This window comes from Curtobacterium sp. MCBA15_008, from assembly GCF_001865065.1.
Classification (GTDB): Bacteria; Actinomycetota; Actinomycetes; order Actinomycetales; family Microbacteriaceae; genus Curtobacterium.
The window spans coordinates 1-51,814 of record NZ_MJGN01000025.1; the positions used below are offsets into that span (position 1 = coordinate 1).

At 70.1% G+C, this 51,814-nt stretch carries 41 protein-coding genes; 32 read left to right on the plus strand and 9 right to left on the minus strand.

Going from position 1 to position 51,814, the window contains the following annotated elements:
* Positions 1-490 precede the first annotated feature (490 nt).
* The 22 genes from mraZ to BIU96_RS11890 all read left to right on the plus strand — a co-directional run bounded on the left by mraZ (position 491) and on the right by BIU96_RS11890 (position 25,986).
* Positions 491-922 carry a division/cell wall cluster transcriptional repressor MraZ gene (mraZ, locus tag BIU96_RS11780; RefSeq protein ID WP_058729729.1) on the plus strand — a complete coding sequence of 144 codons (432 nt, stop codon included), beginning with the start codon at positions 491-493 and terminating at the stop codon, positions 920-922.
* Positions 923-1,028: 106 nt separating this feature from the next.
* Positions 1,029-2,000 carry a 16S rRNA (cytosine(1402)-N(4))-methyltransferase RsmH gene (gene rsmH / locus BIU96_RS11785; protein ID WP_071292812.1) on the plus strand — a complete coding sequence of 324 codons (972 nt, stop codon included), beginning with the start codon at positions 1,029-1,031 and terminating at the stop codon, positions 1,998-2,000.
* 1 nt (position 2,001) lies between these two features.
* Positions 2,002-2,733: a hypothetical protein gene (locus BIU96_RS11790; protein ID WP_071292813.1), complete on the plus strand. Its 732-nt coding sequence runs from the start codon at positions 2,002-2,004 to the stop codon at positions 2,731-2,733.
* A gap of 72 nt (positions 2,734-2,805) precedes the next feature.
* Complete coding sequence (locus BIU96_RS11795; protein WP_083402853.1) at positions 2,806-4,575, plus strand: penicillin-binding protein 2; 1,770 nt, start codon at positions 2,806-2,808, stop codon at positions 4,573-4,575.
* Positions 4,576-4,589: 14 nt separating this feature from the next.
* Positions 4,590-6,236 carry a Mur ligase family protein gene (locus BIU96_RS11800; RefSeq protein WP_071292868.1) on the plus strand — a complete coding sequence of 549 codons (1,647 nt, stop codon included), beginning with the start codon at positions 4,590-4,592 and terminating at the stop codon, positions 6,234-6,236.
* Positions 6,233-7,741 (plus strand): UDP-N-acetylmuramoyl-tripeptide--D-alanyl-D-alanine ligase, encoded by a 1,509-nt coding sequence (gene murF / locus BIU96_RS11805; RefSeq protein ID WP_071292814.1) that lies wholly within the window; start codon positions 6,233-6,235, stop codon positions 7,739-7,741. Before BIU96_RS11800 ends, murF begins: the two co-directional genes overlap by 4 nt.
* On the plus strand, positions 7,738-8,841 hold the full coding sequence (gene mraY, locus BIU96_RS11810; protein ID WP_071292815.1) for a phospho-N-acetylmuramoyl-pentapeptide-transferase: 1,104 nt from the start codon (positions 7,738-7,740) through the stop codon (positions 8,839-8,841). The genes murF and mraY overlap by 4 nt, the downstream gene beginning before the upstream one ends.
* The gene (gene murD / locus BIU96_RS11815) at positions 8,834-10,357 is read left to right on the plus strand and encodes a UDP-N-acetylmuramoyl-L-alanine--D-glutamate ligase (protein WP_254786116.1); all 1,524 of its coding nucleotides are present in this window, start codon (positions 8,834-8,836) and stop codon (positions 10,355-10,357) included. The genes mraY and murD overlap by 8 nt, the downstream gene beginning before the upstream one ends.
* Positions 10,326-11,603, plus strand: a complete 1,278-nt coding sequence (gene ftsW / locus BIU96_RS11820; RefSeq protein WP_071292817.1) for a putative lipid II flippase FtsW — start codon at positions 10,326-10,328, stop codon at positions 11,601-11,603. Before murD ends, ftsW begins: the two co-directional genes overlap by 32 nt.
* Positions 11,600-12,724 carry an undecaprenyldiphospho-muramoylpentapeptide beta-N-acetylglucosaminyltransferase gene (murG, locus tag BIU96_RS11825; protein WP_071292818.1) on the plus strand — a complete coding sequence of 375 codons (1,125 nt, stop codon included), beginning with the start codon at positions 11,600-11,602 and terminating at the stop codon, positions 12,722-12,724. The genes ftsW and murG overlap by 4 nt, the downstream gene beginning before the upstream one ends.
* Positions 12,721-14,142 carry a UDP-N-acetylmuramate--L-alanine ligase gene (murC, locus tag BIU96_RS11830; RefSeq protein WP_071292819.1) on the plus strand — a complete coding sequence of 474 codons (1,422 nt, stop codon included), beginning with the start codon at positions 12,721-12,723 and terminating at the stop codon, positions 14,140-14,142. The genes murG and murC overlap by 4 nt, the downstream gene beginning before the upstream one ends.
* The gene (locus tag BIU96_RS19045; RefSeq protein WP_083402854.1) at positions 14,139-15,389 is read left to right on the plus strand and encodes an FtsQ-type POTRA domain-containing protein; all 1,251 of its coding nucleotides are present in this window, start codon (positions 14,139-14,141) and stop codon (positions 15,387-15,389) included. The genes murC and BIU96_RS19045 overlap by 4 nt, the downstream gene beginning before the upstream one ends.
* Positions 15,390-15,526: 137 nt before the next feature.
* Entirely contained in the window at positions 15,527-16,696 is a 1,170-nt protein-coding gene (gene ftsZ, locus BIU96_RS11840; protein ID WP_071292820.1) for a cell division protein FtsZ, read from the plus strand.
* An 8-nt stretch (positions 16,697-16,704) separates the two neighbouring features.
* On the plus strand, positions 16,705-17,430 hold the full coding sequence (locus BIU96_RS11845) for a YggS family pyridoxal phosphate-dependent enzyme (RefSeq protein ID WP_071292821.1): 726 nt from the start codon (positions 16,705-16,707) through the stop codon (positions 17,428-17,430).
* A 43-nt stretch (positions 17,431-17,473) separates the two neighbouring features.
* Positions 17,474-18,052, plus strand: a complete 579-nt coding sequence (locus BIU96_RS11850; RefSeq protein ID WP_071292822.1) for a cell division protein SepF — start codon at positions 17,474-17,476, stop codon at positions 18,050-18,052.
* A gap of 101 nt (positions 18,053-18,153) precedes the next feature.
* Positions 18,154-18,441, plus strand: coding sequence for a YggT family protein (locus BIU96_RS11855; RefSeq protein ID WP_368072975.1), 288 nt, complete (start codon positions 18,154-18,156; stop codon positions 18,439-18,441).
* 184 nt (positions 18,442-18,625) lie between these two features.
* The gene (locus BIU96_RS11860; protein WP_071292824.1) at positions 18,626-19,309 is read left to right on the plus strand and encodes a DivIVA domain-containing protein; all 684 of its coding nucleotides are present in this window, start codon (positions 18,626-18,628) and stop codon (positions 19,307-19,309) included.
* A gap of 2 nt (positions 19,310-19,311) precedes the next feature.
* Positions 19,312-19,977 (plus strand): signal peptidase II, encoded by a 666-nt coding sequence (lspA, locus tag BIU96_RS11865; RefSeq protein ID WP_254786120.1) that lies wholly within the window; start codon positions 19,312-19,314, stop codon positions 19,975-19,977.
* Positions 19,974-20,897: an RluA family pseudouridine synthase gene (locus BIU96_RS11870; protein ID WP_071292826.1), complete on the plus strand. Its 924-nt coding sequence runs from the start codon at positions 19,974-19,976 to the stop codon at positions 20,895-20,897. The genes lspA and BIU96_RS11870 overlap by 4 nt, the downstream gene beginning before the upstream one ends.
* A 406-nt stretch (positions 20,898-21,303) precedes the next feature.
* Positions 21,304-24,837 (plus strand): DNA polymerase III subunit alpha, encoded by a 3,534-nt coding sequence (dnaE, locus tag BIU96_RS11880; RefSeq protein ID WP_083402855.1) that lies wholly within the window; start codon positions 21,304-21,306, stop codon positions 24,835-24,837.
* A 10-nt stretch (positions 24,838-24,847) separates the two neighbouring features.
* On the plus strand, positions 24,848-25,198 hold the full coding sequence (locus BIU96_RS11885; RefSeq protein WP_071292828.1) for a DUF2200 domain-containing protein: 351 nt from the start codon (positions 24,848-24,850) through the stop codon (positions 25,196-25,198).
* Positions 25,195-25,986, plus strand: coding sequence for a hypothetical protein (locus tag BIU96_RS11890; RefSeq protein ID WP_071292829.1), 792 nt, complete (start codon positions 25,195-25,197; stop codon positions 25,984-25,986). Before BIU96_RS11885 ends, BIU96_RS11890 begins: the two co-directional genes overlap by 4 nt.
* A 71-nt stretch (positions 25,987-26,057) precedes the next feature.
* Here the strand turns inward: BIU96_RS11890 and BIU96_RS11895 are convergent, their stop codons facing one another.
* Together BIU96_RS11895 and BIU96_RS11900 are read right to left on the minus strand one after the other, a co-directional pair.
* A complete protein-coding gene (locus BIU96_RS11895) occupies positions 26,058-27,512 on the minus strand; it encodes a glycosyltransferase family 2 protein (RefSeq protein ID WP_071292830.1) in 1,455 nt (484 codons plus the stop codon).
* Positions 27,509-28,879: a glycosyltransferase family 4 protein gene (locus tag BIU96_RS11900; protein ID WP_071292831.1), complete on the minus strand. Its 1,371-nt coding sequence runs from the start codon at positions 28,877-28,879 to the stop codon at positions 27,509-27,511. The genes BIU96_RS11895 and BIU96_RS11900 overlap by 4 nt, the downstream gene beginning before the upstream one ends.
* Before the next feature lie 168 nt (positions 28,880-29,047).
* Between BIU96_RS11900 and BIU96_RS11905 the strand changes: the two genes are divergently transcribed.
* The 3 genes from BIU96_RS11905 to BIU96_RS11915 are packed head-to-tail and all read left to right on the plus strand — an operon-like array spanning position 29,048 to position 33,318.
* On the plus strand, positions 29,048-29,869 hold the full coding sequence (locus tag BIU96_RS11905; RefSeq protein WP_071292832.1) for an ABC transporter permease: 822 nt from the start codon (positions 29,048-29,050) through the stop codon (positions 29,867-29,869).
* Between the two features lie 44 nt (positions 29,870-29,913).
* Positions 29,914-30,594: an ABC transporter ATP-binding protein gene (locus BIU96_RS11910; RefSeq protein WP_083402865.1), complete on the plus strand. Its 681-nt coding sequence runs from the start codon at positions 29,914-29,916 to the stop codon at positions 30,592-30,594.
* A gap of 30 nt (positions 30,595-30,624) precedes the next feature.
* Entirely contained in the window at positions 30,625-33,318 is a 2,694-nt protein-coding gene (locus BIU96_RS11915; protein WP_083402857.1) for a CDP-glycerol glycerophosphotransferase family protein, read from the plus strand.
* A gap of 5 nt (positions 33,319-33,323) precedes the next feature.
* Here BIU96_RS11915 and BIU96_RS11920 read toward each other — a convergent pair whose 3' ends face one another.
* Positions 33,324-34,667: an endonuclease/exonuclease/phosphatase family protein gene (locus tag BIU96_RS11920; RefSeq protein ID WP_083402858.1), complete on the minus strand. Its 1,344-nt coding sequence runs from the start codon at positions 34,665-34,667 to the stop codon at positions 33,324-33,326.
* Between the two features lie 360 nt (positions 34,668-35,027).
* Here BIU96_RS11920 and BIU96_RS11925 point away from each other — a divergent pair, with 360 nt between their 5' ends.
* A complete protein-coding gene (locus tag BIU96_RS11925) occupies positions 35,028-37,121 on the plus strand; it encodes an acyltransferase family protein (protein ID WP_175477534.1) in 2,094 nt (697 codons plus the stop codon).
* Positions 37,122-37,157: 36 nt separating this feature from the next.
* Positions 37,158-38,792, plus strand: coding sequence for a glycosyltransferase family 2 protein (locus BIU96_RS11930; protein WP_302847728.1), 1,635 nt, complete (start codon positions 37,158-37,160; stop codon positions 38,790-38,792).
* A 33-nt stretch (positions 38,793-38,825) separates the two neighbouring features.
* Here BIU96_RS11930 and BIU96_RS11935 read toward each other — a convergent pair whose 3' ends face one another.
* From BIU96_RS11935 to BIU96_RS11950, 5 genes are all read right to left on the minus strand, one after another.
* Positions 38,826-39,878: a glycosyltransferase gene (locus BIU96_RS11935; protein WP_071292838.1), complete on the minus strand. Its 1,053-nt coding sequence runs from the start codon at positions 39,876-39,878 to the stop codon at positions 38,826-38,828.
* A 22-nt stretch (positions 39,879-39,900) separates the two neighbouring features.
* A complete protein-coding gene (locus tag BIU96_RS19870; RefSeq protein ID WP_175477535.1) occupies positions 39,901-40,056 on the minus strand; it encodes a hypothetical protein in 156 nt (51 codons plus the stop codon).
* Between the two features lie 147 nt (positions 40,057-40,203).
* Positions 40,204-42,825, minus strand: coding sequence for a glycosyltransferase (locus BIU96_RS11940; RefSeq protein WP_071292839.1), 2,622 nt, complete (start codon positions 42,823-42,825; stop codon positions 40,204-40,206).
* Entirely contained in the window at positions 42,825-44,270 is a 1,446-nt protein-coding gene (locus BIU96_RS11945; protein WP_071292840.1) for a glycosyltransferase family 2 protein, read from the minus strand. The genes BIU96_RS11940 and BIU96_RS11945 overlap by 1 nt, the downstream gene beginning before the upstream one ends.
* On the minus strand, positions 44,267-45,691 hold the full coding sequence (locus BIU96_RS11950) for a hypothetical protein (RefSeq protein WP_139199977.1): 1,425 nt from the start codon (positions 45,689-45,691) through the stop codon (positions 44,267-44,269). The genes BIU96_RS11945 and BIU96_RS11950 overlap by 4 nt, the downstream gene beginning before the upstream one ends.
* Before the next feature lie 65 nt (positions 45,692-45,756).
* Here BIU96_RS11950 and hisD point away from each other — a divergent pair, with 65 nt between their 5' ends.
* From hisD to BIU96_RS11965, 3 genes are read left to right on the plus strand one after another with little or no spacing between them, the layout of a single operon-like run.
* Entirely contained in the window at positions 45,757-47,064 is a 1,308-nt protein-coding gene (gene hisD, locus BIU96_RS11955; protein WP_071292842.1) for a histidinol dehydrogenase, read from the plus strand.
* 12 nt (positions 47,065-47,076) lie between these two features.
* Complete coding sequence (gene nrdR, locus BIU96_RS11960; protein ID WP_071292843.1) at positions 47,077-47,589, plus strand: transcriptional regulator NrdR; 513 nt, start codon at positions 47,077-47,079, stop codon at positions 47,587-47,589.
* Complete coding sequence (locus tag BIU96_RS11965; protein WP_071292844.1) at positions 47,586-48,662, plus strand: quinone-dependent dihydroorotate dehydrogenase; 1,077 nt, start codon at positions 47,586-47,588, stop codon at positions 48,660-48,662. Before nrdR ends, BIU96_RS11965 begins: the two co-directional genes overlap by 4 nt.
* Before the next feature lie 609 nt (positions 48,663-49,271).
* Here the strand turns inward: BIU96_RS11965 and BIU96_RS11970 are convergent.
* The gene (locus BIU96_RS11970; RefSeq protein WP_071292845.1) at positions 49,272-49,847 is read right to left on the minus strand and encodes a DUF3043 domain-containing protein; all 576 of its coding nucleotides are present in this window, start codon (positions 49,845-49,847) and stop codon (positions 49,272-49,274) included.
* Between the two features lie 53 nt (positions 49,848-49,900).
* Between BIU96_RS11970 and BIU96_RS11975 the strand changes: the two genes are divergently transcribed.
* Together BIU96_RS11975 and BIU96_RS11980 are read left to right on the plus strand one after the other, a co-directional pair.
* Positions 49,901-51,346 carry a dipeptidase gene (locus BIU96_RS11975; protein WP_071292846.1) on the plus strand — a complete coding sequence of 482 codons (1,446 nt, stop codon included), beginning with the start codon at positions 49,901-49,903 and terminating at the stop codon, positions 51,344-51,346.
* Positions 51,347-51,404: 58 nt separating this feature from the next.
* Positions 51,405-51,779 (plus strand): iron-sulfur cluster assembly accessory protein, encoded by a 375-nt coding sequence (locus BIU96_RS11980; RefSeq protein WP_139199979.1) that lies wholly within the window; start codon positions 51,405-51,407, stop codon positions 51,777-51,779.
* Positions 51,780-51,814 lie beyond the last annotated feature (35 nt).

Below are 51,814 nucleotides of genomic sequence, written 5' to 3' on the forward strand. Positions count from 1 at the left end.
GATCTCGGCGAGGACCGGGGCGGCGCCGGGCGCACGGGCGTCGGCGCCGAGCCGCCCCGTCCGGCCGCCCGCAGCACGTCGTACTCGCTCGGCGATGCGCCGCCGGCCCGCCAGCCCGCCGGCCCGCCCGCCGAGATCGCACTCGGGACGCCTTCGGGCCCGACGCCGGGCGCCGAAGTGCGATCTCGGCGAGGACCGGGGGCGCCGGGCGCACGGCGGGCGCACGGCAGGCGCACGCCCGGCACGTCCGCCGCGCCGTCGTGCGGCTCCCGGAGCTGCGAAAGTCCTCCACTTCCCTCCACGCCCTCCACTCCGCTCCACCGGCCCGTTGTTCCGCCTGACTGCGGGAATCTCGTGCGCGCCGGCGACACCCGAACCGCCCCAGAACGGGGCACGCGGGCGATTCAGGGAGCGATTTCCTGGCTGAGGGGAGGGGAGTGGAGTAAAGTGGTGGACACAACGGTCCGGTGGAGCGGAGGGGAGGCCCGGCGTGCTGCTCGGTACCCATGCCCCGAAGCTCGACGAGAAGGGTCGCGTGATCCTCCCCGCCAAGTTCCGGGACGAACTGTCCGGGGGGCTCGTGATGACCCGCGGCCAGGAGCGCTGCGTCGTCGTCTTCAGCGCGGACACGTTCGAGCAACTGCACGAGCGCATCCGCACCGCTCCGATGACGTCGAAGCGCACCCGGGACTACATGCGTCTCTTCCTCTCGGGAGCGAGCGCCGAGACGCCCGACAAGCAGAACCGCGTCACCATCCCGCAGAACCTCCGCGAGTACGCGGGGCTCGAGCGGGACCTGACGGTCATCGGCAGCGGTGACCGTGCCGAGATCTGGTCGACCCCCGCGTGGGAGGCCTACTACGCCGAGGTCGAAGAGGGCTTCGCCGACAACGACGAGGAGGTGATCCCGGGGATCTTCTGATCCGTGGATCGGGACTCCCAGCCGTCCGCCCTGACACACCTTCCCCGGTGTCAGGTCGCATGGATGGGGATCCGGACCCGCGGCCCAGGAGACAGAGGGGCTGCACATGGCAGAACACGACCAGACCGACGGGACACCGCGGTTCCCGCACACGCCGGTGATGCTCGAGCGCATCGTCGACCTCTTCACGCCGACCCTCGACGGGCCGGGCAAGGTCGTCGTCGACGCGACGCTCGGCATGGGCGGCCACTCCGAGGGACTGCTCGAGCGCTTCCCGGAGCTGACGCTGATCGGCCTCGACCGCGACACCGACGCGCTCGGCATCGCGGGGGAGCGCCTCGCCCGGTTCGGTGACCGCGTCCGCCTGGTGCACACCGTGTACGACGGCATCGTCGACGCGATCGAGGGCGAGGGCTTCACGGAGGTCGACGGAGTCCTGTTCGACCTCGGCGTCTCCTCGCTCCAGCTCGACCGGGCCGAACGCGGCTTCGCGTACAGCCAGGACGCCCCGCTCGACATGCGGATGGACCGGACCGAGGGGCAGACCGCCGCCGACGTCCTGGCCACCTACGACGAGGGCGAACTCCGCCGGATCTTCCAGCGCTACGGCGAGGAGAAGCTCGCCGGCCGGTACGCCCGAGCGATCGTGGAGCGCCGTGCGACGAAGCCGTTCGAGATGTCCGGCGACCTGGTGCAGGTCCTCCACGACGCGACACCGGTGGCCATCCAGCGCCAAGGACACCCGGCGAAGCGCGTGTTCCAGGCCCTCCGCATCGAGGTCAACGCCGAACTGAGCGTCCTCGAGCGGGCGATCCCCGCCGCCCTCGACGCGATCGCGGTCGACGGCCGGATCGTCGTCGAGTCGTACCAGTCGCTCGAGGACCGCATCGTCAAGCGGGCCCTGACCGCCCGGACGAAGTCCAGCGCACCCGCCGACCTGCCCGTCGAACTGCCCGAGCACGCGCCGACCTACTCCCTGGTCGTCAAGGGCGCCGAGCTGGCCGACGAGGCCGAACGCGCCGCCAACCCACGAGCAACCCCCGTGCGCCTGCGCGCGGCCCAGCGGATCCGGAAGTGACATGAGCACGAACCTCGCACTCGTCGACCCCGCCGTCGTCCCGTCCCGCGCTCCGCGGCCTACGCGGCACGACCGACCGGAGCTCGTCGAGGTCACCCCGACCCGCGCCCAGCGCCGCGCTCGTCCCCGGATCGCCTACGCGGTCGTGGCGGTGGCGGCGCTCGGCATCCTGCTCCTGGCGCAGCTCGGGATCAGCATGGTGCTGAGCCAGGGCGCGTACACGCTCAACTCGCTGAGCACGGAGCAGACCAACCTCTCCCGGACGCAGCAGTCGCTGTCCGAGGAGCTCCGGGTGCTCGACTCCCCGCAGAACCTGGCGCGCAACGCCCAGGCCCTCGGGATGATCGCGAACGCCACGCCCGTCTACCTCGACCCGCGCACCGGCCGGGTGTACGGCACGCCGACCCCGGCGGTCGCCGACCAGGCCACCGCGAGCACCGAGAACCAGGTGCCGAACTCGCTGCTCGCCGACGTCCCGCTCGCTGCGCAGCAGGGCGACACGTCGACGAGCAAGGAGAGCGGCTCGACGACCGGCAGCGACAGCAAGGCCGCCACCGACGGCAAGGCAGCGACCGACAGCAAGGCCGCCACCGACGGCAAGGCCGCGACCGACAGCACCGCCGGTGCGACCGACGCTGGGAAGACCGCAGGCGCCAGCGCGTCGGGCGGGGCATCCTCGACGGCCGACGTAGAGTCCGACCCGAACCCGCTCCAGGCACCCTCCACCCGGTGACCTGCGGGCCCGGCGCTCCCTGACCGAGGGCGCTCCAGCTCCATCGCTCCGCCCCGGGAAGGACCGCACCGCGTGACGAAGACGATCCGCAGCCGCCGACTGCGCTACAGCGTCGTGATGATCGCCGTGATCGCCCTGGTGGCGGTCTTCGTGATCCGACTGGTCGACATCCAGGTCGTGCAGGCCGCCGACCTCAACGAGCAGTCGAAGCAGAAGCGGAGCATCCCGGTCACCATCTACGGGACCCGCGGCTCGATCGTCGACCGCTCCGGCACCGAGCTCGCCGACAGCGTCACCCGGTACAACATCACGACCGCCCCGCGGCTCGTGAAGAAGTTCGAGGGCAAGCTCGGCGGGACCCGCGTGAAGGAGGTCTCGGTCGACACGGCGCTGTCGGCCCTGGCCGAGGCCTCCGGTGGCGACGTCGCCACCATGAAGAAGAACATCGCGGCGAACCCGAAGTCGGATTTTGCGTACCTGGTCAAGGGCCTCGACGTGAAGCACTACGAGGCGGTGCGGGCCCTCAGCATCCCCTGGCTGTACCCGGAGCAGCAGTCGGCTCGGTCCTACCCGACCGCTGCCACGACGGGCAACCTCACCGGCTTCATGGGGACCGACGGCGCGCAGGCCGGCCTCGAGCTGGCGTACGACAAGTGCCTCGCGGGCTCGAACGGCTCCGAGACGTACGAGCGCGGTGAGGACGGCGTCCAGCTGCCGGGCAGCACGGTGACGACCAAGAAGGCCAAGGACGGCGGCACGCTCGAGACCACGATCGACAGCGACCTGCAGTACATGGCGGGGCAGACGATCGCGTCCGCGGCGAAGACGCTGCAGGCGGAGTCCGCCACCGCGACGGTGACGAGCGTCAAGACGGGCGAACTCCTCGCGGTCGCCGACTACCCGACGGTCGACCCGAACGACGTCGACGCGACCACCGACAAGGGTGCCTTCGGGTCGCGGGCGCTGACGGCGTCCTACGAGCCCGGGTCGACGATCAAGGCCGCGATCGCCGCCGCGCTCATCGACCAGGGCAAGTCGAGCCCCACCGACGGGATCACGGTGCCGTACACGCGCTCGTTCCCGTGGGGCGGCTCGATCAAGGACGCCGAGTTCCACCCCACCGAGCACCTGACGCTCGCCGGCGTGCTGCAGAACTCGTCGAACGTCGGCATCACCGAGCTGGGCGAGCGGTTGACCAAGCAGCAGCGCTTCGACTACATGAAGAAGTTCGGGCTGTTCCAGCCGGAGTCGGCGATCGACTACCCGGGCCAGCCGTCGATGGACTACGGCACGAGCCCGAACTGGGACGACCAGACGAACATCAACTCGATGTTCGGCCAGGGCATCTCGACGACGGCGGTCCAGATCGCCAGCGTCTTCCAGACGATCGCGAACCAGGGCGTGCGGATCCCGCTGCACTTCGTCAAGGGGTGCGAGACGGCCGACGGGAAGACGATCGACGCGCCCGACGTGCAGCCGACGCGCGTGGTGTCCGCGAGCGCCGCCACGCAGGTCACCGACATGCTGCAGAACGTCGTCAAGGGCGGCACCCTGTCGGGCATGGCGCCCATCTCCGGCTACAACATCGCCGCGAAGACCGGCACCGCCGAGGTGGCCGAGGGGTCGAAGGGCTACGGCGGTCAGCGCATCATCTCGGTGGCCGGAATGGCACCCGCCGAGGACCCCCAGTATGTTGTCACGGTGACGTTCACGAAGCCGCAGACGACGAAGTTCTCGTCCGGTGCAGCTCCGGCGTTCCGAACCCTCATGTCCCAGGTGCTCGAGAAGTACCGAGTAGCCCCCTCCACGTCGCAGGCGAAGCTGTACCCGTCCACGTGGTGAGGAAGAAGGAGCACTTGTCCGCACGGATCCCCCCGGTCCTCCGACCCGAACACCCCACCCCGAGGGCCGTCGCCGAACTCGCGAACGCGTTCGGTCTGCGTGTCGTCGGCTCGCTCGACGCCGTCGAGACCACCGGCGTGACGCTGAGCGCCGCCGAGGTGCAGCCGGGTGACCTCTTCGTCGGGGTGCACGGAGCGAACCGGCACGGCGCGCAGTTCGCGACCGAGGCCGCCGAGCGCGGTGCCGTCGCGGTCCTGACCGACGCCGACGGCGTGGCCCTGGCCGAACCGTCCGGCCTGCCGGTGCTCGTCGTGGACGACCCGCGTGCGGCCCTGGGCGACGTGTCGGCGTGGGTCTACCGCACCCACCCGGACGAGGCCACCGACCTGCCGCAGCTGTTCGCCGTCACCGGCACGAACGGCAAGACGAGCACCTCGTACATCCTCGAGGGGATCCTCAAGCAGCTCGGGCTCGTCACCGGCCTCAGCTCGACGGCGGAGCGCCACATCGGCACGCTCAGCGTCACGAGCCGGCTCACCACGCCCGAGGCCAGCGAGATGCACGCGCTCCTCGCCCGGATGCGCGAGAGCGAGGTCCGCGCCGTCGCGGTCGAGGTGAGCGCCCAGGCCCTCAGCCGGCACCGCGTGGACGGCATCGTCTTCGACGTCGCGGCGTTCACGAACCTCTCGCACGACCACCTCGACGACTACGCCGACATGGAGGAGTACTACCGCGCGAAGCTCCCGCTGTTCGAGCCGGAGCACGCCCGCCGTGGCGTCGTCTCGCTCGACACGGACTGGGGTCACCGCGTGGTGCAGGACTCCCGGATCCCGGTGACCACCATCACGGTGCACCCCGACGTCGAGGCCGAGTGGCACGTCGACATCGTCGAGGCCCACGCCGCGTACACCGAGTTCCGGCTGACCGGCCCCGAGGACCGCGAGCTCACCACCCGTGTGCCGCTGATCGGCTGGCACATGGCCGCGAACGCCGCCCTGGCGATCGTCATGCTGGTCGAGGGCGGCTTCGAGCTCGGCACCATCGCCCACGCGCTGGAGAGCAACCACCGCCACTACGCGGACGAGGACGGCGATCGCGGCGACCACGGCCAGCAGCGCACGGTGTCCGCCATCGAGTGCTACCTGCCCGGCCGCACCGAGCGCGTCTCCGGTGACCGCGGGCCGAGCGTGTACGTCGACTTCGGGCACAGCCCCGACGCCTTCGAGAACACCCTCGCCGCAGTCCGGCAGTTCACTCCGGGCAAGGTCCTCATGCTCTTCGGTGCCGACGGCGACCGCGACAAGACGAAGCGCGCCGACATGGCCCGCATCGCCGCGGCCGGCTCGGACATCCTGGTCGTCACCGACCACCACCCCCGCTTCGAGGACGCCGCATCCATCCGGAAGACCCTCGTCGACGCCGCGCGCGCCGCCTACCCGGAGCACGAGATCCACGAGGTCAGCCCGCCCGAGGCCGCGATCCGCACCGCGGTGGGCCTGCTGAGCGAGGGCGACTCGATCCTCTGGGCCGGCCCCGGTCACCAGGACTACCGCGACATCCAGGGCGTCCGCACCCCGTACTCGGCACGCGACGAGGCCCGTCAGGCGCTCCGCGAGGCCGGGTGGGAGCCGAACTCCGGCCCCGCCGAGGACGTCCGATGATCGCCCTGACCCTCGCCGAGATCGCCACCGCGGTCGACGGCGAGCTCATCGGCGGCGCCCAGGCGACCGACGTGGCCGAGCCCGGCGACCTGGTCATCGAGGGCTCGGTGGAGACCGACTCGCGCCTCGTGCGTCCGGGCAGCGTGTTCTTCGCGCTCCCCGGTGAGGTCACCGACGGCCGCCGCTTCGTCGCGGCCGCGGTCGAGGCAGGCGCCGCACTCGTCATCACGCCCGAGCGCGTGGAGACCGCCGCGCCGCAGATCGTCGTGGCCGACGGCTACGAGGCCCTCGCCGCGCTCGCGCACGAGGTCGTGACGCGCGTCCGGATGAGCTCCGCCGACCGCGTCGACTCGGACGGCCGCCCGGCGCCCCTGCGGGTCGTCGGCATCACCGGCTCGAACGGCAAGACGAGCACGAAGAACATGCTCCGCACGATCCTCGAGCAGCACGGCGAGACCGTCGCGCCCCAGGGGTCGTTCAACAACCACGTCGGGGCACCGATCTCGATGCTCCGGGTCACGTACGACACGCGCTACCTCGTCGTCGAGATGGGGGCGAGCGGCGTCGGCCACATCGCCAAGCTCGTCTCGATCGCCGAGCCCGACGTCGGCGTCGTCCTCAAGGTGGGCCTCGCGCACGCCGGCGAGTTCGGCGGCATCGAGGCGACGCAGCGCGCGAAGTCCGAGATGGTCACCGACCTGCCGGCCTCCGCGACGGCCCTCCTCAACGTCGACGACGACCGGGTCGCGTCGATGCGCGACCTGACGGCCGCCCAGGTGGTCGGTTTCGGCACGTCGGCGGACGCCGACTACCGCATCACCGGCATCGAGACGGACCGCAGCGGCACCCGCTTCACGCTCACCGCGCCTCCCGTCCGCCCCGAAGGCGACCGTCCGACGGACGCGACCCTGTCTGGAGGCGCGGATCACGTCGACGTGCGCCTCGCGATCCTGGGTGAGCACCACGCCATGAACGCGTCCGCCGCGCTCACGGTGGCCCACCTGTGGGGCGTGCCCCTCGCCACCGGCGCCGAGGCGCTCGCGTCGATGACGCGCGCCGAGCGCTGGCGCATGGAGCTCCTCCAGGGCGGGCCCGAGGGCGTCACGGTCATCAACGACGCCTACAACGCGTCCCCCGACTCCACCGCAGCGGCGCTGCGGACCCTGGCGCAGATCGTGCGCCCGGGGGAGCGGACCGTCGCCGTGCTCGGCGAGATGGCCGAGCTCGGCGAGTTCTCCGTCGAGGAGCACGACCGCATCGGCCGGCTCGTCGTCCGTCTCGGCATCGGACAGCTCGTGGTCGTCGGCCGCGCCGCGATGCCGATCCACCAGGCCGCCACCCTCGAGGGATCGTGGGACGGCGAGTCCGTGTTCATCGAGGACGTCGACGGCGCCGTCCACCAACTGCAGGACATGCTCCGCCCCGGCGACGTCGTCCTCGTCAAGTCCTCGAAGTCCGCCGAACTGCGATTCCTCGGCGACCGCCTCGGAGGTGTCACCGAATGATCGCCCTCCTGATCGCCGGCGCCGTGTCGCTGGTGTTCACACTGCTGCTCACGCCGCTGTTCATCAAGCTGTTCCACCGCCTCGGCTGGGGACAGTTCATCCGCGACGACGGCCCGCAGTCGCACCACACGAAGCGCGGTACGGCGACGATGGGCGGCATCGTCCTCATCATCGGCGCGGTGCTCGGCTACTTCGTCGGCCACCTGGTCGGGCGTGACTCGATCACGCTGTCCGGGCTGCTCGTCCTCTTCCTGATGGTCGGCCTCGGGTTCGTCGGGTTCATCGACGACTTCCTGAAGGTGCGACGGCAACGGAGCCTCGGGCTCGGCGGCTGGGCCAAGGTGCTCGGCCAGGTCATCGTCGGTGTGATCTTCGCGACCATCGCCCTCGTCGTCCCGACCGCGAACGGCAAGCCGCCGGCGTCCACCATGGTGTCGGCGATCCGGGACATCCCGTGGCTCGACTTCATGGCACTCGGCACCGTCATCGGCACCGTGCTGTTCCTGGCGTGGATCGTCCTGCTGACCGTGTCGACGTCGAACGGCGTGAACGTCGCGGACGGCCTCGACGGCCTGGCCACCGGATCGAGCATCCTGGCGATCGGGTCGTACGTCATCATCGGCTTCTGGCAGTCGAACCAGATCTGCGGCGGCGCCCGGCTCGACGCCAACACCGCGCACGCCTGCTACACCGTGACGAACCCGCTCGACCTGGCGGTCGTCGCCGCTGCGGTCTGCGGCGGCCTGATCGGCTTCCTCTGGTACAACACGTCCCCGGCGCAGATCTTCCTCGGCGACACCGGCTCGCTCGGGCTCGGCGGTGCCCTGGCCGGCCTCGCCATCCTCAGCCGCACCGAGCTGCTGCTCGTCCTGATCGGCGGCCTGTTCTTCATCGTCACCGGATCGGTCATCCTGCAGCGGGCGTACTTCAAGATCACCCACGGCAAGCGCATCTTCCGGATGAGTCCGCTGCACCACCACTTCGAGTTGAAGGGGTGGGCCGAGGTGACCGTCGTCGTCCGGTTCTGGATCATCGCCGGACTCTGCGTCGCAGCCGGTGTCGGCCTCTTCTACCTCGAATGGATCGCGCGCGTTGGCTGATCGTCTCGACGCCCTGGACAGCTGGTTCTCCGAGGGGTGGAAGGGCCTCGACGTCGCCGTCCTCGGACTCGGTGCCACCGGGTTCTCGGCCGCCGACACCCTCGTCGAACTCGGCAGCGACGTGACGGTCTACTCGACCGACGCTCCAGCCGACAGCGTGGAGCTGCTCGACGTCATCGGGGCGCGCTTCGTGCAGGTCCCGCTCGACACCGTGCCCGACGCACTCGTGCGGCAGGCGCCCGACGTGGTCATCGTGTCGCCGGGGCTGCCGCCGCACAACGCGACGGTCGCCTGGTCGGTGGCGAACAGCACCGTGTGGGGTGACATCGAGCTCGCCTGGCGCGTCCGCGACAAGGTCGTGCGCGGCCCGATCGCCGCGCCGTGGGTGACGATCACCGGTACGAACGGCAAGACCACCACGACGCAGCTCGCCACCGCGATGTTCGAGGCCGGCGGCCTCCGCGCCGTGGCGTGCGGCAACATCGGCGTGCCCGTCCTCGACGTCGTCCGCGACCCGGACGGCTTCGACGTCCTCGTGGTCGAGCTGTCGAGCCACCAGCTCCACTACATGCCGACCTCCGGCGACGGGGCGGTGGTGCCGCTCGCGAGCACCTGCCTGAACATCGCCGACGACCACCTCGAGTGGCACGGCTCCGCCGAGGCGTACCGCGCCGCGAAGGCGAAGGTCTACGAGCGCACCGTGATGGCGTGCGTCTACAACACGACCGACGACGTCACCCGGCACATGGTCGAAGAAGCCGACGTCGTCGAGGGCTGCCGTGCCGTCGGCTTCGGCCCGGGCATCCCGGCCCCGGGCGACGTCGGCATCGTCGAGGACGTCCTGTGCGACCGCGCGTTCGCCGAGAACCGGCAGAGCAGCGCGCTCGAGCTGGCCACCGTCGCCGACCTCGAGCAGGCCGGGCTCGCCAGCCCCCACATGACCATGAACGTCCTCGCCGCCGCGGCCCTGGCCCGTGCGGCCGGCGTGCAGCCGAGCGCGATCCGCACGGCCGTGCAGGGGTTCCGTGCGGACCACCACCGCACCGAGCTCGTCGCGACCGCCGACGGCATCACCTGGGTGGACGACTCGAAGGCGACCAACCCGCACGCGGCGACCGCGTCGCTCGGCGCGTTCGACCCGGTCGTCTGGATCGTCGGGGGCCTGTTCAAGGGCGTCGACGTGGACGGACTGGTCGAGCGCTTCGGCCCGGACGTCCGCGGCGTCGTCGTGATCGGCACCGACCGGACCCCCGTGGTCGAGGCATTCGCGCGACACGCGCCCGGGGTGCCCGTCCTGCAGGTCGAAGCAGCGGACACTGATCAGGTCATGCCCGAGGCGGTCCGGCATGCCGCTTCGGTCGCGAGACCGGGCGACACGGTCCTCCTCGCCCCGGCTGCAGCGTCGTTCGACCAGTTCGGCTCCTACGCGGACCGGGGGCGTCGATTCGCGGCGGCGGTCCACGAGCACCTGGGAGGAAACGCCGATGGCGACGACGGATCTTCCGAACGGTCGTAGCAGAACGGACACCGCGCACGCGCGTCCGAGTGGGACAGCCCGCCGGACCAACGGCGCCGTCGTCGCCGTCAAGAACGTCTTCGTCGCCGAGTCGAGCACCTTCTACACGATCCTCGGGGTGACGCTCTTCCTCGTCGTCTTCGGCGTGGTCATGGTGCTCTCGTCGTCGAGCGTCGAGCAGTACGCCGCGACGCACGACTTCTTCGGCGCCGCGTCCCGCCAGGGCCTGTACGCCGTCCTCGGTGTCCCGCTCATGCTCATCGCGAGCCGCCTGTCCGCGCGCTTCTGGCGGCGCTGGGCGATGTGGATCGTCGGCATCGGCCTGGTCGTGCAGGCGCTCGTCGTCCTGACGCCGCTCGGCTACTCGATCCAGGGCAACCGGAACTGGATCAAGCTCGGCTCGTTCACCGCGCAGCCGTCCGAGATCCTGAAGCTCGCCCTGGTGCTCGGCATCGGCGCGATCATGTACGTCAAGCGCGACAAGCTCGACGACTGGAAAGAGGTCTACATCCCGATCGGGATCGCCGCCATCGGGTCGATCGGCCTCGTGCTCCTCGGCGGTGACCAGGGCACGGCGATGATCATGCTCATCCTGGTCTTCGGCGCACTGTTCGTCGGCGGCGCCCGGGCGAAGCACCTGCTGCTCGGCCTCGTCGCCCTCGCGGTGGCGCTGCCCTTCGTCACGATGGCCTCGAGCTCCCGGCAGAGCCGGATCAGCGCCTGGCTGTCCGGCTGCACGGACACGAGCCAGTACCAGGACCTCTGCTGGCAGCCGGTCCACGGCATGTGGGCACTGGCGTCCGGTGGCGTGTTCGGCGTCGGGCTCGGCAACTCGAAGGCGAAGTGGTCCTGGCTGCCCGAGGCGGACAACGACTACATCTTCGCGATCATCGGCGAGGAGCTCGGCCTGGTCGGCGCCGTCGTCGTGCTCGCCCTGTTCGTGGTGCTGGCGATCGGCATGATCAAGATCATCCGCCAGTCGAACGACCCGTTCGTGAAGACGGTCACGGGCGGCGTGCTGGCGTGGATCATCGGCCAGGCGCTCGTCAACATCGCCGTGGTCCTCGGCCTGCTGCCGGTCCTCGGTGTCCCACTGCCACTCATCTCGGCCGGTGGGTCCGCGCTCATCATGACGCTCGTCGCGATCGGCGTCGTGCTGTCCTTCGCGCGCGACCTCCCCGGCAAGAACAGCCTCCCCAGCGCGGCCCCGGTGGGCCGGACCACCACGAACGGAACACTCCGGTGAGCACGTACCTCTTCGCCGGCGGCGGCACCGCCGGGCACGTCAACCCCCTGCTCGCGGTCGCCGACCGGCTCACCGAGCGCGAGCCCGACGCCGAGGTCCTCGTGCTCGGCACCGCGGAGGGCCTGGAGTCCCGGCTCGTCCCGATGCGCGGCTACGAGCTGCTGACGATCCCGCGCCTGCCGTTCCCGCGCAAGCCGAACGCCGCCGCGCTGCGGTTCCCCGGTGCCTTCTGGCGAGCGGTCAAGCGCACCGAGCAGCTCATCCGCGAGCACCGGGTCGAGGTCGTCCTCGGGGTCGGCGGCTACGCGGCCGCGCCGGCGTACATCGCCGCGCGCCGGACGGGCACGCCGATCGTCGTGCACGAGCAGAACGCCAAGCCCGGCCTGGCGAACCGCCTCGCGGCGTTCCTGACGAGCCACGTGGGGGTGACGTTCTCGAACACCCGCCTGCGGCACGGCCGCGTCGTCGGGATGCCGCTCCGCCGTGAGATCGAGTCGCTCGACCGCCGTGCCTCCCGCGCCGAGGGCCTCGCCGAGTTCGGTCTCGACCCCGCCCGACCGGTCCTGCTGGTGACCGGTGGGTCGTCCGGCGCGCGGAGCATCAACCGCACGGTGAACGCCGCCGCCGCGACCATTGTCGGCGCCGGCTGGCAGGTGCTGCACGTCGTCGGCGCGAAGTCCGACATCGGGCCGAGCGACCTCGACGGGTACCACGTGCTGCCGTACTGCGACCGGATGGACCTCGCCTACGCGGCGAGCGACTTCGTGGTCTCGCGCTCCGGTGCCGGCATGGTCTGCGAGCTCACCGCCGTGGGGCTGCCCAGCGTCCTGGTGCCGTACCCTGTCGGCAACGGCGAGCAGCGCCACAACGCGAAGGACGTCGTCGACGCCGGGGGAGCGGTCCTCGTGGCGGACGCGGAATTCGACGGGGACTGGGTGACGTTCCAGCTCCTGGACATCCTGCAGGACCGCGCCAGGATCGCCGACATGACGGTCCGCGCCGGCAGCGTCGGCCACCGCGACGGCGCCGACCGGATGACCGACCTGGTGCTGGACGCAGCGAAGAACGCCGGCACCGCCGGACACGACGGGCCGAGCACCGGCTCCACGGAGGAAGCATGACCATCAAGCCGGACCTGACGCAGCCGATCCCGGACGACCTCGGCACGGTGCACTTCGTCGGCATCGGCGGCTCCGGCATGAGCGGCATCGCGCGGATGTTCCTCGCCGCGGGTCACCGCGTGACGGGCAGCGACTCCCGCGAGACCGCCACCACGGGCACGATGCGCGAGCTCGGGGCCGACGTGCACATCGGCCACGACGCCGCGAACGTCGGCGAGGCCGACACCATCGTCGTCACGAGTGCGCTCTGGCCGGACAACCCCGAACTCCTCGAGGCGCAGCGCCGTGGCCTGCCGGTCCTGCACCGGTCGCAGGCCCTCGCGGCCCTCATCGCCGAGCACCGCCTGGTCGCGGTCGCCGGCGCGCACGGCAAGACCACGTCGACCGGCATGATCGTCACCGCGATGGTCGAGCTCGGCCTCGACCCGAGCTTCGTCAACGGCGGCGTCATCCAGTCGCTCGGCACCAGTTCGGCGCCGGGCTCGAGCGACCTGTTCGTGGTCGAGGCCGACGAGTCCGACGGCTCGTTCCTGCTGTACGACGTCGCGGTGGCGCTCGTCACGAACGTCGACGCCGACCACCTGGACCACTACGGCAGCGAGGAGGCCTTCACCGAGGCCTTCGTCGAGTTCGCCGCGAAGGCGTCCGAGCGGGTCGTCATCTCGAGCGACGACGCGGGCGCGAAGGCCGTCACCGCCGGTGTCCGCCAGCGGGAGGACGCCCCCGAGGTCGTCACCTTCGGCGAGGCCGTCGACGCCGACGTCCGGATCGAGGGCGTCACCGAGTCGGCGAGCGTCGAGGTCGACTTCCGCGCCGGTGGCGAGGCGTACCACCTCACGCTCCGCGTCCCCGGTCGCCACAACGCGGTCAACGCCGTCGGCGCCTTCGCGGTCCTGACCGGACTCGGCCTCGCCCCGGCGGACGCGATCCGCGGCATCGAGGCGTTCGGCGGCACCCAGCGCCGCTTCGAACTGCACGGCGTGGAGCGCGGCGTGTCGGTGTACGACGACTACGCGCACCACCCGACCGAGGTCGCCGCGGCGCTCAAAGCCGCCCGCAACGTGGTCGGCGACGGTCGCATCATCGCGATCCACCAGCCGCACCTGTACTCCCGCACCCGCCTGATGGCCGGCGACTTCGCGAAGGTCTACGAGGAGCTCGCCGACCACACCGTCGTCCTCGACGTCTACGGCGCGCGTGAGGACCCGGAGCCCGGCGTGACCGGCGCCCTGGTGCAGGAGCGCTTCGCGGACCAGTCCCGCGTCGAGTTCCTGCCCGACTGGGACGAGGCCTCCGCCCGCGCCGCAGCGGTGGCACGCGAGGGCGACATCATCATGACGCTGAGCTGCGGCGACGTGTACCGCATCATCCCGCAGGTCATCGGCGCGCTGAAGCACGACGGGGCACCCGCCCGGTGAAGCGTCCCGAGGGGTTCGACGAGCGTCCGGCACAGCCGGACGCCTCCGCCGAGGACGCCTCGGCGCCCCGGCAGCGCCGTGCCCCGCTGATCCCGCGGCGTCCGTCGCGCGGGTCCTCGCGCGACGGCCAGGAGGCGCGGCCCGCCCCCGCCCCGGAGGCGCCCGTCGACGAGACGGAGACCCCGACCACCACCGACGACACCGCCGACGACTCCGCTCCGTCGGCGCGCGACCGCGCGGGCGCCTTCGCCGGCGCGGCCGGCCGCCGGCTCGGCGCCGGCTTCTCGACGGTGAAGGACCGGCTGCGGGAGTACACCCCCGACGAGGACCACCCCGAGTCGCACCCCCCTGCGGACGTCGCGCCCGGCAGTGACGGGGTGCAGCGTTCGCAGACGGGTGCGATCCTCCAGGACCTGCACGCCGACCAGGACCACGCGACCCCGATCGGCGCCGGCGTCCGCGCCGCCGAGACCGCGCGAGAGGCCCGGGTGGCGAAGCGCCGCCGTCGGCTCCTCGAGCGTGCCGAGGTCCGTCGCTTCACCCGCCGCAGTCGCCACCGTCGTGCGGCGTGGATCACCGGCGCGAGCATCTTCCTGGCGTTCGGCATCTCGATCCTTGTCGCGGTGTTCTCGCCCCTGATGGCCTTGCAGACCATCGAGGTGAAGGGCACGAACCGCGTCGACGCCGCCCAGCTCCGACAGGCACTCTCCGAGCAGATCGGCACGCCACTGGCACGCCTCGACTTCGAGGAGATCAAGCGGGACATCGCCGGCTTCCCGCTCATCGAGAGCTACGTCACGGAAGAGGCGCCGCCGCACACCCTCGTGGTGACGGTCACCGAGCGCACCCCGGTGGTGGCGGTGCAGTCGGGCAAGTCGTTCGACCTCGTCGACCCGGCGGGCATCGTCGTGCAGTCCTCCCCGACGCAGCCGGCGAACATGCCCGTCGCCGACGTCGGCAACGCGAAGCTCGGGTCGTCGGTGTTCCGCACCATGACCGAGGTCGTGCTGGCCCTGCCGTCCACCGTGCGGGCGCAGGTGACGAGCGTGAAGGCGTCCACCGCCGACGACGTGACGCTCACCCTGAAGGACAAGTCGACGGTCGTGTGGGGCAACCCGGACGACTCCGAGGCGAAGGCGGCGCTCCTGGCCGCCCTCGTGAAGGACCACTCGGCGCGGAACCCCGGGGTCGTCGTCGAGTACGACGTCAGTGCACCGGACAACGGCGTCATCCGCGCGAAGAAGTAGCGGATCGTGCGACACGCGGCGTGGCGGGGCGACAGTGCCTGGAGCGCACCCGTAGCGTCGACGCAAGCACCACATCTACCAGCATTGCCCCTGAACTTCAAGTAGAGGTTGAGGGTTCGACCGGAGGCCCGACTGACGTGACCACGAACCACAACTACCTCGCCGTCATCAAGGTCGTCGGTGTCGGCGGCGGCGGCGTGAACGCCGTGAACCGCATGATCGAGCTCGGCCTCCGCGGCGTCGAGTTCATCGCCATCAACACCGACGCACAGGCCCTGCTGCTGAGCGACGCCGACGTCAAGCTCGACGTCGGCCGCGAGATCACCCGTGGTCTCGGCGCCGGCGCGGACCCCGAGGTCGGCCGTCGTGCCGCCGAGGACCACGCGGAGGAGATCGAGGAAGCGCTCGCGGGCGCCGACATGGTCTTCGTCACCGCGGGTGAGGGCGGCGGGACCGGTACGGGTGGTGCTCCCGTGGTCGCGCGCATCGCGAAGTCGATCGGTGCGCTCACCATCGGTGTCGTCACGAAGCCGTTCAGCTTCGAGGGCAAGCGCCGTCAGTCGCAGGCCGAGAACGGCGTCGCCGGGCTCAAGGACGAGGTCGACACGCTCATCGTCGTGCCGAACGACCGCCTGCTCGAGATCAGCGACCGTGGCATCTCCATGGTCGAGGCCTTCGCGACCGCCGACCAGGTGCTCCTCGCCGGCGTGCAGGGAATCACCGACCTCATCACGACCCCCGGTCTCATCAACCTCGACTTCGCCGACGTCAAGTCGGTCATGCAGGGTGCCGGATCGGCCCTCATGGGCATCGGCTCCTCGCGTGGTGCCGACCGTGCGATCAAGGCGGCCGAACTCGCCGTGGCGTCGCCGCTGCTCGAGGCGTCGATCGACGGCGCGCACGGCGTGCTGCTCTCGATCCAGGGCGGTTCGAACCTCGGCATCTTCGAGATCAACGACGCCGCTCGCCTCGTGCAGGAAGCGGTCCACCCCGAGGCGAACATCATCTTCGGTGCGGTCATCGACGACACGCTCGGCGACGAGGTCCGCGTGACCGTCATCGCCGCGGGCTTCGACGGCGGCGAGCCGCAGCAGCAGCAGAAGGAACGCCGCTCGAGCTACGTCGACCCCGAGGCCGGCGCGACCGTCCCGGTGGCGACCGCCGGTGGCACGGGTGCGATCGAGGACTCGAACTCCTCCGCGCCGTCGTGGGCGTCGCAGGAGCACGCGGCGCCGGCGCAGCGCGCCGCCGACCCGGCCTTCGACGACGACGACGACGAGCTCGACGTCCCCGACTTCCTGAAGTAACCAGCTCCTTGGCAGCCGACCCGCGCCTCCCGTCCGCCTCGTCTCCAGACGACGGACTGGAGGCGCGTCTCGCGTCCGTCAGGTCCGGCATGTCCGACGCGGCGCGAGCCGCAGGGCGGTCGGTCGACGAGCTGACGCTCGTCGTCGTCACGAAGTACCACCCGGCGTCGCTCGTGCGGGACCTCTCCGCCCTGGGCGTGACGGACGTGGGGGAGAACCGGCACCAGGAGGCCCAGGCGAAGGCCGCCGAACTCGCCGACCTGCCGCTGACCTGGCACTTCGTCGGGCAGCTGCAGTCGAAGAAGGCGCGGCAGGTGCGCCGCTACGCGCACGTGGTGCAGTCGCTCGACCGCGACTCCGTCGTCGACGCGTTCGCCCCGACCGAGGCCGAACCGGAACCGCCGGTGATCGACGGTTTCGTGCAGGTCAACCTCACCGACGACCCCGGTCGCGGCGGCGTCCAGCCCGACGCGGTCGAGGCCATGGCCGAGCGCGTGCTGGCGACCGGCACGGTCCGGTTGCGCGGCGTGATGGCCGTCGCACCGCTCGACGAGGAGCCCCGGGCCGCCTTCGCCCGACTGCGGTCGATCTCGTCGCGCGTGGTGTCCCTCGCACCCGGTGCCACGGACATCTCGGCCGGGATGAGCGGCGACTACGCCGAGGCCGTGCTCGAGGGCGCGACACACCTCCGGATCGGCACCGCAATCACGGGAAATCGTCCGGTCGCGCCCTAGCCTCGTCCCAAGGGCATCCACGAGCACGAACCCCGGAGGAACCATGGCCAACCCGCTGAAGAAGACGATGGTCTACCTCGGCCTCGCCGACGAGGAACTCGAGTACGAGGACGAGCAGCCGCAGGAGCCTGCGCGCGCGCAGTCGTCCCGTCAGCAGGCCGCACCGGCCCAGGCCCCCGCGGCCGCTCCGGTCGCGCAGGAGGCCCCCGCGCCCGTCGCGGCACCGGTGGCGCCCGCCGCCCCCGAGACCAAGACGCACACCCACCAGCGCGGCGCCCAAGTGACCCCGCTCCGCCGCTCGCACACGACCGCACAGAAGGCAGCACCGGTCCAGGAAATGAACGAGATCCTCACCGTCCACCCCCGCGAGTACAAGGACGCCCAGTCCATCGCCGAGAGCTTCCGCGACGGCATCCCCGTCATCATCAACCTCTCGCAGATGACCGAGGCCGACGCCCGCCGCATGATCGACTTCGCCTCCGGGCTGTCGCTCGGCCTGTACGGCAAGATCGAGCGCGTCACGAACAAGGTCTTCCTGCTCTCCCCGGCGCACGTCGCGGTGAGCGGTGAGGCGCCTGAGGTAGAGTCCGACATCGAGGCGTCCTTCTTCGCCCAGTCCTGAGTCCCTCAGGCCCGAGTCCCTCAGGCCCGAGCCCATCAGGCCCACCCGCCCCGTGAGCGACGTCACGTGACGACGCCCACCCGAGCCGAGCGAGCCCCATCGTGTCCGCGATCTTCACGATCCTGTACTTCCTCCTCCTGTTCTACTTCTTCGTGATGTGGGGACGGTTCGCGCTCGACATCGTGCAGGCGTACAACCGTTCCTGGCGGCCCCGCGGGGGACTCCTCGTGGTCTCCGAGGTCGTCTACACCCTGACCGATCCGCCGATCCGCACCGTCCGCAAGGCGCTCCCGCCGCTGCGGATGGGGCCGGTCGCGCTCGACTTCGGGTGGACGATCGTCATGCTCGTGGTCATCATCGCGATGACCATCACCCGGGCGTTCATCTAGCCCAGCCCGACCGCGACACGCGCCACGCGCACGTCATGGTCACGGTTCTCGGGCGCCGTCGGTGTACGGTGGTCGGGATCGATGCTCGCTCCGGCGCAGCATCCGCACCGCAGGGAGCGACTGGTACATTCGGTCGCACCCGTAGCGGTTCCACACGTTCAGCAGTTCTATTGAGGTGACGGCAATGGCTTTGACGCCGGAAGACGTAGTCAACAAGCGGTTCCAGCCGACGAAGTTCCGCGAGGGCTACGACCAGGACGAGGTCGACGACTTCCTCGACGAGGTCGTGGTCGAGCTGCGCCGCCTGACGGCCGAGAACGACGAACTCCGTCAGCGCCTGCAGGCAGCCGAGTCGGCTCCGCAGTCGGCGCAGGCCGAGCAGCCCGCTCCGACCCCCGAGCCCGAGCCGGAGCCCGCCCCCGTGGCCGCCGCCCCGGAGCCCGCTCCGGTCGCTGCCGCCGCGCCGGCCACGACGGTCCCCGCCGACGAGGACACCGAGGGCACCACGAACCTCCTGACGCTCGCGCGCCGTCTTCACGAGGAGCACGTGCGTGAAGGCGTCGAGAAGCGCGACGCGCTCATCGCCGAGGGCACCGCCCAGGCCGCGCGTCTCGTCTCCGAGGCTGAGGCCAAGCAGCGCCAGATCATCGCCGACACCGAGAACACGAACCGTCAGCGTGTTGCGGTGCTCGAGCAGGAGCAGCGCCAGCTCGAGGGCAAGATCGACGAGCTCCGCACCTTCGAGCGCGACTACCGTGCGCAGCTCAAGAGCTACATCCAGGGGCAGCTCAACGAGCTGGACGGCTCGGGCCCCGAGCAGTCCGGTCTCACCCCCGCGCCGGCGTCGGCGCAGGGCTTCGGCAACTGACGTTGTCGCGACCAGCATCACGAGCGAAGGTCAGTGCACGCGCTATCGCGGCACTGGCCTTCGCCGCTGTCGTCGTGGTGGCGCTCGACCAGGGCGTGAAGGCGCTCGTCGTCGCGAACCTGCCGTACGGCACCGTCGTCCCCGTCTTGGGCGGGGCGCTGCAGTTCTTCTACGTCCGGAACCCCGGTGCCGCGTTCTCGTTCGCGGTGAACATGACGTGGGTGTTCTCGATCGTCTCGACGGCCGTCGTCGTGGCGATCATCGTCTTCGCCCGGCGGATCCGGTCGATGTGGTGGGCACTCGTGCTCGGCATGCTGCTCGGCGGGGCGCTCGGCAACCTGCTCGACCGGCTCTTCCGTGAGCCCGGCTTCGGTCGCGGCCACGTCGTGGACTTCATCTCGACGCCGTGGATGATGCCGGCGATCTACAACATCGCCGACTCGTTCATCTGCATCAGCATGGTGATCTTCGTGCTGCTCGTGATCCTCGGGGTGAACCTCGACGGTTCCCGCGCCCTGACCGCGAAGCAGCAGCGCGCTGCCGACGCCGCCGGCGCCGGGGCCGACGCGTCCGCACCGGACGCCACCCGCGCCTCCAGTCCCGCCGCCACCGACGACCCGCGCGGGCCGCGTGACGGTCGCGACGCGCTCGGACACGACGCGACGTGAGCGAGTCCCGTTCGCTGCCTGTCCCCGACGGGCTCGCCGGTGAGCGCGTCGACGCGGCCATCGCGAAGCTCCTCGGGTTCAGCCGGTCCTTCGCGGCCGACGTCGTCGCCGCCGGTGGCGTGCGTGTCGACGGGGTCGTTGTCGACAAGTCCGACCGGCTGCACGCCGACTCGTGGCTCGAGGTCGAGTGGACCCCGAAGGAGCCCCCGCGGATCATCCCGGTCGAGGTCCCCGGCATGACGGTCGTGCACGACGACGACGACATCATCGTCGTCGACAAGCCGATCGGCGTCGCGGCCCACCCGTCGCCCGGCTGGGACGGACCCACCGTCCCCGGGGGCCTGGCCGCGGCAGGGTTCACGATCGCGACCTCCGGTGCCGCCGAGCGCGCGGGCATCGTGCACCGACTCGACGTCGGCACGTCGGGCCTGATGGTCGTCGCGAAGACCGAGCTGGCCTACACGCACCTCAAGCGCGCCTTCAAGGAGCGCACGGTCGAGAAGGTCTACCACGCGCTCGCGCAGGGGCACCCGGACCCGACCTCCGGCACGGTCGACGCCCCCATCGGCCGGCACCCGTCGAGCGACTGGAAGTTCGCGGTCACGGCCGACGGCAAGCCGAGCGTCACGCACTACGCGACGCTCGAGGCGTTCCGGTCGGCGACCCTGCTCGAGGTCCACCTCGAGACCGGGCGCACGCACCAGATCCGCGTGCACATGGCCGCCACGCGCCACCCGCTCGTCGGCGACACCATGTACGGCGCCGACCCCGTGCTCGCCGCGGAGCTAGGGTTGACGCGGCAGTGGCTCGACGCGGTGCGGCTCGGGTTCGAGCACCCGCGCACCGGGCAGTGGGTGCAGTACGAGGCCTCGTACCCGGACGACCTGCAGTTGGCGCTGGACCGCATCCGCGCCGCGTAGGCGGGGCCGGCGCTGGCGCCGGCCGCGCGCGCGGACGCGGGCATGGTCGCGGGTGCGCTCAGGTCGCACGATGTGCCGCCCGCGTGCCGCCGAGGCGGCACTCCGTGCGACCTCGACGACCGTCACGCGGCGTGTCGCGCGACCTCGCCACGCCCGTGACGCGACCACCGCGGGCCGGGAGGCGCGTACCAGCCCCGCCACGCGCCTCCAGGCCGTCGTCGGGCGCGCCCACCCCGTCGAGGGAGCAGAAATCGTCGGGTCGGGCCCGAGCACCCGACGATTCCTGCTCCCTCGACGGGGCGCGTGCGTCACCGGGGACGACCTCGCGCTCGACACGCGCGAGGTTGTCCGCCGTCGCGGTTAGGCTGATGACGCCCTGCAGCAGCTTCGTCGAACCGGAGGTTCCGTGTCGGATTCCGACTCCTTCGTCCACTTGCACGTGCACAGCGAGTACTCGATGCTCGACGGTGCCGCGCGGCTCGGTGACCTCGTGGCGGAGACCGCCGCGCAGGGCATGCCCGCCGTGGCGGTGACCGACCACGGCAACATGTTCGGCGCGTTCGAGTTCTGGAAGGCCGCGAAGGCCGGTGGCGTGAAGCCGATCATCGGGACCGAGGCGTACATCACGCCGCGCACCCACCGGTCTGACAAGACCCGTGTGCGCTGGGGCGACGGTGGCGGTGACGACGTGTCCGGTGCCGGTTCGTACACGCACATGACGATGTTCGCCGAGAACACCACGGGCATGCACAACCTGTTCCGGCTGTCGTCGAAGGCGTCGCTCGAGGGCTACTACTTCAAGCCGCGCATGGACATCGAGCTCCTGCAGGAGTACCACGAGGGCATCATCGCCACAACGGGGTGCCCCTCGGGCGAGATCCAGACGCGCCTGCGCCTCGGCCAGTACGACGAAGCCGTCAAGGCCGCTGCCGACTACCGCGACATCTTCGGCAAGGAGAACTACTTCGCCGAGATCATGGACCACGGGCTCGAGATCGAGCGCCGGATCATGACCGACCTGATCCGCCTGGCGAAGGACCTCGACATCCCGCTGGTCGGCACGAACGACCTGCACTACACGCACGCGCACGACGCCAAGTCGCACGCGGCCCTGCTGTGCGTGCAGTCGGGCTCGACGCTCAACGACCCGAACCGGTTCAAGTTCGACGCCGACGAGTTCTACCTCAAGACGCCGGCGCAGATGCGCCACGTCTTCCGCGACAACCCCGAGGCCTGCGACAACACGCTGCTCATCGCCGAGCGGTGCAACGTCGAGTTCGACACCGCGGCCAACTACATGCCGAAGTTCCCCGTGCCCGAGGGCGAGACGGAGCACTCCTGGTTCGAGAAGGAAGTGGCGAAGGGGCTGGAGTACCGGTACCCGGGCGGCATCACGCAGGAAGTCCAGGAGCGCGCCGACTACGAGGTCGGGATCATCAACCAGATGGGCTTCCCGGGGTACTTCCTGGTGGTCGCCGACTTCATCAACTGGTCGAAGAACAACGGCATCCGCGTCGGTCCGGGTCGTGGTTCCGGTGCCGGTTCGATGGTGGCGTACGCGATGCGCATCACCGACCTCGACCCGATCCGGCACGGCCTGATCTTCGAGCGGTTCCTCAACCCGGACCGCGTCTCCATGCCCGACTTCGACGTCGACTTCGACGACCGGCGCCGCGGTGAGGCGATCAAGTACGTCACCGAGAAGTACGGGTCCGAGCGCGTGGCGCAGATCGTCACGTACGGCACGATCAAGGCGAAGCAGGCGCTCAAGGACTCGTCCCGCGTGCTCGGCTTCCCGTTCGGCATGGGCGAGAAGCTCACCAAGGCGATGCCGCCGCCCGTGATGGGCAAGGACATCCCGCTCACCGGGATCTTCGACAAGGACCACCCGCGCTTCAAGGAAGCCGTCGACGTCCGCACGGTCGTCGAGACCGACCCCGAGGCGAAGACGGTCTTCGACACGGCGCTCGGGCTCGAGGGACTGAAGCGCCAGTGGGGCGTGCACGCGGCCGGCGTCATCATGTCGAGCGACCCGCTGATCGACATCATCCCGGTGATGAAGCGGGAGCAGGACGGCCAGATCGTCACGCAGTTCGACTACCCGGCAGCGGAGTCGCTCGGCCTGATCAAGATGGACTTCCTGGGGCTCCGGAACCTCACGATCATCAGTGACGCCCTCGACAACATCAAGACGAACCGGGGGATCGACCTCGACCTCGAGACCATGGGCCTCGAGGACCCCGAGGCGTACGCGCTCCTGCAGCGCGGCGACACCCTGGGCGTGTTCCAGCTCGACGGTGGCCCGATGCGCGGCCTGCTCCGCCTGATGAAGCCGGACAACTTCGAGGACATCTCCGCGCTCATCGCCCTGTACCGCCCGGGGCCCATGGGTGCGAACTCGCACACGAACTACGCGCTCCGCAAGAACGGCGAGCAGCCGATCACGCCGATCCACCCGGAGCTCGAAGAGCCCCTCAAGGACATCATCGGCACCACCTACGGCCTGATCATCTACCAAGAGCAGGTCATGGCCATCGCGCAGAAGGTCGCCGGGTTCTCCCTCGGCCAAGCGGACATCCTCCGCCGCGCGATGGGCAAGAAGAAGAAGTCGGAGCTGGACAAGCAGTACGCCGGCTTCGAGAAGGGCATGCAGGACAACGGCTACTCGGCCGCTGCGATCAAGACGCTCTGGGACATCCTGCTGCCGTTCTCCGACTACGCGTTCAACAAGGCGCACTCGGCCGCCTACGGCGTGGTGTCCTTCTGGACGGCGTACCTCAAGGCGCACTACCCGGCCGAGTACATGGCCGCGCTGCTGACCTCCGTCGGCGACGCCCGCGACAAGCTCGCGCTGTACCTGAACGAGTGCCGCCGGATGGGCATCAAGGTGATGCCGCCGGACGTCAACGAGTCGATCGGCTTCTTCGCCGCCGTCGGCAACGACATCCGCTTCGGCATGGGCGCGATCCGCAACGTCGGCTTCAACGTCGTCGACGACATCGTGCAGGCCCGCACCGAGAAGGGTGCGTTCGAGTCCTTCCACGACTTCCTGCGGAAGATCCCGATCTCGTCGGCGAACAAGCGGACGGTCGAGTCGCTCATCAAGGCCGGCGCGTTCGACGAGTTCGGCGACTCCCGCCGGGCGCTCGTGGAGATCCACGAGGGCGCGGTCGAGGGCGCGGTGAAGGTGAAGCGCGACGAGGCCAACGGCAACGTCGGGTTCGACTTCGACTCGCTCTTCGCCGAGGTCGCCGAGGAACAGCCAGCCGCGGCCGCCGTGTCGCAGGTGCCCGACCGACCGGAGTGGTCGAAGCGCGACAAGCTCGCGTTCGAGCGCGACATGCTCGGGCTCTACGTCTCCGACCACCCGCTGGCCGGACTCGAGATCGAACTCGCGAAGCACCAGTCGATCACCATCGCCGACCTGCTCACCGCCGACGACTCGATCGAGGGCGAGACCGTCACGGTCGCCGGCCTGCTGACGAGCGTGCAGCACCGCGTGGCCAAGACGAGCGGCAACCCGTACGGCATCGTCGACATCGAGGACTTCGGCGGCCAGATCGGCGTCATGTTCCTCGGCAAGACGTACCAGGAGTTCGGCCCGTCGCTGGTGGCGGACTCGATCGTGGTGCTCCGCGGCCGGGTGAACGTCCGCGACGACGGCAAGGCGCTGCACGCGGTGAGCATGTTCCAGCCGAACGTCGGCGACGCGATGGGCTCCGGCCCGCTCACACTGAGCGTGCCCGAGCGGCAGGCGACGACGACGACCGTCACCGAGCTCGCGGCGGTGCTCAGCCGGCACAGCGGCGCGACCGAGGTGCGACTCCGCCTGCTCAAGGACGACGTCGCGCGCACGTTCGAGCTACCGTTCCCGGTGAACCTCACCCCGGACCTGTTCGGCGAGCTGAAGAGCCTGCTCGGCCCGCGCTGCCTGGTGTAGGACGGTACGCATGGCTGGTCACCGGATCTTCGGGACGCCCGTCGCGGCGGTCTACCCGCACTACCTGGCGAAGGTGGAGCGGAAGGGCCACACGAAGGCGGAGCTCGACACGGTCATCGAGTGGCTGACCGGCTTCGACGACCGTGCGCTCGCGCAGCACCTGGCGGACGAGACCTCGTTCGAGGACTTCTTCGCCGCCGCGCACCTCAACCCGAACGCCCCGCTGATCACCGGCGTGATCTGCGGCGTCCGGATCGAGGAGCTCGAGGACCCGCTCATGCGGCAGATCCGGTACCTCGACAAGCTCGTCGACGAGGTCGCGAAGGGACGGCCGATGGCGAAGGTCCTGCGCACCACGTGAGCGACGTCGACTCGGCGCCGCCGTCCGTCGGGGTCCTCCGGGCCTTCGGTGCGGGGGAGTCCGAGCCCGTCCCGCTCGCCGGCGGCCGTGGGCTGACGTGGCGAGCGGGTGACGTCGTCCTGCGCCCGCACGACGGGGCCGCCGAGACCGACTGGCGCTCCGGCGTCCTCGCCACACTCGAGCACACCGCCGCGTTCTGCACCCCGCGTCCGGTCACGACCGCCGACGGACACTGGCGCGCCGACCGGTGGGAGGCCTGGGAGTGGCTGCCCGCCGCCGCCGACGAGACCCGCGTCGAGGACGTCATCCTGGCCGGTGCTGCCTTCCACCGCGCGCTCGCACACCTCGACCGTCCGACGTTCCTCGACGACGCCGACGACGCCTGGAGCCGCGCCGACCGGATGGCGTGGGGCGAGCAGCCGATGCCGCGCGACCCCACGCTCGACCGGCTCGTCGCCGCGTTCCGCCCCGTACGGGCGCCGTCGCAGCTCGTGCACGGCGACCTGCTCGGCAACGTCCTGTTCGCCGCCGGGCAGCCGCCCGCCGTCATCGACTGGCCGCCGTACTGGCGTCCGGCCGGGACGGGCGCGGCGATCGCCGCGGTGGACGCCGTCTGCTGGCACGGTGTGCCGACCTCGCGGCTCGGGTCGCTCGGCGACGGCGTCGCCGAGTGGCGGCAGCTGCTGCTCCGGGCGCTCGCGTTCCGCATCGCGACGCTGCACCTGTTGGGCGCGTGGGATCCGGACGAGGCGGCGCGGCACCGTCCCGTCGTGGACGCGCTGGTCTGAAGCTGGCTGGCTGACGGCCTGGAGGCGCGGGACGGGGCCGCCACGTGCCTCCAGGCCGTCAGCGGGTCACGTCAGGCGCCGCGGCCGGTGATCGCGCGGATGCGCGCGACGATCCGGGGGTTCCGTGCGCCGAACGTGAGCGCCGTGAGGCGGCGCATCGACACGGTCGCGCGGTGCACGAGGAGACCGGTCGCCTCGGCGATGTCCGACACGGCGTGCCAGCGAGCGCGGAGCGACGACGGATCGATGTCGGTGTCGGCCGCCATGCGGACGAGCCGGACGAGGTCGGCGCCGTCGTGCCACGAGGTGCTCTGGTTCTCGAAGCGCCGGAGGATGCGGTCGATCGCCGAGGCGCGGTGGTTGGCGACCGCCTGCGACCAGCGGACGTCGTGCGACACCGGGTCGACGAGGATCCAGCGCGGGGCGTTGGCGTTGAGCGCCGAGAGCTGCGCGAAGGTCGTCAGGGCGCCGAGGGCCACCGCGACGTCGAAGATCTGGCGCGGCCGGCCGCCGACGGCGATCGCGGCGCCGGGGAAGGCCTGTCGCGCCGTCCGGATCTGCGACTTCGCGACGATGATCGTCACGACCATGTCGTCGGGCGCGGCCTCGAGGGTGCTGAGGACGCGGGCGACGACCTCGTTCGTCAGGTCGGCCGGCAGGTGCAGCGCCACACGCACGACGTCGTCGTCGGGCAGGAAGGCGTCGGCGAAGACGTCGACGGCGTCGCGGTACCGGGCGAGGAAGAGTGCGATCGCCCCGCCGTAGAACGGGTAGCGCTCGAGCAGGATGCGCTCGTGTTCCAGGCGGAGCGACGGGCCCCGGTCGCCGCTGAAGCTCGTCGACCCGGTGTGCAGGACCAGTGCGCGGTTCGCCAGGACCGACGTGAAGCCCTCCTCGTTGATCCGGAGGCAGAAGTCGTTCTCCTCGCCGTAGCCGGGGGAGAAGACCTCGTCGAACAGGCCGAAGCGGTCGACCATCTCGCGGCGGATCAGGAAGCAGAAGCCCATCGCCACGGGGGAGACGGTGTGCCGGGGGAGCAGGTACTTCGTCCGACCGTGGAGCTCGCGGGTGCGGCGCGGCGCGAGGGTCGCGCGCGGGTTCCGGCGTGCGTAGGGGAAGGACGCGATCGTCGCGTTGTCGCTCCGCGCGCAGACCACGCCGATCGCGTCGTCCGAGGCCAGGACGGCGGTCATCTCGTCGAGGAAGCCGGGCATGGGCACCGTGTCGCTGTTGAGCAGCAGGACGTCGTTGCCGGTCCGGTCGAGTTCGAGGACGGCGCGATTGCAGTTGCCGACGAAGCCGAGGTTCTTCGGGTTGCGGGTGTACTCGAAGCCCTCGTGGTCACCGACGAGCTCGAGCACGCGTGCCTCGATGGCGTCGACGCGCGGGCCGACGTCGTTGGCGAGCAGGACCCGGTCGACGGAGAAGTCGACCGTCTCGAGCAGCGCCTCGATGCAGCGCTCGAGCCCCGGGAGGTCGTCGTAGATCGGGACGACGATCGTGACCGCACGACGGTCGCGGGTCACCGGCGAGCCAGCTTCCGGACCACGACTCCGGGGCGGGCCAACAGACGGCCGACGGCGCCGGACCGCGAGCGGACGCGGTTCGCGAGGAGTCCGACGGCAGCGCGTGCGCTCGTCGCGCCGAGCGAGGCGTAGGCGCCGGGGAGCTCGAACCAGTACCGCGCTGCCTGGGGGAGTCGGTAGCCCTCCGTGCCCACCAGCGCGACCAGCCGTGCGATGGCTGCCGCGTTGTCGTGGCCGGCACCCGTGACGGAGGCGAGCCGTTCCGGAGCAGCCGCACCGTGCCTCCTGGCCGTGTCGGGGTCGGCCGCGTACGCGGCGAGGGCGTCGGCGAGGGCCGAGGTGTCGTCCGCGTCCACCAGGGTGCCGGTGACGCCGGGCTCGACGAGTTCCGCGCTGCCGCCCTGGCGGGTGGCGACCACGGCCTTGCCGAGTGCCATGTACTCGGCGGTCGTCCGGCCGAACGCCTCGATCGTCGAGGGGGTGACGCAGACGTCCGCTGCCTGGACGAACGGCGCGGGCACGTGCTGTTCGCCCGCGAAGACGATGTGGTCGGCGACGCCGAGCGCACGGGCGCGGTCGGTCAGCCGTTGGTCCTCGCCCGGGTGCTTCCAGCTGCCGACGAAGCAGACGCTCGCGGTGACGCCGCGCTCACGCAGGGCACCGAGGGCGTCGACGACGCGGTGCTGGCCCTTGGACTCCTCGACCCGACCGAGGACCGTGATCCGGAGACCCGGCTCGGGCTGCGGGAAGGGGGTGACGGCAGGTGTGTCGTCCTTCGTCGCCAGGAGCCGGTCCGTGTCGACGGTCGGGTAGGCGACGGAGAGCTTGTCCGCGGGCATGTACTGCGCCAGGTGCGCGCGCATCGCCTCGGAGTTGGTGATGACCGCGCCGGACATGAGGCCGATGTCGCCGAGGACGCCGGCTCGGCCGGTCTGGAACTGCAGGCCGTGGTCGAGGTCGCCGTACTCGCGGACGAACCACGCCTGCGGGATGCCGAGGACGGCCGCGGCGAACGAGGCCCACGGGGCGACGAGCGTGTTCGTCACGACGAGGTCGGGGCGCTGGCGCTCGTACGTGCGGATGATCGCGTTCACGGCGGCGTAGTCGACCGTGGCGAACGCGGCCCGCTCGGCGGCCGGAGCGGGTTGCGGACTGGGGAGTGCCCACCCGCGGAAGCGCAGGGGGTCGTACGACCAGCCGCGCTCGTCGAGGGCTTCGATGAACTTGCCGCGCGGCGCCTTCGTGATGAAGGTCGGGGTCATCGTCGGGTCCTGTGCCTGCCAGTCCTCCACGAAGCGCAGGAGAGACCGCTCAGCCCCACCGAGGTTCACCGGTGCGGTGGAGTGGTTGGCGAAACTGACGAGCACCGTGCAACTCTACAAAGGTTTGGCCGAGTCTTCTTCATCTCGTCACCCGTTTCCGGTCCGTGTCACCGCGCCGGACGTGCGTTCTGCAACGGGTGTGCGAGAATGTCTCGTCCCCGAATCCCTGTGAGGAGCGCCGCGTTGCGCCCCGGAGGAGCCAGCACTCGAAGCATGACGTACCTGAACGAGCTCATGTCCTCGCGCGAGCTGCTGGCAAACCTCACAGCGCGAGAGGTCAAGGGCAAGTACCGCCGCACGGTCTTCGGGCAGCTGTGGTCCCTCATCAACCCGCTCGCGACGATGCTGATCTACACGATCGTGTACTCGTTCATCTTCCGGGCACGGCTCGAGGTCGGCGACCCCAGCGGGCTCCACATCTACCCACTGTGGCTGATGTGCGGACTGCTGCCGTGGATCTTCGCGCGGAACGTCATCAACTCGGGCATGACCTCGATCGTCGCCAACGGGTCGCTGATCAAGAAGGTCTACTTCCCGCGCATGACGCTGCCGCTCGCCGCGGTCGGCTCGTTCGGTTTCACCTGGCTGGTCGAGATGGGCGTGCTGCTCATCGTCCTGGCCATCGCCGGCTCGAACTTCTGGATATACCTGCCCCTCATCGCGCTGACGATGGTGTTCCTCGCGATGTTCGCCGCCGGCCTCGGGCTGATGCTGTCGATCATCAACGTGCACTTCCGCGACATGCAGCACCTGGTGGGCATCGCCCTGCAGATGTGGATGTACCTGTCGCCGATCATCTACCCGCTCTCGCTCGTGGAGAACGCCGCGAACAAGTCCGGGCACCCGTGGATCATCCACGTCTACAAGCTCAACCCCATCGAGCGGTTCTCCGAGGTCTTCCGCAACCTCATGTACGACAACCGCCTCCCGAACTGGACCGACCTGGTCGCGTGCGCCATCGCTGGATTCGCTTCGCTCGCACTCGGCTACTTCGTGTTCTCCCGCAACGAGAAGAAGCTGGCCGAACTGCTGTGACCGAAGCCGCCGTTACCGTCGAACACGTCTCGAAGCGTTTCCGCATGTACAAGGAGCGGAACGACTCGCTGAAGAGCATGGTCATGCGCGGGAAGAAGTCCGTGCACGAGGACTTCTGGGCGCTCAAGGACGTCTCGTTCGAGGTGCCGCAGGGCACCACGTTCGGCCTGATCGGCAAGAACGGATCGGGCAAGTCGACGCTGCTGAAGTGCCTCGCCAAGATCCTCTGGCCGGAAGAGGGGTCGATCACCGCGCGCGGCAAGCAGGCCTCGCTGCTCGAGGTCGGGTCCGGGTTCCACCCCGAGCTCTCCGGCCGCGAGAACGTCTTCCTGAACGGCTCGATCCTCGGCATGAGCCGCAAGGAGGTCACCCGGAAGTTCGACGAGATCGTGTCGTTCTCCGGCGTCGGCCACTTCATCGACCAGCCCGTGAAGAACTACTCGTCGGGCATGTACGTGCGTCTCGGCTTCTCGGTCGCGGTCGCCGTCACCCCCGACGTCCTCGTCGTCGACGAGGTCCTGGCGGTCGGTGACGCCACGTTCCAGAAACGCTGCCGGACGAAGTTCAAGGAGATGAAGGAGGAGGGCCGCACGGTCATCCTCGTCTCCCACTCGATGAGCACCGTCAAGGACATGTGCGATGACGTCGCATGGCTCAACGAGGGTGAGCTGAAGATGATCGGCAAGACGAACGACGTCGTCAAGGCCTACAACGAGACGGTCTGAGCGTCAGCTCGACCACAAGAGGGGACCGAGGTGTCAGAAGTGACCTCCGCGACGCCGTCGTCGCACCGCCGCTTCAAAGTCGGGGCGGTCTTCGCCGTGTACAACGTTGCGCGGTACCTACCCGACCTGCTCGGGTCGCTCGAGCGCCAGACCTTCCCGATCGACTCGATCCAGCTCGTCTTCGTCGACGATGGTTCGACCGACGGGAGCCTCGAGCTCCTGCAGCGTTGGGCGGCGCCGCGCGGTGGGAACGTGACCGTCGTCGGGCAGACAAATGCGTGGGTCGCCGCCGCACGCAACGCGGGCATGGAGCACGTCGACGCCGACTGGGTGACGTTCGCGGACCCCGATGACGTGTTCGACGACCGGTACTTCGAGGAGGTCGTGAAGTTCATCGACCTCCACGGGGCACCTCGTGTCGGGATGCTCGTGACACACCAATTGCGACTGAACGAGCAGTTGGAACTCGTGGATTCGCACCCACTGCGAGTGAAGTTCGCGAAGGGGTCGCGCATCGTCGACCTGCGGCACGAACCGATCATCCAGATGGCCGTCAACTCCGCGTTCTTCCGCGCGGATGCGGTGACAGAGCGGGCCGTGCAGTTCGACGGCCGGATCCGCCCGGTCTTCGAGGACGCACACTTCATCGCCTCGTACCTGTTGCGGACGGGCTTCACCGACATCGGTGTGCTGGCGTCGGCGAAGTACCACTACCGGGTGCGGGGTGACGGAACCTCGCTGATGGAGTCGCACTACGATCATCCGGGCAAGTACACCGACGTACTGCGGTACGGGCACCTGGACCTGGTCCGATCGGCCCGGGCATCGGGTGAGCTCCCGCGGTGGCTTGAGAACACGCTGCTGTACGACCTCTTCTGGTACTTCAAGAACGAGCGTGCCTTGAACTCGCCGTCCGCGCTCGCACCGAGCCACACGTTCGACGAGTTCCATGGACTCGTCGCGCAGATCGTCGCTGAGATCACCGACGACGCGATCAACTCCTTCGATGCGATGGGTGTCGAGTACGCGGTGCGCAAGGCGTTGCTCATCGGCTACACGGGCCACCCCGTCCGCCCGGACTACGCCAAGCTCGAGCGGGTCGACGAGACTCGCCAGCACGTCAAGTTCACGTACTGGTTCACGGGAGACCTCCCCGAGGAGCGGGTCGTCGTCGACGGGCAAGACGTCGCGCCGGTCTACGCGAAGACGCAAGACCTGGTCTTCTACGGCAGGGCGGTCCTCCGTCAAAGGCATGTCTGGATCGAGCGCGGTCGACTCACACGCCTGTGGCTGGATGGAGTGGTCGTACCCTTCACCCGGGGCGAGCGCTACGAGCCGGACGACGCGCTCACCCTGCGCCAGCTCCGACCGCAGATCCTCGGCCAGCGCAAGCGGACGCAGAACAAGTGGTCGGACGTCACGACGCCGGCGCTCCAGCACGTCAAGCGCCAAGCGCGAGCGGTGTACGACAACGCGCGCTCGGGCAAGTACAAGCGCCGCGCTGAGGACGCGATCCTCGGTGTCTCCGTCCGCAGTCGCAGTACCCGCGAGAAGTTCGAAGGCGCGTGGGTCTTCATGGACCGCGATACCGACGCGAACGACAACGCCGAGCACCTCTACCGGTGGGTGCGGAAGAACCGGCCTGACATCAACGCATGGTTCGTCCTGGCTCGTGATTCGAAGGACTGGAACCGGCTGCAGGCAGAGGGATTCCGCCTTGTCGCGTACCGGTCCGGTGACTGGCGCAAGCTCATCCTCCACGCGGTGCACCTGGCGTCGTCACACATCGACGTCTACGTCGTGAACCCACTCCCGCGTTGGCGCTATGGGGACCCACGATTCACGTTCACCTGGCTTCAGCACGGCGTCACCAACTACGACATCTCGCGTTGGGTGAACGGCAAGCCGGCCGAATTGTTCGTGACCGTGACTCCGCAGGAGAAGGAGTCGATCGCCGGGGATGGCCCGTACACGTTCACCGATCGTGAAGTGGTGCTGACCGGCTTCCCCCGCCATGACGAACTCCTCCGCAAGCGGAGGGCGACCATCGACGAAGACCGCGACCTCATCCTCATCATGCCGACGTGGCGCAAGAAGCTCGCCGGCGTGCAGGTCGCAGGAAGCAACGAGCGGCTGAAGAACCCAGCGTTCGCCTCGAGCCAGTACGCCCTCGAGTTCAACGCGCTCATCGGGTCACAGCGATTGCGTGACGTCGCACAGCAGACCGGCAAGCGGGTCGTGTTCATGCCGCACCCGAACATGCGACCGTACTTGACCGACTTCGACGTTCCTGAGTGGGTCGAGGTGTGGGACTTCGCGACCGTCAACGTGCAGGACGTGCTCGCTCGCGCGGCGCTCATGGTCACCGACTACTCATCGTTGGGTTTCGAGGCCGCTTTCATCGACGTGCCGCTGGTTTACTTCCAGTTCGACGCCGCGTCGTTCTTCGACGGCTCGCACGTGGGCCGTCGCGGGTACTTCGACTACGAGCGCGATGGGTTCGGTCCGGTCGCGACGACGGTCGCCGCTGTCGAGGTCGCGGTGGAGCGTGCGGGCGCGAACGACTTCGTGTCGTCACCCGAGTACCTCGCACGGACATCGGCCGCGTTCGTCACACGTGACGAGGCGAACTGCCAGCGAGTGGTCGAGGCGATGTTGGCCCTCGACGGGGGACCACGGTTGTCAGAGCCCCGGCGGCTCGAGGAGCGGGTCTCCACCGCCTGACCACGTCACCGCACTGCAGGCACGTGGATTCGAGTCTCGACCATGTTGTGGTCGGACGGGATCACCGAGGTGCCCGGGTTCCAGTTGTTGACGAACTCGTCGCTCCCTCGGATGCCCTGAGTGAGGATGTAGTCGATCCGCTGACCGTCCTTGTTCGGATCGTCGGCCTGCTTCGACGGCGGCTGGTAGTTGTTGTAGGTCGTCTTCGCGGTGCCGTACCGGTGCTGCGACGCCGAGGCGTCGTAGAAGCCGCCCCGGACGAGCGTCGGCTGCGCGCCGTCGATCGCGTCCTCCGGGTAGCGGCTGTCGTTGAGGTCGCCACCGAGGACGACGGGAAGCCGCTTCCCCGAAGCGTCCGGGGTGTTGACCCGGTTGAGTGCAGCCAGCAGCTGCGAGGAGTTCTGGCCGAGCAGGGTCTTCCGGGGCTGGCTGTACGAGCTCGACGGGATTCCGTAGTGCGCGGCGACGACGTAGAAGGTGGTGCCGCTCCCGTCCTTGGTCTGGAGCTTCGCCCAGGGCGTGTTCGTGTCCGGAGCGGAGGACGCCGGGTACACCTCGTAGTCCTTCACCCCGGCGAGCACGCCGTGGTCGAGGACCGTGTACTTCGCCGGGTTGTAGAGGATGCGGTTCCCCTGGTGTGACTTGCTGACCGTCATGGGCGATGAGTCGACCAGCTGCAGGTTCGGGAGTCGTCGGTCGAGGTCGAGGTAGGCCTGCGCCGATCCGCTGCCGTTGGAGAGCCCGCTTGCTTCGAGGACCGTCAGGACATCCGGGTCCTTCGCGTTGATCGTGCTGGCGATCGCCGGCGCGCGCGTCGACCATCCCGGCGCACCGTTCGTCTCGCATCCCGAGCAGAGGACGTTGTAGCTCGCGAAGTGCACGGCGAGGTCCGATGCGACCGGCTTCGTCGGCGTCGGCCAGGCGCTCACCTGCGCGGACTTCCTGACGTAGGTCGGGTTGAAGTAGGTGTTGCGCGCCATCGCCCGGGCGTAGATCGGGTTGCCGTACGCGACCGAAGTGAGGTCGCTGTCCGAACCCGGGAGGGTCCAGGTCCTGGTCGCCGGGTCGAACGCTGACGACCACGGCGTGTAGTGCGGCGTCCATCGGTCGGGAGTCCGGTTCTCGTTCGGCCCCGCCGACCATCGGATCTGGTAATCACTCGCGTTCGCGACCTCGGGGATCGAGACCGTCACACCGTTGGCGGCCGACTTCGCCGTGATCGTGCCGAACGTCGCGACGGCGTTCGGCTGGAGCTTCGTCGTGACGGTCTTCGCCCACGAACCCGCGGTCGTGCCGTTCTTCGCGGCGACCGTCACGTAGTAGGTTGCGTTCGGCTGCAGCTTGGTCATCCACGCGCCGACGAATGAGGAATCCCGATAGGTCGGGCTGCTGAGATCGGCGTGTGTCGACCACTTCAGTACGTAGCTGGTGGCGTTCGAGACGGCATTCCACTTCACCTTGACGCTCTTGCCTGCCCAGTCCTGCGTGGCCTTGCTCACGCCGGTGACCTGTACCGGCGTCGTGGCAGCGCTAGCAGACAACGCCGGGGTGAACGACGTCGCTGCTATCGCGGCGAGGGCAACAACGATCGTGAAACGGCTTGCAGCGTGACGCATGAGTGCTCCCTGTCCTGGTGCAGACAGGCTAGTACACCCGTTGTCACGGCCCTCGGAGATGTGGAGAGCTTCCGATTGGATTACAGTTCCGGGGTGCCGACTCCGCAGAAATCCACCGTGCGTGCCGACATCCAGGGGCTTCGAGCGCTTGCGATCGGTCTCGTAGTTCTCTACCACCTCTGGCCGAACCGGCTCACCGGCGGGTTCGTCGGTGTCGACGTGTTCTTTGTGATCTCCGGCTTCCTGATCACCGGGCACCTGGTGAAGGCTATTGCTGAGCGTCCGCACCCTCGGATGCTTCTCGGGTTCTATGCCCGCCGGATACGGAGGCTGGCTCCTGCGGCGGTTCTCGTCCTCTCGTTCGTCCTGGTCGTCTCTCTCGTCGTGCTGCCGGCTACGAGCTGGGCGCCGACAGCATGGAGCGTGCTCGCATCGACGTTCTTCGTAGAGAACTGGCACCTCGCGGCGCAGTCGGTCAGCTACCTCGAGACGGCGTCCCAGCCGAGTGCGCTGCAGCACTTTTGGTCGCTTTCGGTGGAAGAGCAGTTCTACATCTTCTGGCCGATCCTGCTTCTCAGCGTCGCGCTCGTTGCTCGGCAGCGAGCAGCGCGGCTCCTTCCGCTCGTGATCCTCGTCGTCGGCGTACTGAGCCTTGCCTGGGGGGTCCTGCATACCCGGATCGATCCGGACGTGGCCTTCTTTGATACCAGTGCTCGCGCCTGGCAGTTCGCGGTTGGCGGGCTGGTCGCTTTCATGCCCAAGCCTGCCGGGCTCCTCCGCCTGCCATTGCCGTGGATCGGCATCGCGCTGATTGCCGTTGCTTCGCTTACGTTCTCCGACTCGACGCCCTTCCCGGGGTACGCGGCTCTGGTTCCGACTGTCGGAGCGGCTCTTGTGATCGCCGGGCGGTCGGAGGAACGATCGACCTGGTCTTGGGGCTTCGTATCGCGCTTCGGCCCCATCAGGTGGCTTGGGGACGTCTCCTATTCGGCGTATCTCTGGCACTGGCCCCTGATCGTCCTGACCCCTCAGGTGCTCGGGCGAGACCTGGACCTCCGCTCGAAGCTCGCCATCCTCGTGGCTACCCTCGTCCTCGCCGCGCTGTCCTACCGGTTCGTCGAGAGCCCCGTCCGCAGGAGTCGGAAGCTAAGCGCGCAGGGGTGGCGCAGCTTCGCCGCCGGCGCGACGGCGGCTGCTGTACTCGCCGCAGGGGCGTTCGGTTCGGTAGGCGTAGCGAGCGCTGCTACCGCCGCGGAGAATGCAGCGATTATTGCAGAAGTCTCTAATGGTGAGAGCTGCTATGCGGCGTCGGCACTAGACAACACGAAATGCGGTGATCCTTTCGGTGTGATCGACAAGGATAAGCTCCCGGCCTCACTGGCTGACAAGCCAATAGCGTGGCAGGATAACTGCATCGACGACGTCACGGAGAATACTAACAAACTGTGTGAACTCGGCGATCCGCAGGGTGCTGAGACCGTGTTGCTTTGGGGTGACTCGCACGCTGGAGCTTGGTCTTCAGCATTCGACATCGCCGGCAAAATCAACCATTGGCGCGTGATTGTCGCCGCGCGCAACAAGTGCCCTTCTTCTCTTGTTGCACCCAATGCAACCGCCTTCGGCGACAGGCTGCCCGCAGATCAGCAGGCATGGTGTAGTGCCCGCAACAAATGGGTACTCAGTGACGTCGCTCCGCGAGCGGATAAAGTAGTTTTGGCGAATCTGTGGGCGAACTACGTCTTCCCGAATGGAAGTAAATCGCAGAGCATTGGCTACGAGCGCGTCGCACAGGGGGTTGCGGCGTTGGGGCGGACTGTGACGGTGATGCAGCATGTCCCGTTGACTGGCCCGACGCTGGAAAAAAAGGTGTGGGGCCCAGACTGTCTCGCTGAAAATGCGGCGAAAGATTGTTCTAATCCGGTCGCGCAAGCCTATCCTGCTTCCACGAGCGCAGTGTTCTCCCGTCTGGTGAGAGACGGTTACGGACAGCAGATCCGCTACGTACCTGTGTTCGACCGGTTCTGCGACGATGCCCGGTGTTATTCAGCAGTGGGTGGAGTTTCAGTGTACTTCGACGGCTCACATCTTTCACACGCATACAGCAGCTCGCTTGGCCCGTGGCTGGCTAAGCAGTTGGGTAGCGCGAAGAAACTCGCCGTTGCGGACTTCCGTTCGCCTGGAGCCTGAAAGGTGCCGTCTCCTGGCGTCACCGCACTGTCCGTGGTGGTTGCGGCGCGAAACTCAGCACCGTGGATTGGCGAGATGCTTGAGAGCGTCTGCGCTCAGGGCATGGAAGACTTCGAGGTCATCGTCGTTGACAACGGCTCGACCGATAACACCGCCTCGATCGTCTCCGATGCTGCTCTTCGATATCCGGGCATCAGACTCGTGCAGTCCGAGGTGACGAATGCGGGAGCTGCGAGGAACTTCGGCATCGCACAGTCGAAGGGGCGATACCTCGTCTTTGCCGACGCCGACGATATCGTACCGGACGGTGCCTACCGGGCGATGCTGGAGTCGCTCGAGAGCAGCGGTTCGGACATGGCCATCGGCGACCACCTCAAGTTCTCCGCGCAACGAACCTGGAGTCCGACTAGACGTTGGTATCTCTTTGATAGCGCTCGCAGTGGTGTAGCCGCCGTCGACGTGCCCGAGCTGTTATCGGGGCGATCATGTTGGAACAGAATGATCCGCCGGTCTTTTTGGGACCGTGTTCGGCTGCGGTTCCCAGAGATACAAAGCGTTGAGGACATCGAACCGATGACACGTGCTTTCGTCGAGGCGAAATCGCTCGACGTCGTCCCGTTCTGTGTTTACCTCTATCGAGATCGTGGTGACGCGTCTTCGTTGTCCCGTCGGTCAGACTCGGACGTCACCGTGCGCTATCTGGAACAGGAACTGGCGTGCACCCGGTTGGTTCAGAACAATCCGGTGCTCCGTCGGCAACATGCCGAGATCGTGCTTGATGCGGACGGGTGGGCCCATCTGCATCGCTTCCTTTCCACGAACCCGGCTGACGACGAGATCGCCGCGGTTGAGCAAGCTGCTGCAGCGTTGCTGAAGGTGATCCCCCTCGCGGATCTCGATCAGGTGGCACCGCCCCGCCGGGCACTGTGGCAGCTCGTCTTGGCTGGGGAGTGGTCTGCGGCACGCTCGTTCGTGATGCGGACCTCGGACGGCTCGGAGAGTGGTCGACTGTCTGCCTGGATCGATGCGGTGGCTCTGACTCAGCAATGGGACGAGCCGGCGGCGAGTGCGCTGGCCGTCGAGGGATTGGTGCCTGCGCTCGTGAACGGTGCGGAGGGGCTCCCGGCGGCATGGTTTGCGGACCGACTCACCACGATCGAAGATGTCGAGCTGGCGAGCACTGGCTCCGTGCTGCTCGACGCGATGATCTCCGCGCTCCGGGCAGCCAACCATTCCGCTGTGCCGACAATTTCCGCATTGCGCCACATGGTTCCACTGGTCGTCGACCGCGTTGACGCATCGGAGCGAGGGATGTTCATTGGCGGTCCGGCAGACATTCGTCTGCTGAAGACGCGCGGTGTCTTCGAACTCGTAGGGTCGGGTGGCGAGTCGAAGGTGCCGCTGGAGGCTGAGACGGGGCGCTGGCGCGCAGAGTTGACCGATGACGGGCTCGAGCCCGGGCGGTACTCCGCTGCGGTGTCGTTCAACGGCATATTGGGGAGCTTCCCCGTGGTCACGGCGCGGATGCCGCTCCCGCCGGTCGACGAGGGGTTCGCGCTGCAACCGCTCGCCGACCGCAAGGACGGCTGGCGATTCCTTGTCGACCGGCGGATGCCACGGCGTCGAAGTATCGGTGGCCTGCTGCGCAACGTCGTTCGAAGAGGCCGGTGATGTGGCGGGCGTCTGACCGAGTGTCGTGGCTGTTCAGAGCGCTATGCGCGCCAGGGTTCCCGCGAACCGCCTCGACCGCGCGAACGGCGCCAGCCGCCGGCTGAACTCGTCCGCCCCCTCGGCGCTGCCCACCGGCCCGCGCAGTAGCGAAGCGAGCGACTCCACGGCATCGCCCGTGTCGAACCACCGGATCCATGCTTCGTCCCCGAACTCCGCCCGCAGGTGTGGCTCGTCGGGCAGGACGGACGGCACCCCGAACGACGCCGCCAGGTGCAGGCTCCCGGAGTTCAGCACCCGCCGGTAGGGGAACACCGCGCTGTCCGCGGCGCGGAACCACCGCTGCACGTCGACGTCCGAGACGTGGTCGTGCTCGCGGACGGCGCGTACGTCGTCGCCCAGGAGCGCATCGATCGAAGCTCGGTCCTGGTCGGAGGTCCGTCCGGCGAGCAGCAGGACGGGGCGCTCGTCCGCGGGGATCCGGCGGACCGCGTCGACGAGGACGTCGAGGCCCTTGTAGGGGCGCATCTGACCGAACGCCAGGACGGCGTGCTCGTCCGGGCCGAGGTCGAACGACGCGCGAGCATCGTCACGCGTCACGGAGCTCGGGTAGACGCCCTGGTAGCTCGGGTGTGGGATGTGCACGACGCGGGCCGGGTCGAGCGAGTAGTAGGGCGACACGACGGCGGCGGTCGCGACGTTCATCACGTGCACGGCGTCGGCGACCTCGGCCAGGTACCGGTTCAGCTCGAGTTCGAGCTCCATGTGTCGGGCGTCGTGGGGGAGGACGTTGTGGATCGTCCAGACGAGTCGGGCGCCGCGAGCACGGGCTGCGTCGACGGCGGCCCGGAAGCGGTCGAGCCGAGCGCGGGCTTCGTCGAGGTCGTCGTCGGCGCGCTGCACGATCGGTGCGGTCCAGTGCATGTGGAACACGTCGCCGCTGCCGAGGCGGCCGAGGTGCTGTTCGAGCTGCTCGAGCCGGAGGCTCTCGACGACGTTCCACCCTCGCGCACGAGGGGCCAGCAGCATCAGGTTGAGGTACGGGTTGTCCTGGTACGCGGGGAACACCAGGAGGGAGCGATCGGGCACCGCCCGATCCTACGGTGCGACGTCAGTCGAGCGTGGTCACGATGAACTCGGCCTCGTGCAGGACCGAGCAGAACGCCAGGCCCTCGTGGTCGAGCGCATCGCGCTTCCGGATGACTGCGCCGCACACTGCGCACTTGGTCGTGAAGGTCGACCGCATTGCATCAGAGAGGAGCGACATACGGAAATACTGCGCCGCGAAGGTTAACAGCGAGCCGCGCTTGGCCCGGAAGACGGTGAACGTGCCCGAAGAATCGGCCTCAGAGACGACAGACGCTCGGGTCCGGGTTCGGACGTCAGGCGGGTGCCCAACGACGGTCAGCGGCCGTCACAGCGCCCGCACGACCCCTTCGGCCCCGTCCTCCGCTGCCACGACCACCGCGAAGTCCCCGTCGGCCACCGACTGTCCCTCGGCCAGCCACACGATGTTCCGCGCCCCCGGCTGCGGCACGAAGGACGAACCCCCGGCCGGGGGAGACCCCGCACCGACGACCAGCACGGTCACCTCGTCGAGCCCGCTCGACTGCCGGTACCAGGACGTCGGCACGTCGACCTGCACGACGTGCCCGGCGCCCTCGAGCGCCGCGACGACCGCCGTCACGTCCTCGACCCGCGAGCCGTCGTGCTTGACGGCGACCCGGAACCCGACGGCCCCTTCCTCGCGGACGACGATCGGTCGCGACGACCGCACCATCACGGCGTGCCCCTTCGGCAGTCCCGGCTCGACGCCGAGGTACCGCAGGCCGGCGGCGTCGTACTGGTCGATCGCGTCGGCTGCGGGGTAGCGCCCGCGCCAGCGCTCGTCGAAGATCCGGCGGTTGTCGACCCGGGCGTCGTCCCGACCGGGCGTCCGGCTCTCGTGGTGCACGACGACGGAGGTCGGGACGACGACGAAGGTCGACCCGGCCGGTGACGACGACAGCGCGCGGAGGCACAGGTCGACGTCCTCGAGCCCGTTGGCGTAGACGGGGTCGAACCCGTGCCAGCGGATCAGGTCGGCGGCCCGGAAGGCGGCGGCGGCAGCGGTGATCGCCGAAAAGCGAGCAGAGCCCGCACTCCCGGCACCCCCGGCATCCCCAGCACCGCCGGCACCCCCAGCGAAGAAGCGCGTCGCATCGTGCCGCGGGTGGTCTCCGAGGAAGTGCCACGGCAGCACCTTGTCGCCGCCGAACACGGTGCCGGCGGCCTGCACGACGCCGTCGGGGTAGAGCAGCAGCGGCTGGGCGCCGAGGACCGCGCGGTCGTCCAGCGCGGCGACGAGGGGCCGGAGCCATCCCGTGGTCACCTCGGTGTCGTTGTTGAGCATCACGACGGTGCCACCGGAGGACCGGGCGAGCCCGAGGTCGCTGCCGAGCGCGAAGTTCCGGTTCCGGTCCTCGCGCTGCAGGACCACCCGCGGCTCGTCGCGGAACCAGGCGCCGAGGATGGCGGACACCGAGCGCGGCGACCCGTTGTCGACGAGCACGACCTCGACACGATCGCCGTCGTGGTCGGCGGCGCCGAGCACCGCGTCCACGGCACGGCGCGTCATCGTCCAGTCGCGGTAGACCGGCATGACGACGGACACCAGTGCCGCGTCGCGGGTCGGCGCTGCCGCGGCCAGGGCGTCCCAGTCGATCCGGTGGCGGGCGAGCGCGACCTCCTGCCACGAGGCCGGCTGCGCGGACGAGACACGGCGCGGGTCGCGGACGTTGTCGTAGTCCACGCCGAGCACGGGCACGTAGGCGGGGACGCCGAACCGCTCGCCGATCCGGAGGAGCCACTCCCAGTCGATCCAGCGCCGGAGGGTCTCGTCGAACGGTCCGACGGCCGCGGCGACGTCGCGGCGGACGACGAGCACGTTGAGGTCGATGAAGTTGCCGGCGAGCAGGTCCTCCAGGGAACCGTCCTCGCCGCGGTACGTCTCCACGGGCGCGGTCGAGTCGTCGGCGTTGTTCGCGCCGACCATCCGGACGGCGGTGTGCACGCCCGGCCCGTCGGTCTCCAGCAGGGCAGCGAGCGCGGCGGACAGGTGCTCGGGCCGCCACGTGTTGTCGGCGTCGAGGAAGGCCACGAAGTCGCCCCGGACGGCCGCCAGCCCGGTGTTCCGCGCGGCCCCGGCGCCGCCGTTCTCCCGCTCGATCAGGCGGATCCGCGGCTCGTCCGCGGTGATGCCGCGCACGACCTCGGCGGTCTCGTCACCGGATCCGTCGTCGACGACGACGAGCTCCCAGTTGGTGTGCTCCTGCGCGCGGACCGAGTCGATCGCCGCGCCGACCGCGTCGGCGCGCCGGTAGACCGGCATCACCACGGACACGAGCGGCTGCTCGGCGTCGCGACGGGCGACGCCGCGCGGGTAGCGCGCGAGCGCGTCGGCCGCGTCGGGGCCGTCCCACGTGGAGCGGTACCGACGTCGGGTCCGGTGCTGCGCGTCGGCGAAGGCGCGGGCTGCCAGCACGGCCGCCTCGCGCGCGGCGCCCCAGGTGGGTGCCGGGCCGCGACGGCCTGGAGGCACGGGGAGCGCGGTCGCGTCCGTCGCGTTCTGCAGGAAGTGGCGGAGTGCACCCAGCGTGGACGTCGGGCGGTCGGCCGCCGGTACCGAGGCGGCGTACACGCCGGCGTCGAACAGCGGTCCGGTCTGGAAGAGCTCGGGGCCCTCCTGGTGCAGGGCGTCGTACCAGGACATCGCGGGCGCGGGCTGGTGCTCGCGCATCCACTCGTGCTCGACGAGCGGGCTGAGCGACAGGCCGCGCTGCCCGTCGTTGTGCACGTAGAACGAGATCGCCTCGTCGTCCGTCGCGAAGGTCCGGCCGGTCTGCGCCTCGAGGTACCCGCGGTCGAGCACCCCGAACTCGGCGATCCGCCGGGCCCAGCGGTCGAGCCGGTCGGTGACGGTCAGCGGCTTCTCGGGCCCCCGCAACTGCCGAGCGAGCCGGCGTGCGACCCGTCCGATGCCCCCGCGGTCGGCCATCAGCGGCGACCCGGCAGACGCGAGGCGACCTTGGCGATCGCCTGACCGGTGCGGAACGACCGGCTGGCGCGGAGGTCGTCGAGCTCGCGGCGCAGGCGCGTGACCTCGTCGGAGGCGTTGTCCCGCGCGACCTCGGCGGCGGTGAGGTCGAGGGGGAGGAGCGCCGCCCACCGCGCTCCGAGGGTCTCGGCGGTGCGCTCGAGGGGTTCGGCGAGGGCGCGGTCGAGACCGGCACGTGCCTCGGCGACGGCGTCCGGCGCGACGACCACGGCGAAGCGGTCGACGAGCGGCGCGACCGTGTCGGCGCCGGACCGGTGCGCCCGCGACGACCACGGGAGCGCCGGGGGAGCGGAGCGCACGACGACCAGGTGGAGCGCACGGCGGTTCGCCAGGACGACCTCGGCCGGGGTCGGGTCCACGAGCACGGCGACGGTGACGAGGTCGTCCGGGTTGGGGTCGTCGGTGGTGATGGTCCACGCGGCCGGGGCCGGCGTGCCGGAGGGGAGCCGCGCCTCCAGGGCGAACCCGTCCGCGAAAGCCGCGTCGATCTGGCGGACGAGCGCGTCTGCGTGCTCGACGTGTCGCAGGTCCACGGCGAGCCGGGGGGTGTCGCCGGTGGGGACGAGTGCGTCGGCGAACCGCTCCGTCGCGGTCGTGCCGTGCCGCTGGTAGGCGGCCACGGCGTCGGGCAGGAACGGGTAGCGGCGTTCGAGCTCGCGCTGGTGTGCCGCCCGCAGGGCGTTGCGGTTGCCGGAGAAGCTCTTGCCGCCGGCGTGCAGGACGAGGGCGTGGTTCGCGATCTTCGCGAGCCAGCCGTGCGCGGCGATGCGCAGGCAATAGTCGTTCTCCTCGCCGTAGCCGGGCGCGAACGCCTCGTCGAAGAGCCCGTGCTCGGTGATGAGCTCGCGGCGGGTGAGGAAGCAGAAGCCCATCGCGACGGGCAGGACCTGCGAGACGGGCAGCAGCGGCGCGACCGCGCCCCAGACCGCGCGGGTCCGGGCCTCGGTCCGGGCGGCGCCCCGGTTCGTCAGGCGGTACGGGATGCTCGCGATCGTCGCGTTGTCGCTCCGCGCGGTCACGACGCCGGTGCGGTCCTCGTCGAGGACCGCGAGCATCGCGTCGAGGAAGCCCGCGGTCGGCACCGCGTCGCTGTTGAGCAGCAGGACGGCCTCGCCGTCCGCGCCCGGGTCGAGCTCGGTCACGGCACGGTTGCACGTGCCGACGAAGCCGAGGTTGTGGTCGTTGCGCTCGTACCGGAAGCCGGGGCGGTCGCCGATCCGCTCGAGCAGGGCGCGCTCGATCGGGTCGGCGTCGGGGCCGCAGTCGTTGACGAACAGCGCACGGTGCCGATCGGTGTCGAGGTGCTCGAGGAGCCCGTCGACGCAGCGGAGCAGCGACTCGAGGTCGCCGTACACCGGCACGACGACGAGGGTGGGACGGGTCATCGGGAGGACTCCTGGTCCGGGTCGTTCACTGACTGGTCGGCTTCGCGCGCGGCGGTTCCCGCGCTCGGTGCGGTGGTTCCCGCTTCCAGCGCGGTGGCCACCGCGTCGACCGCGGCTTCGAGCGGCCCGCCGAGCGCGCCGTCCGCGAGCGGGACGAAGCCCGTCGGACCGTTCGTGGCGGCCTGCCGGACGGCGTCGGCGACCGCGAGCCCGAGGGACCGGGCGTCCGCCGGCACGGCGGTCAGGTTGGGGTGCAGGTGCCCGCGGGTGTCGCGGAACTCGTTCGTCACCACGCGGGCGCCGGAGATCGCACCGTCGAACGGCGGGTGGCTGGGGTGCGGGCTGTGCTGCAGCGAGAGCACCACGTTGGTCGACGCGATGAACCGGAAGTAGTCGTCCCACGGCATCGTGCCGTGGCTCACGAGCTTCACGTCGCCCCGGCCGCCGTCGAGCTCGACGTCGCCGTGCTGCTCGCCCGCGGAGTGGAACTCGACCCGGATGCCGTCCGCCGCGAGCTCCTGCACCGCCACGCGGAGGGCTGCGACGCCGAGCCGGAACAGGTTCCGGTGCTTGCTCGGCCGGCCGTAGAAGAGGACGCGGACCGCGTCGTCGCGCGTCCGGGCTCCGGCGACGCGTTCGAGCAGCTCGACGTCGAGGTGCGGCGCGAACGTGCGCTCCGGCGGGACGTCCAGCCCCTCGACGTCGGCGAGGTACTTGCGGAGCGGCTCCGAGTTCACGAGCATCCGGAAGCCGGCGCGGTAGGTCGAGGCGGCGACGGCGTACTCGGTCGACCAGGGGCTGAAGCCGGGTTCGTAGTCCTGCACGAGGTACACGACGCGGTCGCGGGGGACCACCCCGGCGGTGACGGCGACGTCGATCGGGTGCGCGGTCTTCCAGTGCGTGGCGATCCAGACGTCGTCGTGGCCGAACTCGGTGCCGAGCACGTCCTCGCGCCGCACGACCCGCACGCCGGGGCGCCCGTCGACCCGGGATTCCGGGAAGCGGTCCGCGATCAGCGCCTCGGCGGCCGCGGCGGAGTTGCCCGGGGTCGTCCACCGCACCATCACGACGCGCACCCGGCGGCCGAGCCGTGCACCGAGCGCGAGCGCCACCGCGAGGGCGGTCTGCACGCCGGCGAACGCGGCACCCTCGCGGAGCTCGTCGACGACGAGGACCACCTCGGGCGTCCGGTCCACGGTGCGGATGCCGGCGATCGCCAGGCTCGTCTCCACCAGGCCCTCGAACGGCCGTGCCGTCAGGGGTGCCCGGTCACGCTCGCGGCGGGCCACCCCGACGTCCACGCGGGACACCGTCCGGCCGAGTCGTTCGCGGACGTCGTTCCGGTAGTGGCCGTCGCGCGCGTACCGTTCGTTTACGCGCACCAGGTCGCCGACGAGGCGCCGTGCCTTCTCGAAGTTCATCGACACTCACGTTACTGGGCGCGGGAGGTCTTCCGTCCGACCCGCTCGGTAGGCTTGTGCCCCTGATGATGCAGCGAATCGACCTCCGCGGCGGCCTGCCCGCCCGTGCCGAACTCCTCCGACTCATGCCCCGGGCCGTCGGCGACGTCTCGCACGCCGTCGACGCCGCACGCGAGCTGGTGGAGGCCGTCCGGCACGACGGCGCGGACGCGCTCCGCGAGCAGGCCGAGCGGTTCGACGGGGGAGCACCGGCGAACGTCCGCGTCCCCGCCGCCGAGATCGCCGCGGCCGTCGCCGGGCTGACCCCGGCGCTCCGCGACGCGCTCGACGAAGCGATCCGCCGCGTCCGGGCAGCGAGTGCCGCCCAGGTCCCGTCGCCGTCGGTGACGACCCTGGCCGACGGCGCCGAGGTGCACCAGCGCTGGCAGCCGATGCGCCGCGTCGGGCTCTACGTCCCCGGTGGCAAGGCCGTCTACCCGTCCAGCGTCGTCATGAACGTCGTCCCCGCGCAGGTCGCCGGCGTCGGGTCGATCGCCCTCGTGTCCCCGCCGCAGCGCGACCACGGCGGCGCGGTGCACCCGACGATCCTCGCGGCCGCTGGGCTCCTCGGCATCGACGAGGTCTACGCGACGGGCGGCGCCGGCGCGATCGGTGCGCTGGCGTACGGCGTGGCGTCGATCGGCCTCGAGCCCGTCGATCTCGTCACCGGGCCGGGCAACAACTACGTCGCGGCGGCGAAGCGGATCGTGCGCGGCACCGTCGGCATCGACTCCGAGGCCGGCGCGACCGAGATCCTCGTGATCGCCGACGACACCGCCGACCCCGGGTACGTCGCCGCCGACCTCATCAGCCAGGCGGAGCACGACGAGCAGGCCGGCAGTGTGCTGGTGACGACGTCGGCCGCGTTCGCCGACGCGGTGGAAGCCGTCATCCCGTCGCGGGTGGCGTCCCTGGGGACGGCTGCGCGCCTCCAGACCGCACTCGACGGACCGCAGTCGGCCGTCGTGCTGGTGGACTCGCTCGCCGACGCCGCGACCGTGAGCAACGCCTACGGGCCGGAGCACCTCGAGATCCAGACCGCCGACGACGACGCGGTGCTCGCGCAGATCGACGCCGCCGGTGCGGTGTTCGTCGGGCCGAGCACGCCCGTCAGCCTCGGCGACTACCTGGCCGGCTCGAACCACGTCCTGCCGACCGGGGGCCAGGCGCGCTTCGGCTCCGGGCTGTCCGCGTCGACGTTCCTCCGCCCGCAGCAGGTCATCCGCTACACGGCGGACGCCCTCGCCGAGGTCGGGTCGCACATCGTCGCCCTCGCCACCGAGGAACAGCTCCCCGCGCACGGCGCCGCCGTGACGGAGCGCACGAACCGATAGCCTGGGGACGCCATGTTCTGCCCCTTCTGCCGCCACCCGGACTCCCGCGTCGTCGACTCCCGGACGAGCGACGACGGAACCTCCATCCGACGCCGCCGCCAGTGCCCCAACTGCGGGCGCCGCTTCTCGACCACCGAGACCGCATCGCTCAACGTGGTGAAGCGCAACGGCGTCACCGAACCGTTCAGCCGCGACAAGATCGTGTCCGGCGTGCGCAAGGCGTGCCAGGGCCGACCGGTCACCGACGGCGACCTCGCGGTGCTCGCGCAGCGGGTGGAGGAGACCGTCCGCGCCTCGGGCTCGAGCCAGATCGACGCGAACGACATCGGCCTCGCGATCCTCGCGCCGCTCCGCGAGCTCGACGAGGTCGCCTACCTGCGGTTCGCCAGCGTCTACCAGGCGTTCGACTCGCTTGACGACTTCGAGGACGCCATCACCCAGCTCCGGATCGACCACCACGGCCGCCGGACCGTCGCCGACTCCGGCGCGGCGGATGCCCCGGCGTCCGCCGGTGCTGGCGCATGAGCGGCATCGTGGAACGACTCGTCCGCGGCGCCTACGCCGTCGTCTTCCGGTCCGTGTTCGCCAACATGGACCCCGAGCGCGCCCACCACGTCGCGTTCGCCGTCATCAAGGTGCTGCCGCACGTGCCGTTCGTCGGCCGGGTGGTCGAGCGGTACTCCCGTCCGTCGGCACTCGACGGCGTCACCACGATGGGCATCCACTTCCCGTCGCGCTTCGGCCTCGCCGCCGGGTTCGACAAGGACGCCCGTGGCATCGCCGGACTCGGGGTCCTCGGTTTCGGGCACGTCGAGGTCGGCACCATCACCGCGAAGGCGCAGCCCGGCAACGAACGGCCACGGCTCTTCCGGCTCATCGCCGACCGCGCGCTCGTCAACCGGATGGGCTTCAACAACCACGGCGCCGCCGCTGCCGCGCGCCGGCTCGAACGCGCGCGCCGGAACCCCGGTCGCCCGGTCATCGGCGTCAACATCGGCAAGAGCCGGGTCGTCGACGTCGCCGACGCGATCGACGACTACCTCGAGTCCACCCGACGGCTCGCTCCCTTCGCCGACTACCTGGCGGTCAACGTCAGCTCGCCGAACACGCCGGGGCTGCGCGGTCTGCAGGAGCTCGACCAGCTCCGCCCGCTGCTCAGCGCCGTGCACGACGCCGCCGGCCGGGTCCCCGTGCTCGTGAAGATCGCGCCCGACCTCGACGACGAGCAGATCGACGCCATCGCCGGGCTCGCGGTGGAGCTCGGGCTGTCCGGGGTGATCGCGAACAACACCACGATCTCGCGGGCGGGGCTCACCACGCCGTCGTCCGAGGTCGAGGCGATGGGCACCGGAGGACTCTCCGGCGCGCCGGTCGCCGCGCGATCGCTCGAGGTCCTCCGCCGTGTCCGGGCCGCCGTGCCGTCGGACTTCTGCGTCATCGCCGTCGGGGGAGTCACGAGCGAGCAGGACGTGCAGGACCGGATCGACGCGGGGGCCACGCTCGTGCAGGGCTACACGGCGTTCCTCTACGAGGGGCCGACGTGGGCGACGCGGATCAACCGGCTGCGGCGTCGGCGGTTGCGGCGCGCTGCGCGCTGACGCTGCGGTCCTGGCGTCCCCGTCCTGCGGGAGGGCGGGACTCGCCGCTCAGGTTCGTCGAGGGGGCAGGGCCGGCCGTGTCGGGCCCGCTCGCGGGGTCGCCCCCGGCGCGTCGTGATCAGGTGACGGCCGGGAGGCGCGGGTCGGCCCCGCACCGCGCCTCCAGGCCGTCGGTGGTGCGTCGAGGTCGCAGGACGCGCCGCGTGCGGTGCGTCGAGATCGCACGATGTGTCGTCGTCGGTGGCGTCGGGCGGCACATTGTGCGATCTCGAGGGCGTGCCGGCGTGCCCGGCGGGGCTTGCGTCGAGGTCGCACGACGCGCCGCGTGCGGTGCGTCGAGATCGCATGATGTGTCGTCGTCGGTGGCGTCGGGCGGCACTTTGTGCGATCTCGAGGTCGTGCCGGCGTGCCGGCGTGCCGGGCGCGGGGTGCGTCGAGGTCGCACGACGCGCCGTGTGTGGGGCGTCGAGATCGCACGATGTGTCGTCGTCGGCGATGTCGGGCGGCACATTGTGCGATCTCGAGGGCGCCCAGGCGCCCAGGCGCCCGCGCCCGCGCCGGACGCGACGAAGCGCCGCCCGGCAGGCCGGGCGGCGCTTCGTGGAGGGGTCAGCGGGTGGGGTACTGCCCGCGCTTGACCTGCGGCTTCGGCAGGCGCAGGAAGCGCAGCTGCCAGGCGCGGGTGAGGATGTAGAGGAACGTCCCGCGCTGCATGGAGCCGAACTTGGCGGTCAGCTTCTTGCGGAACGACAGCCACAGCACGATGCAGTCGAGCACGAAGAGGGCGACGAACGCCCACACGAGCAGCAGCGCGTACGAGGCGATGACGGTCTGCGAAGCGGCGAACCCGACGATCAGGAACAGCACCAGCACCGGCATCATGATCTCGCCGACGTTCCAACGGGCGTCGATCCAGTCGCGCACGAACTTGCGCTGCTCGCCCTTGTCCTTCGCGGGGAGGTAGCGCTCCTCGCCGTTGGCCATGCCGACGCGGGCCTTCTCGCGCTCGTTGGTGAGGCGGGCGCGCGCGGCCTTCTTGTCCTCTGACGAGCCGCCGACGATGGGACGGCGGTTGGCTGCCTCTCGCTCCCGACGGGTCGGCGTCGGACGGCCCTTGCCCTGCTCGAGGAGTTCTTCCTCGGAGGGGTTCACGGTCGTGTTGGTCTTGGGGGCTGCCTTCGCCACGGTGCGTTCCTAACGGCGGTGTGCGTGCTGGATCGTCCTCTAGATTACCGGGCATGACCGACACCGAACAGCACAGCCCCGCGACCGACCCCGCGCTCCTCGACGCCCTGCGCGAACACGTGCAGGGCGCGCTGCCCACCACGATCGCCGATCTGTCCGCGCTGGTGCGGCTGCCGTCGGTGTCCTGGTCGGCCTTCGACCCGGCGAACGTGCGGGCGAGCGCCGAAGCCGTGGCGGACCTCGCGCGCTCGACGGGCGTGTTCGGGGCGGGCGACGTCCGCATCGTCCGGTCGGCGGTCTCCGGCGACACCGCGCAGGTCGAGTCGTCCGGCGGGGAGCTCGGGCAGCCCGCGGTGCTCGCCGTGCGCCCGGCGCGCAACGGCAAGCCGACGGTGATGCTCTACGCCCACCACGACGTGCAGCCGCAGGGTGACGACGCGCTGTGGGAGACGCCCCCGTTCGAGCCGACGCTCCGCGGCGACCGGCTGTACGGCCGCGGTGCCTCGGACGACAAGGCCGGCGTGATGACCCACATCGCGTCGCTGCGGGCGCTCCACGCGCAGTTCGGCGACGACCTCGACCTCGGGGTCGTGCTGTTCGTCGAGGGCGAGGAGGAGTTCGGCTCCCGGTCGTTCCGGACCTTCCTGCGCGAGCAGAAGGAGCACCTGGCCGCGGACGTCATCGTGGTGGCCGACAGCGACAACTGGTCCACCGAGGTGCCGTCGATCACGGTGTCCCTGCGTGGCAACGTCACGTTCAAGCTCACCCTGACGACGCTCGAGCACGCGAGCCACAGCGGCATGTTCGGGGGAGCGGCCCCGGACGCGATGATCCCGATGGCGCGCCTGCTCGCCTCCCTGCACGACGACGCGGGTTCGGTCGCGGTCGAGGGCCTGACCTCGTACGAGGCCGACGTCCCGGACCGTTCCGACGCGGAGCTCGCGAAGGACGCCGCGCTGCTGCCCGGGGTGACGCCGGTCGGCCGTGGCCAGGTGCTGTCCCGGATGTGGTTCCAGCCGTCGATCACCGTGACCGGCATGGACGTCCCGAGCGTCGCGAACGCCTCGAACACCCTCCTGCCGACCGTGTCCGCCCGCGTCTCGATCCGGGTCGCGCCCGGCCAGGCCGCGACCGAGGCCTACGCGGCCGTCGAGCGGCACCTGCGCGCCCACGTGCCGTTCGGCGCGCGGCTGGAGATCTCCGAGCCGGACGCCGGTGACGGCTTCCTCGTCGACACCGCCGGCTGGGCGGTCCAGGAGGCGCGGATCGCCATGGCAGAGGGCTGGGGCAACGAGGCGGTCGAGCAGGGCATCGGCGGCTCGATCCCGTTCGTGTCCGACCTGGCAGCCGAGTTCCCGGACGCCCAGATCCTGGTCACCGGCGTCGAGGACCCGGACACCCGGGCGCACAGCCCGAACGAGTCCCAGCACCTCGGTGTCCTGCACCGGGCCATCGCCTCCGAGACGATCCTGCTGGCGCGTCTCGCGACTCGCGGGTGACGGTGCTTACAATCGACGCAGGCGCGGTGAACCACACCGCCCGGAGGGAGACGCGCGGATGAGCGACACCATCACCGACAACGCACCGACGACCGAGGCGCCGTCGCACGGCGTCCTGCTCAGCGACGCGGCCGCGGCGAAGGTGGCGAGCCTCCTCGAGCAGGAGGGTCGCGACGACCTCCGCCTGCGTCTCGCCGTGCAGCCCGGCGGCTGCTCGGGCCTGATCTACCAGCTCTACTTCGACGAGCGCCTGCTCGACGGTGACGCCGCCGTCGAGTTCGGCGACGGCGTCGAGGTCGTCGTGGACAAGATGAGCGTCCCGTACCTCGACGGTGCCTCGATCGACTTCGAGGACACCATCCAGAAGCAGGGCTTCACCATCGACAACCCCAACGCGCAGGGCAGCTGCGCGTGCGGTGACAGCTTCCACTGAGCGACGCCGATCCGGCACACGAGCGGGGAGCGACC

Coding starts and splice junctions, on each gene's coding strand:
- hisD (WP_071292842.1), top strand. CDS start 45,757: ATGATGCAGCGAATCGACCTCCGCGGCGGCCTGCCCGCCCGTGCCGAA.
- BIU96_RS19870 (WP_175477535.1), bottom strand. CDS start 40,056: ATGTCGCTCCTCTCTGATGCAATGCGGTCGACCTTCACGACCAAGTGC.
- rsmH (WP_071292812.1), top strand. CDS start 1,029: ATGGCAGAACACGACCAGACCGACGGGACACCGCGGTTCCCGCACACG.
- BIU96_RS11965 (WP_071292844.1), top strand. CDS start 47,586: ATGAGCGGCATCGTGGAACGACTCGTCCGCGGCGCCTACGCCGTCGTC.
- murC (WP_071292819.1), top strand. CDS start 12,721: ATGACCATCAAGCCGGACCTGACGCAGCCGATCCCGGACGACCTCGGC.
- BIU96_RS11905 (WP_071292832.1), top strand. CDS start 29,048: ATGACGTACCTGAACGAGCTCATGTCCTCGCGCGAGCTGCTGGCAAAC.
- BIU96_RS11980 (WP_139199979.1), top strand. CDS start 51,405: ATGAGCGACACCATCACCGACAACGCACCGACGACCGAGGCGCCGTCG.
- mraY (WP_071292815.1), top strand. CDS start 7,738: ATGATCGCCCTCCTGATCGCCGGCGCCGTGTCGCTGGTGTTCACACTG.
- nrdR (WP_071292843.1), top strand. CDS start 47,077: ATGTTCTGCCCCTTCTGCCGCCACCCGGACTCCCGCGTCGTCGACTCC.
- BIU96_RS11790 (WP_071292813.1), top strand. CDS start 2,002: ATGAGCACGAACCTCGCACTCGTCGACCCCGCCGTCGTCCCGTCCCGC.
- BIU96_RS11920 (WP_083402858.1), bottom strand. CDS start 34,667: ATGACCAAGCTGCAGCCGAACGCAACCTACTACGTGACGGTCGCCGCG.
- BIU96_RS11850 (WP_071292822.1), top strand. CDS start 17,474: ATGGCCAACCCGCTGAAGAAGACGATGGTCTACCTCGGCCTCGCCGAC.
- BIU96_RS11885 (WP_071292828.1), top strand. CDS start 24,848: ATGGCTGGTCACCGGATCTTCGGGACGCCCGTCGCGGCGGTCTACCCG.
- murF (WP_071292814.1), top strand. CDS start 6,233: ATGATCGCCCTGACCCTCGCCGAGATCGCCACCGCGGTCGACGGCGAG.
- BIU96_RS11950 (WP_139199977.1), bottom strand. CDS start 45,691: ATGAACTTCGAGAAGGCACGGCGCCTCGTCGGCGACCTGGTGCGCGTA.
- BIU96_RS11940 (WP_071292839.1), bottom strand. CDS start 42,825: ATGGCCGACCGCGGGGGCATCGGACGGGTCGCACGCCGGCTCGCTCGG.
- ftsW (WP_071292817.1), top strand. CDS start 10,326: ATGGCGACGACGGATCTTCCGAACGGTCGTAGCAGAACGGACACCGCG.
- BIU96_RS11860 (WP_071292824.1), top strand. CDS start 18,626: ATGGCTTTGACGCCGGAAGACGTAGTCAACAAGCGGTTCCAGCCGACG.
- BIU96_RS11910 (WP_083402865.1), top strand. CDS start 29,914: ATGTACAAGGAGCGGAACGACTCGCTGAAGAGCATGGTCATGCGCGGG.
- BIU96_RS11975 (WP_071292846.1), top strand. CDS start 49,901: ATGACCGACACCGAACAGCACAGCCCCGCGACCGACCCCGCGCTCCTC.
- BIU96_RS11945 (WP_071292840.1), bottom strand. CDS start 44,270: ATGACCCGTCCCACCCTCGTCGTCGTGCCGGTGTACGGCGACCTCGAG.